The sequence below is a fragment of the Sphingobacterium sp. UBA5996 genome (assembly GCF_002429765.1).
Lineage (GTDB): Bacteria > Bacteroidota > Bacteroidia > Sphingobacteriales > Sphingobacteriaceae > Sphingobacterium.
In genome coordinates, this window is the sequence record NZ_DJAS01000032.1 from 1 (window position 1) to 57,671 (window position 57,671).

The following is a 57,671-nucleotide window of genomic DNA, read 5'->3' on the forward strand; positions in this document are numbered from 1 at the left end:
ACTGAACTGTATTTTTTGTTGGGTAGAAAGCATCCTGATGTCTGTTAAAGACTAATTTAAGATACGAAAAAAGGAGCAGAAAACTGTTATTTCCCACTCCTTTTTTTTGCCCAATCTAAAACGGGACTTTTTCAGTGCCCTCAATTCTGCGGGCCTTTTTATTATCAGCGCTATACATTTAAAATAGTGCTATTTTTTTCCATGTTTGTCAATGGCTTTGATTAACTCGTCTTTAGTCATATCATGACGTCCAGTGATTTCCATTTTCTTCGCCATTTCTAAGAGTTCAGCTTTTGTTTTATCTGCGTTTTCCTTTCGTGAACTTTTGGACGAAGAAGCTTTGCTTCCAGTCACTGTAACTGATATTTTTCCTTTGTCGTTACCTTTGTCGTGCGACTGCCCTTTAGCATTCGTACGGCTTGAATTTTTTGTCGTATTCATAATGTCCGTGTTTATTGTTATTTATAGACTGAACATGTTGCAGCATTTAATAGTTGGCTGTTTAAGTACGTTATCGGATCGTACTATTACCCTTTATTCTTCCTATCCGCCGCAAATTCTTGAATGATAGTTTTATTGAAAACCGGCAGATCATCGGGTGTACGACTTGTGATGAGTTTATCGTCGACTACAACTTCACTGTCTTCCCATAATGCACCTGCATTAATAAGATCCATTTGAATGGCTGCGACAGAGGTAATCTTTTTATCACGTACCAAATCTGCATTAATCAACAATTGTGGCCCGTGGCAAATTGCTGCAATCGGTTTATCCCGTTCCCAAAACGCGTTGATCAAGGCAATAGCCGTTTTATTTGTCCTCAATTTATCGGGACTTATTACTCCTCCGGGAAGAAGTAATGCATCATATCGATCCTCCTCTGCTTCTTGGAGAGCAACATCGACTGGATAATCATTTGACCACTCATCTCCACTCTTTGCTCTGACTTTTCCATTAACAGGCGATATAATGTCCGTCTTTGCACCCGCGTTTTCCAGTGCTTCTTTAGGGCTTGTTAGTTCAATTTCTTCAAATCCATCCGCAACTAATATGGCGATCCGCTTATTCTTTAAATTTTCCATGTAATTAAATTTTACTAATATTCTTTATTTACTTTTATATAACGGATCTAAATCATTTAAAGTTTTAAATAAGATAATTTAAGCGTGGACATTTCGGCTAGTCTGTTTCTAAATTGCTTTGATTAAATCTAAATCCCCAATCTTAAAATAACGAATGAACCACTTATCTCGCTAAATATCAATAAGAGCGTAGGCAATCTCGTTTCCATGATGAGCTTTCAGGACAGGAACTGCTACGTTATAAATCGGTATTCCGGTGGGCGATAAAGCTTTGAATTTTCCAGCATGTGCATGCCCGTGGAAGGCAGCGCAGACTTTACGACGTTGCAGCGGCTCCATTAAATGTGTAGAGCCTAAAAATGGATAGATCTGTTCGGGTTCTCCTAATACAGTCTCTGCTATAGGTGCGTAATGGAGCAAAGCGACTTTTTTTATATCCGCATGTTCTTGCTCAAGCCGCGCCAACGCGCGATCCAACAGCAAAGACTCATTGACAGCTTCCTGAACAAAACTTTTCATGGCGTCTTCGCCAAACATTGATAACATGTAGCGGTCAAATCCACCACCAAAACCTTTCACGCCCGCAAATCCAATATTTTCGATTACAATGGCTTCGCCGTCCAGAACAGTAATTTTATTATCAATCAAAATCTGGCGGATCTGTTTCTGTCGTCCTTTTTCATAATCGTGGTTACCTAATACTGCCAGCACAGGAATTTTTAGGGACTGCAGTTCTGAGACAAGTAACTCCGCTTCTTCTTCATCGCCAGTGTCGGTTAAATCACCACATAATAGTAGGACTTTGGCCTTTTCTGAAATTTCTTCAAAAGCTATTTTCCATTTTCCCTGCTGATTTACATTCATATGTATATCACCCAAGGCGGCTATCGTTGTTTTGGTCATATCAAACAGTTTTTATAGTATACGATTTATAGTCCCATTCTTTAATGTCAATCTCGTATTGCGTTTGGTCAATTAGCGGCCCCAAGCATACTTTTTCGAGGCATGGGGGTAATTCATACTGACCCGCTGCGCGCATGAGAAGCTCGTCGAATAGGTCTTTTGGGATAATGTCGCGATAATCATGTGGATACGTAAATTGAAAAATAAGTATTTGTGCAAGTAACAGATGCCAATGCTGATCCATGCGTGCCAATAAATGATTCCAGTCAAGCTTTTTTCCATGTTTTAACAAAATGTGATTGATATCAGCGCTATCATGTCGCTCCCTGTTTTGTACATAGAGCTTACACCAAACCAACTCTTCTGCTGGTATGTAGCGCACCTTCGTGTCAAAAAGGATTCCTTCTGGCCCTCTGTCGAACCAATCCTGCTGAACCGTACAATAGTGATTGACACTATCAAAAATAATATCGATAAAATAAGGATCCCTGTAGATCTTCGCTAGCCACCTAACATCCGTCAATTCTGTTTGATAGCCATTGGCGGCAAAATGCTTAAGAATTTTTGGATATTCACTGCTCTTGCAAAATATATCGAGATCTTTTGTGGGCCTTATTATTCCCGTATAGTGGAACATTGCTAAGGCTCCGCCCACCATAAATTGGCTATTACTCTGCTGTAGAAGTTGAAGGGTATCCCGGAAGAACCTAAGGCAATCTTCAGGTGGATTATCTAAGTGAATCATGTAGTCTGCTTTTTTTTATAACAGTTAACTAAATCGAGTAGTTTGTCGATCAGTGTTTAAAACGTATTAGGCACATCAGTAATAGGTAGAAGTACTCAATTTAAAAATCGCTACCCCTGAGATGCCTCCCGCATACGTTATACCTAAAGATTATATTCATTAATTAAAGAGTATCTACGTTAGATATTATTTGAGTGGACGATAACCGCCACATAACGAAACAGCAGAAGGTTAAATTATTAAATAGAAGATAATGGTAAAATACACGTATTTAGCAATTTTAATTGCAGCTGCGTCGACCGCGTGCGGTGACGCCAACAAGCATAGCGAAGTAGAATATAAAACCGACACAATAACCAAACAAAGCGGCCTTCCATTGGACAACATCCATCGAAGCCGGCCGCAGGATATGAACAAGGAAAATGATAAAAGTAAGGAACAGGGGATACCGTTGGATAACTTAGACAGGGACAAACCTTCAGATTAAAAGTGTATTGTCAATAACTCACAGCGGCGGCTTCGCAGGTAAAATTCTAGTAAACATATAATAAAAAAAAATAAGGAGTATGCTAACTATTAAGGGTGCGATAAACTGTACTGTACTAAAGTTAATTTTGTTGATTCAACTCAGCTTATTCATATCTACATTGTACGCTCAAAAAGTTGATTCTGTTTTAAGAACCAAGGATTCGATAGCTTTACTCGATTCATTACCTAAAAACCCACTTGCTTCGGCGAGAAACTTTCTCGAAAAATGGCGTAGTGAGGTTGACCATTCTTATGTGGAGTTTGACAGTGTAAAACGGAGGGTGGCTTGGCAAAGAACAAACAATGAATTAGTCGTTCCAAATCAAGTACAACAGTACATACAATTTGTAAAACCCACATTGCTTTCTTTACAGAAGAAAGTAAATATCCTGCAAAAACAGACGGTACCTCAGGATTCTACCGCAACTTCTTGGCGCGCGATTCAAGATAGTGCTGCTACTTTAGGGCGGGATATTGAATCACTTCTGTTGGATATGAAGGATCTTAGTGATAAGGCCGAGCAGCAAGAGAAGCTGGTTCGAGCAGCTTCAAATATTGCCACTTGGTTTCATTGGAGACATATTATACAAAAGAATCTCGAACAGGATGGCTTCTCGCAAAGTTACTATGACACTGGATGGGATGGTCGCTTTCTGCTGATTATATTCAGCTTTGCCTATTTTTATTGGTTATATAAAATGCGAAAGAGCGCAGTGGGGGCGGATGAAGCTTTACCCTTACATCGCGATCAACCTTGGTGGATTCCCATTCTGAAATTTGCCGTTTTCTTCCTCATTCTACTACCCTTAACCTCGCTTAGAATTTCAGTGTTTGTACTGGAAATGACCTATCTACTTGTATTTGGATTTTTATACGTACTGATACGTGCCGCCTCGTCCGATGTACAAATTAAGGTCTGGCACTCCATTTTCTTTTATTATACTGCGGTTTTGGTCAGCAATTTAATTTTAGATACAGATTGGATTTCACGGATCATTGTTGTAATTGTCAATTTGGTGGGTATCCGTTTACTTTGGGCGCTACGGTGCAGTAGGGATGGAAAAATACCATTTACGCACGTAGGACCTACTGTGCGGTGGCTACTACTATCTTTTGGTGTCGGTGCGATTATATTTAATATTTTCGGTTTTCTAAACTTAGCACGCACATTCAATATTGCAGTCGCTGTAGGATTCTTGCAAACATTATCCATGCGTGCATTCCGTGATATGCTCGCCCATGATGTGGTTAATTCTTATGAAAACTCAAAAAAAGACCAATTTATAAATCGTTTTGATAAGCAAAAATTGATTGCGGCATTGCACCGAATAACTGGTTTTTTTTCTATTTTAATAGGGATTATCATCTGGGCTAACACTTTGCATATTACGAGTGAGCTACGTCGGTTAGGTGACCGGCTGTTGAATAGCACGCATACGGTCGGTAGTGTAACCTACACATATGGAGATGTTCTTTTGGCTTTTGTAGTGATATGGTCCGCGAACTGGATTCAAAAGAACTTAAAGGATCTTCTAGATCGGCCGAATTCAAAAGCAAATCAGCGTCCTAATGCATTGTTGCCGCTCGTGCGCGTCGTAATTTTCATTATTGGCTTCCTTATAGGAATACGTATCCTCGGATTGGGAGTTGACAAACTGACCGTCATTATAGGCGCATTGAGTGTTGGTATAGGCTTAGGCTTGCAAAATATAATCAACAATTTCGTCTCAGGTGTTATTTTAGTATTTGAGCGGCCATTTAAAGTTGGCGATTATGTAGAACTTGCAGACAAAAAAGGGCAAGTCATGCAAGTCGGAATCCGATCTAGTACCTTGCTGACCGATCAGGGTGCTCAAGTAATTATACCCAATGGTGACTTGCTTTCTGGCCGATTAGTCAATTGGACATTTGACGAATCTGATATCCGCTTGAACCTTCAGCTAACTATCATTACCGCCCGAAACATCGAAGATTGGAAAAAATGGCTAAAAGAGACCATTTCTTCTTTTGAGGAGATTGATCCCAATCTTGATGTAAAAATTTTAACAAAAGACATTACAGCAGATGCCTATGTAATTTCCATTCAAGTAGGTTTGAAGAATGTGCAAAAAATAGAATGCTTTAGAAGTAGTTTTTTAGAGATAGTTAGAGCCGAAGCCATCCGTTATGATTCAAAAGTGACTTCGGCCTAATGGAGGCTATTTACTTCCATATCGGTAATAAATCCAGCCCTGAACATTTCTCAGTTCGTCAATATTCTTGAGGTCTATCAGATTATTTATGCCTAATTTAGCAGATAATGCTCCAAATTCGTCAATTTCGTGAACAGGGTAAAAAAGTACATTTTCATTAGGCATGTCCACATTACCCTGTAGCCATTTATAGCCCGCAGCTTGTAGGTTGTCGATAAAAGTATCAGTAACTGCCTCCAAATGGTGCATCATTTTATTAATCCAAATGAGCTCATCATTAGTTCGCGTTGGATAGTGCTCTGCCACATAATCCTGTATGAGTTGCTCGCCCTCTACGTCCCAACCGTCGCGAATCATCGCCAAACCCGTCGCTCTTACTTCCTCTTGATAAAAATCTTGGCCGTAAATCATTTTAATATCCCCGGCTATTGGGCTCTCCTCAATTTTGGCTCGTAAGGCCATTTGTCTATTAAGCAGTTCGTGTACGTAGTCGAATGTGTGTTCCATAATACTGATACTTGATTTTTATTTGTTTACTAAGTGAACATTGGTGGCGATCTTAGTGTTTGGAATACTTATATTTTGTGTATTTAATGCGAAAATCAAGATCCTATATAATCCAATTCGATCGCAGCATTTCTCCATTTTCCATTAGGCAGTTTTAGAAACGAATAAAAAAATGATGATCCTTAAATTCTGATGTATCGAGTTATTGGCGAGTGTTCGTAATTACTCAAACATTTTTTTATTAAAACATTTTTGGTCTGAAAGCTGTTTCTTTCAAAAATCTGTTACTCAACTAAACTAAAAAGAAAATACAGAAAGCTATGAAACAGTTGCTTTTGGTGGATGATCATACATTGGTGCGATCCGGTTTCCAACTAATATTAGAGGCACAACAGGACATCACTGTAATAGCTGGGGTAGAAAATGGTGAAAAAGCCATGGAATATTTAGACAGTTCATCGAAGCCAGATATCATTTTAACAGATATTCATATGGACCAGATGGATGGCATCCAGCTCATTCAAGCAGTAAAAAAGAAGTATGTCGACATAAAAATCATCGTTTTATCCATGGAAGATAATATCCAGGTAGTTCAGGAAATTTTAAACCTTGGTGCCGATGGCTATTTGTCAAAAGATTCTAATGTTGAGGAAATCCTTTTCGGAATCCAGCAGGTTGTCCGAGGCGAACAATATATTAGTGCATCACTGAGTATTGAAATTATTAGAAATTTATCGAAATATACCCATATGGATGTGGATCGAAGCGCCATAATGAACAGATATGACATTTCTGAACGGGAGCTTTCCGTATTGGAATTGATTGCACAAGGACATACGAATGCTGAAATAGCAGAGCAGATCTATTTAAGCAAAAGGACAGTCGAAGGGCATAGACAACAGTTGATCGAGAAAACAGGATCCAAGAATACGGCGGGACTTGTTCGCTTTGGTTTTCAGAAAAAATTATTGAGCTAAGGTGGAGTGTTGTGCTTAGAAAACGATGGGCTCATAGCCTTATAATATCGGCTTAAAGCAATAATTTCTATTTCAACGGCATGATTGAATTTTTATAATAGTTATAATTATTTTGCATTTGAAATGCATTTTATCTAAGTTTGGCGCGCAGTTATAGACTATTTGTAAATAAAAATCAATCATGAGCCAAAAATTTGAATATAATACGCATTATCCTTCTGTGGAAGATCTAAAGATTAAAGCGAGGAAAAGGATTCCCCGATTTGCATTTGATTATTTGACCGGAGGAGCAAACGAAGAATTGAATCTCGCTAGAAATGAAAACGATTTTGATAACATTTTGTTAAAACCGCAATACCTATTAGCGAGCGATGAAATAGATCTTTCTGTCGAATTGTTTGGTCGGCGTTATAGCGCGCCATTTGGTGTTTCGCCCATTGGACTTCAAGGATTGATGTGGCCGAATGCGCCGGAAATTCTTGCGAAAGCGGCTGCAGAAAATGATATTCCCTATATTTTAAGCACCGTATCGACAAGTAGTATTGAGCGTATTGCCGAAGTGTCAGATGGGAAAGCATGGTTTCAGCTCTATCATCCTACCGAGAATAAATTGCGAGATGACATTATTAAGCGTTTACAGGTTGTTGAATGTCCTGTATTGGTGGTATTGGTCGACGTACCGGCATTCGGACTTCGGTATCGTGAAATAAAAAGTGGATTGTCCATGCCGCCTAAGATGAGCGTTTCAAATATTTTGCAAACATTTGCATGTCCTACTTGGGGTATTGAAACGCTAAGACATGGTATTCCTTCTTTTGCGACTTTAAAACCTTATATGGAAAAAGGTCTTGACTTGGCCCAACTGGGACAGTTTATGAATAAGACATTTACGGGTAAAGTTGATGTTGAAAAGATTAAAGCAATACGCGACCTATGGAAAGGCCCGTTGGTGCTGAAGGGAATTGCAACAGATGAAGATATGCAGGCTTCCATCGCATTGGGGGTTGATGGTGTGATTGTTTCAAATCATGGTGGACGACAGCTAGACGCAAGTGAGTCTTCGATCAATTCATTAATTCGTTTGGCTGGTAATCCCGAATATAAAAAGAATATTAAAATCATGTTGGACGGTGGGATTCGCTCGGGTGTTGATTTGGCGCGTGCCCATGCGGTCGGATCAGAATTCAATTTTATGGGAAGGCCTTTTATGTATGGTGTAGGCGCGTTAGGTGCAGCAGGCGGCAAACATACGATCAATATGTTCAAAACACATTTGTATCAGGTCATGAAGCAGCTGAGTCTTTCGAAGATAGCGGATTTTACACAGCGTCTGCAGTCTATTCTCTAAGTGCTCTGTAGTAAAGATCATCGATTTGGCCTTGAAATAGGCGTATGCCGACAATTTTTGTTTACAATTTTGCTTGTAGCTTATTCTTTTTATGTTCATGTCAAGGTGCAGAACCAAAGATCAACGCTGCACCAAATTTTGTGTTTTAACAGTGTTTCTTCGGTGATCGTTCAGTGATGGTTTAATAACTTCCCCAAGTCAGGAAGCCAAAATAGGTTTGATCGATAGCAAAAGTTCATCAGGACCAAGAGGATTTTTCAGTGAAGAGAGAGGATTTTAATTTAATTTCTTAGATTTGTATATCCATGAGGTTAACAGTCTTCATATTGATTGGCTATATTCTGGGACTTTCCTTTGTCCCGTGCAGCGATTCGAAAAATCGCTGTGAAGAGACTGCTATGGAAGCAAAGCTCAATCAAACACACAACCATGGTGATGATGCATCTGATGCGTGTTCAATTTTCTGTTATTGCAATTGTTGTAGCGGAAATATAACAGCTTATGCTTATCAATTTCCGGAAATAGCCGGCGTGCCGGTTTCTATTTATTTTGACAATCGTATACCAGTCCTCAATACCAAAATTGTTTCCAGCTATTGTGGAAGCATCTGGCAACCGCCGAAGGTTAATGCTTAATTTTTTGTAAATATTTCAAAACCGAATTGATAGAGAATGCATGTTGTTCTTTATTGGGTTTTGTTGTTGGAGTTCGCTTGTTGTGTTTACTCCAATAAGAATGAGCGATTATTTAAGTATTAATCTCGTATAATTGTGTTAGATCATATTATAAAATTTAGCATTAAGAACAAGTTTGTTATTGGTTTAATGACTTTGTTACTTATCATTTGGGGAGTATGGAGCGCAACAAAACTACCTATAGATGCTGTCCCCGATATTACCAACAATCAAGTTCAGATTTTTACATCTTGCCCGACACTCGCAGGCCAGGAAGTGGAGCAATTGGTCACTTTTCCGATTGAACAGCGTATTGCAACTGTTCCAAAAATAGAAGAAATTAGGAGTATTTCACGTTTTGGATTGTCTGTCATTACGGTTGTTTTTGACGAGGACGTCGATATTTACTTTGCCCGTCAATTGATTGGTGAGCGTTTAAATGAAGCGGTCGATCAAATTCCCAAAGGCATTGGTAAACCTGAATTGGCTCCCGTAAGTACCGGATTGGGCGAAGTATATCAATATATTATCCATCCCAAAAAGGGAAGTGACAAGAAATACGATGCAAAAGATTTGCGAGCTATGCAAGACTGGATCGTTGCCCGTCAGCTTTATGGAACCCCGGGAATTGCAGAGGTTAATAGTTTCGGCGGTGAGCTTAAACAATATGAAGTAGCTGTTGATCCCGATCGGCTTAAAGCGATGAATATCACTATTCCCGAGATATTTACAGCTTTGGAGAAAAACAATCAGAATACTGGAGGGGCCTATATCGATAAAAAGCCAAATGCTTATTTTATTCGCGGAATTGGTCTGGCTACCTCATTTGATGATGTAAGAAATATTGCTATTCGTAAATCAGGCTCCATACCGATTTATGTGAAAGATGTTGCTGATGTACGTTTCGGTCATGCTGTGCGTTATGGCGCCCTGACCTATAATGGTGAGGTGGATGCCGTGGGTGGTGTTGTTATGATGTTGAAAGGTGAAAACAGTAATGAGGTGGTCAATAGGGTGAAAGAGAAACTGCCAACTATTCAGCAATCCTTACCCGATGATGTCATTATAGAACCTTATTTAGACCGCACGGATCTAGTCGGACGTGCGATCAGTACTGTTGAAAAAAACTTAATCGAGGGTGCGCTTATCGTGATATTCGTGCTGGTGCTATTTCTTGGCAATTTGCGGGCAGGTCTTATTGTTGCTTCGGCGATTCCCCTGGCGCTACTGTTTGCACTTGGACTGATGAATGTTTTTGGTGTCAGTGCGAATCTAATGAGTTTGGGTGCTATAGATTTTGGTCTGATTGTCGACGGGGCTGTGATTGTGGTGGAAGCTACGCTGCATCATTTAGGCCTGCGGAAGTCGACAGAGAAATTGACCCAAGCGGAGATGGATCATGAGGTATTCGAATCCGCGTCTAAGATCCGTACAAGTGCAGCTTTTGGGGAAATTATCATCTTAATCGTTTATATTCCGATTTTAACATTGGTGGGTGTTGAAGGAAAGATGTTCCGCCCAATGGCGCAAACAGTTGGGTTTGCTATTTTCGGCGCATTGATTCTCTCGTTAACCTATATCCCTATGATGTGTGCTTTGTTTTTGCCGAAAAAACACAGCGACAAGAAAACATTCAGTGACCGCATGATTGGGGGACTGCAGCGTATTTATGAACCTCTATTGCAAAAAGCTTTTCGATTTAAGTACCTGATCGTGAGTTTGACTTTTGCAATTTTTGCATTATCCGTTTTCTGTTTTAAGCATATGGGGGGAGAGTTTATTCCACAGTTGCAGGAAGGTGACTATGCGTTCCATTGTATTTTACCGCAAGGAAGCTCACTTTCACAGAGTATTGAAACTTCCATGCAGGCTTCCCGTATTATCAAAGAGTTTGCTGAGGTTAAAATGGTAGTCGGCAAGACAGGGGCCGCTGAGGTTCCGACAGATCCTATGCCACCAGAAGCAACCGATATAATGGTTGTATTGAAACCTCAGAAAGAGTGGAAGTCTGGGCGGTCTTATGAAGAATTAGGAGCGGCTATTCTTGAAAAGCTCGAAATTATTCCCGGGGTATTCTTTGAAAAAAACCAACCTATTCAGATGCGTTTCAATGAATTGATGACAGGAGTTCGTCAAGATGTAGCTGTAAAAATTTTTGGCGAAAATATAGATTCATTAGCTGCATATGCTACTGTGGTTGCAGCTCAGATCCAGTCGGTTGAAGGAGCAACATCAACACAGGTTGAACGTGTATCCGGCCTGCCGCAAATCAATATTGTTTACGACCGTACACGGATTGCTAATTATGGTCTGACCATTCAGGATGTCAATGATGTGGTGAGTACGGCTTTTGCGGGCCGTAGTACTGGACAGATTTATGAAAATGAACGCCGTTTTGATCTGGTCGTGAGATTAGATACAACGCATCGAAATAGTATTGATGATGTGCGTAATCTGATGATTCCTACAGATACCGGCACACAGATACCGCTTTCTCAAGTGGCTACCATCGATTATAAGTTGGGGCCAGCCCAAATCAGCCGTGAAGCGGGCAAAAGAAGAATTGTGATCGGTTTTAACGTAGCAGGGCGTGACGTTCAAACTGTGGTAAAAGATATTCAACAAAAATTAGCTGCACATGTGAAGCTTCCTGCAGGATATTATTTCACCTATGGCGGCCAGTTTGAGAATCTTCAAAAAGCGAGTTCACGCCTGCTGATTGCTGTGCCTGTTTCATTGCTACTTATTTTTATGTTGCTGTATTTCACTTTTCATTCCTTTAAACAGGCGATGTTGATTTTTACAGCAATCCCAATGAGCGCCATTGGTGGAGTATTTGCACTCATGTTGCGCGGAATGCCTTTTAGCATCAGTGCCGGTATCGGTTTTATTGCACTTTTTGGTGTTGCTGTACTCAATGGTATTGTTTTGATCGGTACATTCAATCAGCTGAACAAAGAGGGCGTTAACGATATCTTTCAGCGTGTTAAAGTGGGGACTTTAACGCGTTTACGCCCTGTGCTTATGACGGCAACCGTGGCTTCCTTGGGCTTCTTGCCGATGGCAATCAGCACCAGTGCGGGAGCGGAAGTTCAGAAACCTCTCGCTACCGTGGTTATTGGAGGACTGGTAACAGCAACTTTTCTGACCTTGTTTGTGTTGCCACTATTGTATATAATTTTTAATTCTAAATGGAATATGAAACGAAGTAGCGGTGCTAAGACCTTTGTTACAGTACTTATTTTCTTATTTATGACCTTGGGATCTCAGGTGGTGATTGGCCAGGAACGTATTTCTGTTGCAGAAGCTGTGGAAACTGCGTTGAAGAGCAATCGCCAGTTTCAGATCAATCAGGCCGAGATCGCAGGAGCAGGTTTTAATGTCAAAACGGCAACCGAAATTCCCAAGACAGGGATCTTTGCAGAAAATGAAGACTATCGTCCATCGGATAAGGCCGGTCTGCTGAAAATCGGTGTAACGCAAAGCATTGCCTGGCCCGGGCTCTATGCGGCGCGTAAAGAGTATTTTAAACAACAACTGAAATATGCGAATCTAAATACAGATGTACTGAAAACTGCGATTACGAAAGATGTAAGGACGGCGTATTTTCAGCTCTGGTATCTCCAGGATCGCCAAAAATTATATATGGAGCTCGATAGTATCTATACGGGTATGTTTAAGGCAACTGAATTACGTTTTAAAACTGGTGACGTAGCCGCACTGGATAAGATCGCCGCAGAAGCAAAATTGAAAGAGCTTGAAGCACAACTAGCTCAAAACAAAAAAGATATCGTTATTCAGCAGCAGCAATTGATGATGTTGCTGGATCGTAATCTATGGATGCTTCCATTAGATCAGTCTTTAGCGAAGATCGATGTAGCAAGCAGTCCGTCTGAAGAACTAACGCATCCTTTACTTGTTTTACAGCAGCAAAATGTAAATATCGCTTCATCCAATATCAGCGTTCAGAAAAATACCAATAAGCCGGAGTTCTCGGGTCGATTTTTCTCCCAACGTGTCTGGGGAGCCAAAGATCCGTTATCGGGATTTTCTATCTCCGCATCTTTTCCAGTTTTTAGTCTGGGCGCGTATAAGAGTAAAGTGAAGGCTGCCAGTGCCGAGATGGAAGTTCAACAGCGTAAGTTGGAATATGATACGCAGGTATTCCAAACCAATAAAGGGAACGCACTTGCTGAGATTGACAAGCATAGTGCATTACTGCAATTTTACGAGTCTTCGGGTTTGAAACAAGCGGATGCGATTATTAAAGCAGCTACTTTGGGTTATAGAACGGGGGAGATTAATTTTGCTGAATTAAGTCAATTTTTAAGTCAGGCCATTGGGATTCGTCAGAATTATCTCGAAGTACTCAATCAGTATAATCAATCAGCAATTCAATATAATTACTTCAATAACAAATAAGTCAACAATGAAAGTTTTCATAAGAATAGTTATCGTATGTATCGCCGTAGCTTTTTTTTACGGTTGCGGTTCTAATGAGTCGGAGCCTAAAGGTCAACCCGCGGGAAAGGAAGAGCCTAATGCCGAAGAGGGGCACGAGGAGGGACCGGTTACCGTAGCCGCATTGAGTGCTGCACAAATAAAAGCTGTGGGCATCGTTTTTGGAGGTATTGAAGAGAAGGAGCTTACTGCTACAATCAAGGCCAATGGACTTTTGAGTGTACCCAATAATAATAAAGCGAATGCGACGGCGCTTTATGGTGGTGTTGTAAAGACGTTGAATGTACAGTTGGGGGACAATGTGCGTAAGGGACAGGTGATCGCGACAATTACCAACCCGCAGTTTGTACTGCTGCAGGAAGAATATGTATCTCTTGCTAGCAAAATTACCCTCGCTGAACAAGAGATGGCAAGGCAACAGGAATTGAATGAGGGCAATGCCGGCGCACGTAAAAATCTGCAGGCCGCAACGGCTGACTTCAACAGTTTACGAGCTCGAAAGGCTTCCTTACAGCAACAGATCCAGTTGATGGGAATTAATCCCAATAGTGTGAATCTTTCCAATATGCGCACTTCATTGGCCGTGACAAGCCCTATCAATGGAACGGTGAGTAATGTTTTTGCGAAAATAGGGAGTTATGTGGATGTATCTTCTCCGGTAATCGAGATTGTTGACAATAGTCTTCTGCACTTAGATCTGCAGGTGTTTGAGAAGGATTTACCCTTGGTTAAAGTGGGGCAGATCATCAACTTCCAGCTGACAAACAACCCCGATAAAACCTATACTGCCAAAGTTTTTACCATAGGTTCTTCCTTTGAAAACGACAGCAAGACCATCGCTGTACACAGTACAGTGGTAGGTAGCAAAGTGGGCTTGATTGATGGGATGAACATTACGGGGATGATCGGTGTCAATAATGTGCGGACTCCGGCTGTTCCGAATGATGCCATTGTGGAGGCCGACGGCAAGTATTACATATTTGTGGAAACAGACAAGAAACCTGAGGAACATGAAGAAGAGCACGATGATCACGGGCATGCACATGATCAGGGCGAAACAAAACATGCACACAGCGATGAGAAAGAAGCTGGCCAGCACGGGGAGGAACAGGCAAAGAACATCAATTTTGAAAAAATTGAGATTCAAAAAGGCGTGTCTGCCTTGGGATATACTGCGATTATTCCTGTAATGGAGATTCCTGCAGGAACAAAAATTGTTGTGAAGGGCGCTTTTTTTATTAATGCTAAAATGAGTAATACAGGTGGACACGAACACTAATTGACAACATTTGTTAACATAATAAAATCAATTTATGTAATATACATCAATCTGAAAGCGAAAGCAGGCAGCTATGCTGTATGTAGAAGCAAAAGTATTTAATCAGCGCAGAGCAGAACTAGTTTATATAAAAAGTGCCGGCTTCTAGACTATCATGATTACAGTCGCAGCCATGTTGAAGTTCGGACTATTATTAATGGTCTGAACGAGTGAAGATGAACTAGTCCTGCGGGCGCTGATTTACATCGCTTATTCGTGTAGCTACAGTAACGAATAAGCGAGTTATGTGGTTTTCAAGCAAGTGATCGATCAATATAATATAATCTTTGGGTCAGTGTTTAGCTAGTTGTTTATATACTGTCCATAAATCATGCTATAGTTTTTTGTCAATCTACTTTCGCAGGATGGCGCAACACCATGAAATTCCATTGGCGATATTTTTAAAGCTGATTTATTTGTTGTTTCCGCTTCTTCTGGAAAGCGCTATATACAATTATTACACTTATTGACATCAGAACAAATGCTAAGAAAAATGGTGCGCCGGAGAATTTAAAGGGTGCGTTATCATGAGTAAAGTAATAGAAAAGATTGGTCATCATCGGAGGGCCAATTATTGATGTTGCACTCATCAGGCTGGTTAATGCACCTTGAAGTTCACCCTGTTCGTTTGAAGGAACATTTTTGGTTATAACAGATTGTAGGGCAGGGCCACAAATACCACCGAGGCAATAGGGAATTAGGAATACGAACATCATCCATCCTTGGCTTGCAAATGAGAATAACAGTAAGCCAATCGCATAAAGGGTAAGCCCATAAAAAATGCTTTTCTGTTCACCAAGTTTGGGTGTTGTCCATCGAATCAAAATACCCTGAACCAACCCAATCAGCAAACCAATGACACCTAGCGAAATACCTACCATTCTTTCAGTCCAATTGAATTTGTACATGGTGAAAAAGTTCCAATTGCTCTGAACAGCATGTCCTGCAATATATATTAAAATTAAGGCAACGATTAAACCGGATATTTCCGGATGCTTTCCGAGAAATTTAAAAGATCCAACAGGATTGGCACGTTTCCAGTCAAAGGCTCTGCGTTTTTCTTTGTCTAAGCTCTCGGGTAAAATAAAATAACCATAAAGGAAGTTTAGCATGCACAATCCTGCGGCGGCATAAAAGGGAACTCTAGCGCCATAGTGGCCGAGTAAACCACCGATAACGGGACCGATGATGAAGCCTAAACCAAATGCAGCACCTATCAAGCCGAAGTTCTTCGCCCGATCTTCATCGGTTGATATATCTGCAATATAGGCACTTGCAGTTGTAAAGCTGGCTCCAGTCAATCCAGCAATAACTCTTCCCAAAAAAAGCCATCCTATGGTTGGTGCAAGGGCGAGAAAGATATAGTCTACCGCGAATCCAAAAAGGGAAATCAATATAACAGGTCTTCTACCATATTTATCACTCAGATTGCCAACGACAGGAGAAAATATGAACTGCGTAAAAGCGTAAGCAAAGCCAAGCCAGCCACCATATTTAGCCGCTTCACTGATGTCACTATGGATCAGCTCCTCAATAAGTTTAGGAACAACAGGAATGATAATTCCCCAACCTGTAATATCGATGAGTAATGTGATAAATATAAATCCGATTGCTGCTTTTTTCTTGGAATTTTCCATTATGTTCCAAAAATAATCAAATCCTTAAAAACTTGTATGTTATTTAATTACTAATTTGTGATCAGTCTTTTATTTTCGATTGCGCTAAGATTCTGTATTGATGGCTTTACATGTCGGATGGTGCAGTACCTTGAAATTGCATGAATTGGCAATAAAGCAAAGTTTGTTTGCTTGTGTATGTAGTGATAAGGCAAGGTCTACTTGAGAATTATCTGCGATAACCACTTCAGGGTATAATGTAACCGCTGTGAAACGGCCGCTGCCGTCTATTTCAGTTGCCAAGATAGCAACGGCGTTATCAGTATATGATAGAACCTGAATGCTGTTCTGCGAACATACATATAGGTATGACATCATATGGCAAGAAACCAGGCTGCTGAGAAGCAAATCTTCTGGATTGTATAATGCGGGATCGCCCTTGAATACTTTTGCGGCTGAAACGTGAAGATCTGCTTTTCCCTCAATCGCGATGTGATGGTTTTTATTATAAACTTTTAATCCCTGAAGACTAGGCTGTTCAGTATGAGGCCAAGTTAGAGATGCTTTAAAGATGTGCTTGTAACTCATTTTTTGTTTTAAATTTGTGGTAGTTCCCATGTGTTTATCATGCGGAATGATCATGATGCATGACATTTATCTTTGCGAGAAAATCGGCATCTTAATATAATGGTAAGATTGGAAGCAGCGTATACATTTAGTATTGTTTTAGGCGGATAAAAGTGATATAATCTGTATTGATAGGCTCTATGCCATTTCTTCTCATTTCACTTGCGATTTGTGCCCTATGATAAGTACCATGATTAAACACGTGTAAGAGGATATCGTTGACCTTATTATGAAAAGCTTGATGCTGTGTGTTTGTGTAAGTGGCAATTTTATTATCCGTATCTTTTATGCCCTGAATCTGCTGAGCAAATCCTTCCGATGTTAATTGGTGATACCTCTGGCAATCGCTTATACTATGTTCATCCCAAACGCCAACAGGTATTTTCTCGCCAATCAATCGGCTCAACCAAATAGCCTGAGCATTCACAATATGGCTAAATAGCCGCAGGCAAGAATGGGGCGTTTTCTCGCCTTCCTTTTTTAGTTTTTCTAGTACTACTGTATTGGCCCAGTTATTATATAGCCATAGCTGCGTAAATGTAGTTGACATCGAATTGTTGCTTTTTCGGGTTCTTTAACGTTAAATATAAGGAAGATAGTATTAGCTTTTTGTCTCAAAAATGTCTTTTTAATGGATTACTTGACAATTTACCCTAGTACAAACTAAATGATATTTCTATCTTAGACTCATCTTATTGAGAGCAATGCTATCTATGAACAGTTTTTTTCAGAATTACAATACTGGTAAACGTATTATTCTTCATCTGTGTTTTTGGTTTGTGGTTTTGGGAATGCAATTCATTTCCTATCAGCGAATAGATATTGATAATTCATGGATATTGTTTTTAAAGGACGTATTCTCTTTATTGACCATATTTTATGTGACAGCATATATTGTTATTCCGCGTTGGTTTATTCCAGGGAAGTTTTTGCTGTGTATTGTATGGTTATTGTTTATTTATGCTTGGTGGTCATTTCTAAGTTACTTTGGCGCGATCTTGACGCTCAAATATTTAACACCAGATATTCGTTTATCAAGTTATATTGAAATAGTATTAGATAAGGGAATCTTTGGAGCCTTTAGACCTTCCTCTATTAGCTATTATTTATTGGATTTTATTTTTTTAGTGGCTCTGCCATTGACCGTAAAAATTGTACAGGCATTTATGTCTGTCAGAAATTCCAAAATGAAGCTCGAACTGAAAAATGCTGCATTGGAATTGAATAACGTTCAATTGGAGCTTGCTTTTCTCAAATATCAGATCAATCCCCATTTTTTACTTAATACACTTTATAGCATCTATGTGCTGGTATCCGATCGTGATGAAAGAGGTGGCGAAAGTATGATGCGTTTAAGCAGTATTATGGTGTATTTACTACATGAGAGCAATCAGCCAAGGATAGAAATTAATCGCGAATTTCAATTGTTAAAGGATTATGTTGAATTGGAAAAGTTACGCTATAATCAAACAGTACAGATTGATCTAAATCTGGCGGCTGATGACGAAAACTGCATGATGGTTCCTTTGATCTTTTTTCCGTTCGTAGAAAATGCATTCAAACATGGACCTCGTTTAAGTTCTTCTGCGGGATGGATATCCATAAATATTCAGGTGAAGGAGGATAAGGTGCATATGAACGTGTCCAATGCATTTCGAGCACTTTCAAAACCAGAAAATTATATCGGTGGATTAGGGATTGAAAACGTAAGAAAACGACTGGAACTTCATTACCCTCATCATCACATTTTGGAAATAAAGTCGCAAGAGGGTGTATTTAGTGTTAATCTTGTTGTAACTTTACATTCGGAAACAGAACCGTAGCACCAAAGCAGCGGCATGCAAACTACTTATGAATAGAATTAAAACTATCCTTATTGAAGATGAGCCTATTGCGAGAGGTCGCCTGGAGAAATTAGTTTCCAAATTAGGCCTGATCAAAATATTGGGTGTATTCGAAAACCCTTTGCAAGCAATTGACGTTTTAAGGCAGCAGGAGGTAGATCTTATTTTGTCGGATATCGATATGCCTGAAATGGATGGAATTACCTTTCTCAAAGGACTTGCTCATCCGCCATTTGTAGTTTTTATAACAGGGCATTATGAGTATGCAGTTGATGGATTTGAGCTGGATGTAATTGACTATATCTTAAAGCCACTCCTCACGGAGGAGCGGTTGATCAAGGCGATCGAGAAAGTTCAAAAGGCAATTCTGTATTCGAGAAGGGGGCCACAAGGTGAAAGAAAGGCGATTAAGATAAAAGACCGGAACAAGACTATTTTTATAGATCCTGCGGATATTTTCTATCTAAAAGCTTGGGGGGATTATATACAGATCTACTCTGTAGAAGGTATGCAAACTTTATTGTCTACCATGAAAGATATGGAAGCAGAACTACCGTGGGATATGTTTGCCCGTATGCATCGATCCTATATTGTTAATATCAAGCAAATCAAGGGGGTTGAGGCAAGCAAAGTAGTTCTGAAAAATGGAACTCAGCTCGGTATAGGTTTGCAATACCGCAATCAGCTTTTTGCCAAGATGGGACTTATATAAAAGTTTAATTTATCGAAGTCATATGCTCTTTCTGTTTCCCGATCTGCATTTTATAATAGCAAACCATAAAATGATAGACTGCAAGTTCATGCAAACGTTGATCCGACATGAACAATCGATTAATAAACATGTGAATATAGCTTGACAATAACGAGGCGCGGATGGACTGGAACTCTTCTTGATCTGTATGTATCCGTAAGGTAGAAAATATGCTGTATTGGACTGCATTTAGTTTCTCCTTGGTGTCTCCAAGATTGTCTAACGGTTTATCGAACCAGTTTTTTTTCTCTTTGAACTTATTGTTGAGATGAACCCAGAGATTTTTATTATTGTCAAATTCTTGCTGATACAGCGTATTCATTCGTATACAAAAGTCTTTTTTTTCGATCAGTGTAAATTTTGCGGCTTCGAATAGCGACTCCATATTTTCGAAAGCCAAACGCCATCGATCGTTGATTGAAGTGCTTTGCTGGATTGCTGTCAGTATGGTTTCGCTTTGTCGATAGAATAACTCCTCACTAAGTTCCATACATAATGGGGTGTATCGTTCAATCTCCCGTGTATAAGTATCAAAAGATATCGCCGAAACCTGACCTTCTTGAACAAACTGTTCCAATAGGGTATTCATGGTGGATATAATGAAACAGCATTGGCTTGGATCTGAGACCTGCACCCTAAATCTAATGTGGGGAGCTGGGTCGTTGTAGCGTATAAAAAACCATTTTTTTATAGCATCTTGCTGATGAATAGTCGTTATGATTAAGGGGAAAATTTCCTTTAACAGGGTGTCTGCAAAATGTAAACCGCAGTAGATTTTGGCGTAAAGCCATTCACTGCCCAAAGGAAAGCATCTTTTCAGGTTATTTTCTTGAGGGGCTGACTCATTTGCACGAGCATCATGCGCTGCTTCTATTGGAATAATGATCTCGTTGGCAAAAACACTTCCATCTTTATCGTAGACTACTGATGAATAGTCTTGCAAGATATCTTCGGTTAATAGAGTATCTCTTTTACACATATGATCCAATAGTATTTCTGCACACAGAGGATTATCTAAATTTATCAACAGTTCATTATCGCCGCTGCTGATGACGACCATTGTAGGAATTTTGAGCTCTGCCTGCATATTTTTGACAAAAGCATGGGGGGCACTTGGGTATTTTGCGAGTTTTTGAATTCGCCACTGTGCTCTAGACAAGATAATATTTTTGTAGGTTATTCTCGGGAGTCTCGGCTGTTCTTTCATAATTCCCCAATTCCAGGAAAGATCCAGCCTATTATTTTGGAACTGAAAATCTGCAAGAAATTTATAGATATTCATTCCCTGCTCAAAATTGTGGGCCGTCGTCAAACGGGGGATAATGACTTTATTGAATTTTTTGGACCACAATACTAAGCGATTGTCTTTGAGAAACAGGTGTAAGTCACTAACATCAATTTGTTCTTGTTCTGTGTCAATAGTGGGGGTCAGACAGATGGATGCTCTTCGTAGCGCTGGTCGATAAATGATATTTCCGGCATTGTTATCTGGGTAGTGGCAAATCTCGGCGAGTATTGCATCGGGAAATTGCTGTTGCTCTCTGTTGGCAGATTCCTTTAACTTGTTATTCAATTTTTCATCCAGATGTGCGAATCTGGAAATTAAGTTTCCGGATGACGAACCACCAATAGTACCCAGATTGAAGCATAAATTATCCTCACTTGAACTTTTAAGAAGGTTGCCGATAGCATAGAACGAAGAAGGAATAGCGTTGGCAGTCTGTTTACGCTGTTTAGCAATATGATTTAAATCTTTGCTGGTAAGCTGAATTTCAGTGAAATGACTTTTTACACTTTCTATAAATTTTTCAATGACCAAGTCTTGATAATGGTGGTCGCCATATTTTTTTTCGTCTGTTGGAGCGATATTTTTAACTTCCCCAAGTATTTCATCGGTTATATTGTAGACACCTTCTTGACGGCCATAACCAATGCCGGTATCCGGATCAAGAGCTGTAGTCAGTGGGATCATTCTATCTTCATATTTATCCGAGAATGCAGCTTTAAAACGGTCGAAATCTGTCAACTTTGCCTGGCGGCAAAGTGGTAGCAAATCTTGAAATTGATCTCTTAGGTGTTTTAATGCGGCATCTGATAGATTATTTTCTTCCATAGTGATAAGAAGGTCCCCTTGTAACGAATTGGTCATATCGAGGTCTGGAGCCAAAGGTTGCAATAATTTAACGATGGCCTTTTGAATCTCAATGACAGGTAGCGTGCTATGAAGCCATGTTTTTATCATTAAAAAACGCTTTAAATAATTTCCCTTCTTATCCACTCTTTCAAGTGTCTTTATCAAACTGTCAAGATAACCTCGACCAATTACATTGGGCTGTAATTCGGAGGATATAATCCCGAGACTGATGAGGTTATTGACAAATAGGGTAGCATGCGCTGTTGACGCCCCAAAACGCTGCAGCAAATCAGTCAATGATTGATAGTGGGCAGTTCGCTCATTGCTTTCGAAATATTCGACGACACGATGCAAAACCGGGGTAAGCCTTATGCGTTTCAGTATATTCTGTCCTTTCTTCCCGTTTGTTACTTTTTGATAATATTTGTAATATTTACCTTCTAAGTATAAGGTCGAATTGATACGATAATAGAGCTGACTGTAAATTCTTTCGTCATTTGATAGCCGTCCAATAACTCCTGTCAGAACGGAGGCATCCAGTTTTAGTACAGTTTTATGTGTATTACCCCTGATTAATGACACCTTTTTTTCGGAAGCTATAACATTCCCCAAAGATACACCTGCGAATAGGCCGAAAGGCGTGCTCCTGCTGCTCATGCGAATCGCATATTTCAGTAGCGAAGTAATCATTTTTAGACTGCTCTCTTTCTTGTATTCAAGCCATTTTTCGACTTCTACCGAGAAGGTCGGGCTTGCTAGAAATAGCGCTTCTTTTAATTGCTCACGTTGAAAGAGGTGACGAAGTCTCTCTTCCATATCATTTGCCTCTTCTATCCTTAACAGATCAACGGCAACTGCAGCGGGAAGTAGCGGTGTGCGCAGAAGAAAATAATCGGATAACTGGAATAATGACATGGGTGATGAGGACTAGTATTGCATAACCTGTTTTATACAAGACTGAAACATTTCGGGCGAAATTGGTTTTTGCAGTGCAAAATGCTTTCTATTTTTGATAAATTCTGGATATTGCCAACGTGACACGGCGGATGTAATGATCAATATAGGAATTTCGGAGATCAATTCGGCAAGTGCATTAATATTGCCGCCGCTAACAATGAGATCTAAGAACAGGATGTCTGCAGATTTTAAATCCTGCCTAAATAATTCTGGATTTTCAATGTCTTCGACCATTTTTATCAATTGAAGATCTGGGAACATATGGATGTATTCGACTATTTTTTTTGTTGCCAGTGGTTCATCCTCAATGAGAATACATTTTAGTTTGGGTGAAGTCATATAGTTGGTTTGTTTTTGTGTATTGAGTCGCAAAGACGATTGCTGTAAAGGCGCCTACCAGAACGCCTTTACAGCTTTATCCCCTTTATATGATTTGTGAAGACGAAACTGTCTTCGTGGTTATATATTCCATATCATCAAAATCAAAAAATGAGATTGGTTCGACTATGCAGACAGTTTGTACATCCAGTACAAAATCCTCCGCTAAAAAATTTTCAATATTTTCCATAGGTATTCGTTTAAATTGTAAACAAATGTGCTTTCTACGGAAAATAACAACGAAAAATATCGACAGAATGGAAAATGAAGCCGACGAACTAGTAGTTCTATTCGATAAAAAAATAGCGTGTGTTGCTATTTCTGTTTTTGATTCAGTAGACTTTGTTTGAATAGTCTGGCCGATCATAATGAGCATGGAAAGAAGTGCCATCCTGTGCTGTTAGAAAATTCGACGAAATCACATTTGAGTACGATAAAATAGCAGTAGTTTAATTGTTGGTTTTCATCGGGTTCGCTATCTTAGGGCTATCTATTTCAGCGTTGAAAAACTATTTCTTTAGCTAATAAAGTCATGTAGCTCAGATAGATAATGTAAAGAAAAGGCTTTAGGTAAGTCCTTAAACCAAAAAAAGCATCTGCCAAATAAATAGGGGAGTAGTGTGGGCGCGTAAAACAAATGAGAATATGAATTTATCGAATGAAATGCACGGTTTTTTGAAAAGAGAAGGTTTACGTTTATTTAGAAAAAAAGTAAGCTGGCAGACTTCTGCGAAATATCAGATCTATGCAGATGGGAAAACAAAGATCGGTGTCGCATTTGACAGAATTCAGAATTTTACCGATGAAGATACCAATGCATCGGGCTGGAGTGAAATGGAAAGGATTAAACTCGAAGAACGTGGTGATTATATTATCTATTGTTTTGTGGAAAAAGTTGAAAGTTAAAGCAGGGGTCTCCTTATAATTTATTCTGTTAAGTTTAACCTTTCGTATTCTATTACCGCGTAAATCTTACAAATGAAAACAGTAATTGTGTAATGATTTCCATCTTATTTATGGCCAAATTTGTAGTACAAAATTAAACATCAGTTATGGCTACAGCTATTTATAAAGATACGATTTATATACCTATAGAGGATGTTGAAAGCGAACATTGTGCTTCAATTATCGAAAAGGGACTAGCTCAGGTTAAAGGTTTGGCGAGCTATCGGGTAGAATTGAACAATCAAAGAGTTGCTATCGTACCAGAAGATCGTGAAGCCGTTCTTAGCAGCGTAAAGACCATCAGAAATCTTGGTTATGGTGTTTCCACATTGACGAAAACATTTCCAGTTCTTGGGATGACTTGCGCCTCATGTGCCGTTAGTGCCGAGAGTATGACAAAATATGAACAGGGTGTTGTTAATGCAGCTGTAAATTTTGCAACAGGAAATCTCACTGTTGAATATGTTCCGGGTGTGACAGATCCTTTAAAAATCCAAAAGGCAGTCCAAGCTGGTGGTTATGATCTGTTAATCGAAGACGAATCCACACAACAGGAAACTTTGGAGGCTATTCACGCGGAGAAATTCCGTAAGCTTAAGATTAAAACACGGTGGGCAGTAATACTTTCGCTTCCCGTGGTCGTGATAGGTATGTTCTTTATGGATATGCCGTACGCAAATCCTATGATGTGGCTATTTTCCACGCCAGTAGTTCTTTGGCTGGGCAAGGACTTTTTTGTCAATGCTTGGAAACAGGCAAAACACCACTCGGCCAACATGGATACCCTCGTTGCATTAAGCACAGGAATAGCCTATATTTTTAGTGTATTTAACATGCTTTTTGCTGAATTTTGGCATCAACGCGGTTTGCATGCACATGTATATTTTGAGGCAGCTTCAGTTGTTATTGCTTTTATTTTATTGGGCAAACTACTGGAAGAAAAGGCGAAAGGCAACACCTCATCGGCCATTAAAAAGCTAATGGGACTACAGCCTAAGACGGTTATGGTCGTTCAGTCTGACGGTACACAACTTCAGGTACCGATAGCAAATGTGAATGCAGGTAACATCATTTTGGTAAAACCAGGAGAGAAAATTGCAGTCGATGGTATTGTTATCGGTGGAAATTCTTATGTCGATGAAAGTATGTTAAGTGGGGAGCCAGTTCCTGTTTTAAAAATGGAAAATGAACACGTGTTCGCAGGGACCATCAATCAGAAAGGCAGCTTTCAGTTCAGAGCCACAAAAGTTGGTAAAGAAACCATGTTGGCAAACATTATTAAAATGGTACAGGACGCGCAGGGGAGTAAAGCACCCGTGCAAAAGCTGGTTGATCGAATTGCTGCTATATTCGTTCCTGTTGTCATTGGTATTGCTATTTTAACTTTTCTACTGTGGTTTACATTGGGTGGAGAAAATCATCTGGTGCAGGGATTATTGGCTGCAGTAACGGTTTTAGTGATAGCCTGTCCCTGTGCATTGGGCTTAGCAACACCTACGGCCATCATGGTCGGTGTTGGCAAGGGAGCGGAGCAGGGTATTTTAATTAAAGATGCGGAAAGTCTAGAGCTAGCCAAAAAGGTAAATGCCATTGTCTTGGATAAAACTGGAACCATTACTGCGGGAAAGCCTATGGTAACTGACGTGTATTGGAAGGATAATACGGATAATTTAAAAGGCATCTTGCTAAGCTTGGAGAAACAATCGGAACATCCTTTGGCAGAGGCTGTTGTAGGGTATTTTAAAGATGTGATAGTTACTCCAATATCTTTTATCGAAAGTATCACAGGGAAAGGTGTAAAAGCTAGTGACGGCAATGAAACCTATTATGTTGGGAATCGGAGGCTGTTAGATGATAATCGGATCACCATTCCGACGGAATTGATGGACCATACCACGCAATGGGAAAATCAATCTAAAACAGTGATCTGGTTTGCCAATAGTCAGACTGCATTAGCTGTCATTGCCATTGCAGACCAGATTAAGGAAACTTCTGTACGTGCCATCAAGGAGATGCAGGCAATGGGAATTGAGCTATATATGCTGACTGGTGACAACGAGGCCACAGCCAGGGCAATTGCTGCTGAAACAGGTATTCAACATTATAAAGCGGAAGTATTGCCTGAGCAAAAAGCTGATTTTATTAAAGAACTACAGGAACGAGGTCGGGTTGTAGCTATGGTTGGAGACGGTATTAATGACAGTACAGCTTTAGCGACAGCAGATGTCAGTATTGCCATGGGAAAAGGAAGCGATATCGCAATGGACGTGGCAAAAATGACCATTATTTCTTCTGATTTAACGAAAATACCACAGGCAATCCGACTTTCGAAACAAACAGTCGCAACGATTAAGCAAAACTTGTTTTGGGCGTTCATTTACAATTTGATTGGGATTCCGCTCGCTGCAGGTATTCTGTATCCATTCAACGGTTTCTTGCTAAACCCTATGATAGCTGGAGCAGCTATGGCACTGAGTAGTGTTAGTGTTGTCAGCAATAGCTTGCGGCTTCGCTGGAAAAAATAAGGTCATTAAGCATGGATTGGAAGCTTGCCATAAAGTGTAAATATGGTAGACCAAGATAGGAAAACTGCAAGTGCAGCCAAATGAATTATACGGGTATTCCCGTAGAAAAATAAATAGATTGATAACATTAAAATTAAATAACATGGAAAGCAAAGAACTTCAATTTAAAACAAACCTTAACTGTGGGGGCTGTGTGTCTAAAGTAAGTGCTGATCTGGATAATATGGACGGTATCTATGAGTGGAGTGTTGACACTGCGAATGCAGACAAGATCTTGACAGTAAAATCTGATGGTGTTTCAGAGGAAGAAATCATTGAAATTATCAAAAAGAAGGGCTTTAATGCCATGGCCTACTCTGCATAATTCTTCAATAAATCTATAGAAGCGCTATTATTAAACCACATCCTAAAAGTTAGACAAAACTTTTAGGGTGTTTTTTTGAGGTATGAAAGGTGTTGGTTTATTCACTTTTTAATTCCCTGAAAAGCGCTTGCAATTTTTTAATTTTATTTTTATTGTCGCTTATTTTGTTTATAGTCAGCGACTTAGATTGTGTAAGGATATGTGACATTTGCGGCCCCGAATAATTAAGATTAAATTAGCTCATGCTTTGAAAAATTGGCCCCCAAGACTATAAGGTTGAGAAGATATACGAATTTTTGATCTAGGCTTTTGGCTTTACTTCAAAAAAACGCTTAGCGAGGGAGGATTTATTTGTAAATGAAATAATTTTAATGAAACAAAAGACAATGAGTATAAGGTTTAATAGCAGATCTATTTTTTTTGGACTTGTCGCGTTATCGACCGGTTTATTTTTTGGCTGTGGAAATCCAGGTACTAAAAATGAGGTCAAGACCGAAAAGGTGGAGGAACCTGCTGAAGTTAGTGCACCTACAACCCAGGAGTTATCTTTTAAGGATAAAGAGGGTAAGGTTCTTCCATTAAGTGCTTTAAAAGGTAAGGTCGTGTTTATCAATTTCTGGGCGACCTGGTGTCCTCCATGTATCCATGAACTACCTTCGATTGACCAGCTTAGGCAATCGCTTAAAGATCATAAGGATATCGTTTTTCTCATGGTAGATGTTGATGGCGACATGGAGAAGTCTTCCGCATTTATGGCAGAAAATAAGTATGACCTACCTCTTTATATAGCAGCGGGGGATATTCCTGCAGAATTCTTAGGACAATCCATACCGACAACAGTCATCATGGATAAAGCTGGAAAGATCGTAGAACGCCTGGAGGGAAGCCGTGACTATGGAACTCCTGAGATAAAAAAAGCATTGCAGGATATCGCAAGTGGCAGCTAACGATCAACTGTTGCAATCGCTATTTTCTATAGATGGAGAATAGAATTTGAAAAGAAAAACAGTATTTTCGCGTTGTCAAGTTAATTTATAGCGATGTCCGAACTTCAAGAGCAGACTGCAGTCAGAACGACTTATTTTAGTATTGTGGGTAATGCATTACTGGCCTTGTTAAAATGGCTAGCAGGTTTCTTCGGAAACTCCTATGCGCTGATTGCGGATGCCATTGAGTCAACAGCGGACATTTTCTCTTCATTTTTAGTGCTTCTTGGTTTAAAATATGCGCAGCGACCTGCCGATGACAATCACCCTTATGGTCATGGTCGGGTAGAACCCCTTATTACATTTATTGTCGTTGGCTTTCTCATTGTTTCCGCAACCATAATCGCTTATGAAAGTATTGAGAATATAGGAACGCCACATGATCTACCCAAACCCTGGACGCTACTTGTGCTGGGGGGAATTATTGTTTGGAAGGAAGTTTCCTATAGAATCGTTATGAAGAAAAGTAAAGAAACGAATAGCTCTTCACTTCGTGCGGACGCTTGGCACCATCGAAGCGATGCGATAACATCAGTTGCAGCTTTCATTGGGATATCTATTGCATTGTTGCTCGGAAAAGGATACGAAAATGCGGATGACTATGCGGCATTATTTGCTGCTGGATTTATACTCTATAACTGTTATCATATTTTCAGACCAGCGCTTGGCGAGATCATGGATGAAAATGTCTACGATGAAGTCATTGATGATATCCGAAAAGAGGCATTAAAAGTTGAGGGGATAAAAGCGACAGAAAAATGTTTTGTTCGTAAATCCGGAGCGAAATATCATGTCGATCTCCATGCTATTGTCGATAGTGAAATTACAGTACGAGCAGGGCATGAGCTGGCGCATCAACTTAAGGACCATCTGAAAGCACATATTCCTGACCTTGGTCATGTGATGATCCATATCGAACCGAACGAATGCCGCTGGGAAGGAAATTAAAAATGGCAGCACATATCTCTTTTCTCGAACGGTGCCGCCATTTGATTTTTTATAAACTTAGGTGTTTTCTGCTTCAAGCAACTCGATCTGCCATTTAATCTGATCAGCTTGAATAGGGTAATTGACATGATTTCTTAAGCTTTCATAAATAGCTTCAAATAGCTGATTATAATCTCCTTTATGTGGGGTTACGAAAGATTCATGTTTTTGATTAGCGGCATCTATGGTCACGAGTTTCCCTTCGAGTCCTGCTGGCTCAAGGCCATAAGATGGATCGTCAGGTAGCATACCATCCAGCAATTGCTGTTCTTGCACATCCGTCATGTTTTTGACAAAACTTCCTTTTGTACCATGTAGGACAAAGGCTGGTTGTGGAGAAGCGACCAGCAGACTGCCCGTTAAGTAGACGTTCAGTTCAGCTGGATAGTAGAGATGATAGTGAAAGTAGTCTGCAACTTTTGAATCTGGTCTGTTAATAGACGTCGTCTTGCTGAATTTAATCGGCTTTCCAAAAAGGGAGATTGCCTGATCGAGAAGGTGAGGACCGAGGTCATAGGTAATACCATTGGAAATATACTGCGTATCTTCCTTGAAGTATTTTTGTCCCAATTCCATTTTATAGCGATCAAATCTGAAATGCACTTCAATCAGCTTTCCTAATTCTCCACTTTCTATTACTTTCTTAAGATCTAAAAAATGACTATCATAGCGTCTATTTTGATAGAAAAATAATTGTTTTCCTTGTTGTTTACTAATGGCAAGCAGCGCATCGAATTGTGCTGAGTCATCGACAGCGGGCTTTTCTATCAAAACATGTTTACCTGCTTCTAGGGCTTCTTTGGCATATTGAAAATGTGTATAGTTTGGTGTATTCACAATAACCAGTTCTATAGTATCGTCAGCTAGTAAGTCAGCCATAGTATCGTAACTTATTATTCCGGGATAGAATTCATGCGCGGCCTTTTTCGAGCGTTCCACAACGGCACTGAGATTGAAATGTGGATTGGTAGATATAAATGGTGCGTGAAAGACACGCCCAGACATGCCGAAACTAAGTATTCCTGTGTTAATTTGAGTATATTTCATTGTGTTTAAAATACGGCAGATTTCGCCAGTTATTATTTTATTTATGGACAGCTCAAGTGCTTTTTTTATTATTTCGCCCGTATCGATTTTCTATTTCTAACGTATTTTAGATAGCCAATTACGCAATTCTTTTGTCGTCAGTAGATAAACCGGAGAGCGCCGAGGAAAAGCGGATGTTCTACTATACTTGTAATGAATAGTAATGTTCCTGTTTTGAGATCATGCTATAAATATATAATTTTATACTGTGTATTGCAATATTCGGTTTTCTATTTATTTGAAGGTTAACAGCCTATTGCAAATGGAATGAGTTATTTGCCCTGAAATTGGCTTATTTTTTTAGCGTATAATGGATGGGCGTATTGAACGTTGATCAGCAATAATTTCGCTCATCTTCTATTGTAACCAATTATAATGTCCGCTTTTACAGGCTATTGTTAAAAGCAATATTAAAGTAATTAAAGTCAATGAAAATATGAATAATATCGTAAAAATTGCAGGCGCTATTCTGTTCGTCGTTTTAAGCGGCTGTAACGTACAGCGTAATGCACAGTTTAAAAAAGGAAATTGGGTATTTGGGGGCTTTGAGCGGCCCGAAGGCGTCAATCCAATTATTGAGCCAGATACGGGTTCGGTATTTTATGATCCAATTCTGAAAAAGGAAATTCGATGGGAGAATAACGATACCTTTAATCCTGCAGCGGTTGTTAAGGGAGATAGTGTGTATGTCATTTATCGTGCAGAGGACCGGACAGGAAAAGCGATTGGCCACCGTACCTCCAGGCTGGGACTAGCAGCCAGTGCAGATGGTATTCATTTCGAACGACTCAAAACACCGGTATTCTATCCTGCTCCCGACGACCAACAGGATAATGAATGGCCTGGTGGGACTGAGGATCCTCGGATAGCGCAAACAGAGGATGGGCGCTTTGTCATGTTTTACACCCAATGGAACCGAAAGGTGCCGCGCTTAGGTTTAGCCATCTCTTCTGATCTGAAACACTGGGTTAAATATGGACCTATTTTTAAAAAATCGAAAAATAAGCCCAATTTAATCAATGAGCCGCATAAATCAGCCTCAATTGTGACCGTATTGAAAGGCAATAAGCAGGTCGTTGCTAAAATCAACGGAAAATATTGGTTGTACTGGGGTGAGTACGGTGTTTATGGTGCCACATCCGATAATTTGATTGACTGGGAACCCGTACTAGACAATAGAGGAGCAATGAAACCCTTCATCTCTCCAAGGCATGGTTATTTCGATAGCGCATTGACTGAGTGCGGTCCTCCGGCAGTGCTTACGGATAAAGGAATTTTGTTGTTATACAATGGTAAGAATCATGCTGCGAAAGGAGATATGCGTTTTGCTAAAAACACCTATTCTGCGGGGCAGGTTCTATTTGATCCGCGAGATCCTACGCGCGTATTGGCGCGAATGGATGTTCCTTTTTTGCGCCCCATGGAATCTTTCGAGAAAAGCGGGCAATATATAGACGGAACGGTTTTTATCGAAGGATTGGTCTTTTTTAAACAAAAATGGTTTTTATATTATGGCTGTGCAGACTCTAGAGTTGCTGTAGCTATTTATAATCCGCGCTATCCACCGCTAATGGATCCTGTACCTGGATTGTAAAAGGGAAGAAGTTTTATTTGAAATTTGTTTAGATTATGGGTAGCTGGTCAAAGAGAATTTATTTAGTTGGCTGGGAACCTACCAAATAAAAAAAGGCGGATCATTTGATCTGCCTTTTTGGGTAAGTAATCGGGCTCGAACCGACGACCCCTAGAACCACAATCTAGTGCTCTAACCAACTGAGCTATACCTACCGTGATTTTGATGATACAAAAGTACGATTAAACCCTATTCCCTCCAAATATTTGACTGAAAAAAAACAGCGTTTAAAGTCAACTAGGTGAAGATTAGTTTATTAAATTTTAATAAAAAACATCGAAGCGCGTCCATATTGGCAGGAATGTTTACTTTAATAATCCAGAAGTTCCCGTTTGCTTTTCGTTTTTTACAAAAAAGGCGGTTTCTATTATAGAAACCGCCTTTTTTGTAAGGGGAACTTATATTAAATCATTTCTACACTTCTCTTCACAAATGATGTTAGATCGGCTCCGGACAATAAACCTCTGGATAAGAGTGCTAAATCAAAAGCTTGTTTTGCCAGTTTTGAACCCTCTTCGTCGGATGCTGATAAAATTCTTTTGATCAGTGGGTGGTTACCGTTGACAGTTACCTTATAATTGTCGGGCAATGAACCATAGAAATTCATACCACCACCACCTGTCTTGGCCATATCTTTCATTCGGCGCATAAATTCATCAAGCGTTACAGATACGGGCAGATCACCTTCATTTAACGCGTCAACTTCAACTTTCATATCTTGGCGTGAAATTGCTTTTTCGAAAACCTCCAGCGCTTTTTTGGATTCTTCTTCCGAAAGAGCCAGCTCGACTTTTTCGTCTTTCTGAATCAATTTATCGATAACGTCAGCATCCACACGTTTCAATTGAACCTTTTCACCGCCCTTTTGCTCCAAATAAGCTGCGAAGTGCGTATCCAGTGGGCCATCAAGCGTCAAGACATCATAGCCTTTATTTAAAGCAGTTTGGATAAAGCCATCTTGTTGGGCAGCATCATGTGTATATAAGTAGACAATGTTTCCATCTTTATCTACTTGAATGTCTTTGACTTTTTCGTAATATTCTTTGATGGTAAAACTTTCGTTGTTCGTGTTTTTTACTAAACAGAAGTCATTTGCTTTTTCCGCAAATTTCTCATCGCTTAGCATACCATATTTGATAAATAAGCCGATATCCGTCCATTTCTCTTCAAAGCCCTTGCGGTCAGTCTTAAATATTTCGTTCAATTTGTCAGCCACCTTTTTGGTGATATAACTATTGATTTTCTTGACGTTGCTATCAGCCTGCAAAAATGAACGCGATACGTTCAATGGGATGTCTGGAGAATCGATCACCCCGTGAAGTAACATCAAGAATTCTGGAACAATATCTTTCACTTCGTCGGTAATGAACACCTGTCTAGAGTAAAGCTTAATTTTATTGCGCTGGATCTCCAGTTCATTTTTAACTTTAGGAAAGTAAAGGATACCGGTCAGGTTGAATGGGTAATCGACGTTGAGGTGGATCCAAAACAATGGTTCATCCATTGAATACGGATACAGCTCGCGGTAGAATGCCAGATAATCTTCATCTTTTAACTCAGACGGTGACTTTGTCCAGGCAGGGTTAGTATTATTGATGATGTTGTCTACCTCTACAGATTTGTATTTTGGTTTTCCTTCTTCGTCTTCACCATCCGGTTCAGAATTGGTCTTGGTCCCAAAACGAATGGGTACAGGAAGGAATTTAGCATACTTATCTAGAATATCCTGTAAACGTGCCTGGCTTAAAAATTCAGTTGATTCTTCGTTAATATGTAAAATGACATCAGTACCACGTGTGGTTCTTGTTCCTGTAGAAATTTCGTAAGATGTACTACCGTCGCAAGTCCAGTGAGCCGGTTCTGCGCCATCCTGATAAGATAAGGATTGGATTTCCACCGTATCGGCGACCATAAATGCGGAATAGAAGCCTAAACCAAAACGGCCAATGATTTCATTTGCATCATTTGCTTCTTTGAATTTTTCCATGAACTCTGTGGCCCCTGAGAAAGCGATCTGGTTGATGTATTTTTTTATCTCCTCTGCTGTCATACCAATACCATTGTCGGAAATAGTGATGGTTTTGGCAGCTTCATCAAATTTTACATCTACAATCAATTCGCCTGTTTCACCTTGATATTGACCTAAAGAAGCCAGGCGTTTGATTTTTTGAGAAGCATCAACGGCATTAGATACCAGTTCACGCAAGAAAATTTCATTATCGGAATATAAGAACTTTTTGATTACGGGAAATATGTTCTCCGTGTGAATTGAAATACTACCTTTTTCTGGATTCATAATTTATATGTCGCTATTTTTAATTTTATGATTTGTTAAAAACGTACAATCTGTGTTCCAAATCGGTTTTAATAGGACATGATGGCAGGAAACTTCCCATTTTGTCATACATCTATGGGTCGCTTCTATCGGATCTTAAAGGGAACTGTCAGCAAGCGAAAGCCCCTTAGCCTAATTCAGGCTAGGGCTCTGTGGAAAGTTGGCAACATGTGCATATTTAGGGCCAAGTCCAATAATGGCATCCTTCCATAGCAATTCACCATTCCCTTCAAAAATGAGCTGATGGTGGTATTTATTCTGTACAGCCCAGCTATTCTCTTTGATTTCCCCGTCCAGTTGACCTGCAGACCATCCGGAATAGCCGATAAAGAATTTTAATTCGTCAGCTTTTATGCTATCCGTTTGGATGGCTTCGATAAGCTTCTCTTCATCGCCTCCGAAATAGATTCCAGGAGCAACTTCTTCGCCACTCAGCAATAAATCAAACCGGTTATGTACAAAAAAGAGGCTTTCCTGAGCCACGGGGCCACCCACGTAGATGGGAAAATTGCAATCCGGTATAGATTCCAATAATTGGCCTATGCGGACATTGGTTTGATTATTTAAAACAAAGCCGAGAGATCCCTCCGTATTGTATTCACATAGCAATATCACGGATCTGAGGAATCTAGGGTCTAACATAAACGGTTCGGAAATTAACAGACTTCCTTTTTGTGGGTCAAGTTCGGTAAACATATAGCGCGTATTTTAATGAGTTGTTGATCTAATCTTTTTTAATTAGAACTATGCGAGATTTGTGCCAAAATTGGGATTTTGTCAATTTCTACTAACTTTATAGAGAAAAAGCAATGATTTTAGTAAGTTTGTAGGACATAAATATAGGTTTCTATGTCCATTCAACATAAAGATATTGCAGCAATCAGACAGGATTACGTATTAGGTAGCCTATCTGAATCGGATGTGGATCGTGATCCAGTCCACCAGTTTAAAAAATGGTTTGATGCGGCTATTCACAGCGAGGTGACCGAACCCAATGCTATGGTGCTTTCAACCGTCTCTTCCCATCATTTGCCGTCCTCTCGAGTTGTTCTATTGAAGGATATTGTAGCAGAAGGTTTAGTCTTTTTTACAAATTATGAGAGTCGTAAAGGGGAAGACATGAAAGCTAATCCGCATGCTGCATTATTGTTTTTCTGGCCTGAATTACAGCGGCAGGTCCGGATCGAAGGTGTTATTGATTTTGTAAGTGAGGCCGATTCGGATGAATATTTTCAATCACGACCCAAAGCGAGCCGTATCGGTGCACTGGCTTCCCCGCAGAGCCACGAGATTCCAAACCGCAGTTTTTTGGAAAACAGGGTGGAAGAATTCGAGCACCAATATAATGGAAGCGAAGCTGTACCTAGACCATCACATTGGGGCGGCTATCTGCTGAAACCGATTTATTTCGAGTTTTGGCAGGGACGTGCAAGCCGGCTGCATGATCGTATCGTTTATAAAAAAGTGTCTGATTCCTGGAAGATTACACGTATAGCTCCATAAATATGACATTTGACGAAATTAAATCGATGTTGGTTTCCAGATTTGGAACTCAAATTATTCTTAAGGAAGATCGCAATGGGCTGCAGCCTGCATTATTTATTGATAAGGCCGATATAATAGCCGTCTGTTTGTTCCTGAGGGATACAGAGGGGCTGTACTTTGATTTTTTAAGCAATCTTACTGCGGTGGACTATCAAACGCATTTTACCGTTGTCTATCATCTCAATTCATTGCCTTATCAACACGGTTTGGTCTTAAAAGTTGAGCTGTCTGGTCATCGTTCGCTGGACGAATTACCTGAGATTCCTTCGCTTACTTCGGTATGGCGTACGGCAGATTGGCATGAACGGGAAGCGTTTGACCTGATGGGAATTTATTTTGAGGGACACCCGGATCTTAGAAGGATTCTGCTTCCCGACGATTGGGAAGGGTATCCTCTGCGCAAGGATTATCAAGAGGCAGAAACATATCATGGCATTCATATTAATTGATCGAAATGGCGAATCCAAAATATAGAGAGGCACTAGTGCGCTATGAAAAACACCTTACAGCGATATCCAGTCAGGAAATGGTGTTAAACATGGGGCCTCAGCATCCTTCGACGCATGGCGTACTCCGGCTTCAGCTGATTACAGACGGAGAGGTTGTGAAAGAGGTTGTTCCCCATTTAGGGTATCTACACCGCTGTTTTGATAAGCATGCCGAATCGTTAAATTATGCAAAGACAATTCCTTTTACTGATCGTCTAGATTATCTAGCCTCAATGAATAATAGTCATGCTTTCGTTATGGGTGTCGAACGCATGCTTGGTCTCGACAGTAGGCTACCCAAAAGAATAGAGTACATCCGGGTGCTGGTCTGTGAACTCAATCGAATTGCATCGCACCTGATTGCTATTGGAACATATGGCATTGATATCGGTGCAACAACGCCGTTTCTCTGGTGTTTTCGTGACCGTGAACATATTATGAATATGCTTGAGTGGGCTTCTGGTTCCCGGATGTTGTACAACTATATTTGGGTTGGTGGTTTGTTTTATGATTTGCCTGTTGGCTTTGAAGCACGTTGTGCAGAATTTATTGCATACTTCAAACCTAAATTGGTCGAACTGGATGAGATATTAACTCAGAATCAGATATTTATATCCCGTACGGCTAAAATAGGTGTACTTCCTGCTGACGTTGCGATAAATTATGGTGTATCGGGACCTATGCTGCGGGCTTCGGGTATAAAATGGGATTTGAGACGAATAGATGGCTATTCGGTTTATCCAGAGATTGATTTTGAGATACCTGTAGGAACAGGTGAAATGGGAACACTCGGTGATTGCTGGGACCGTTATAAAGTTAGGGTAGATGAGGTCAAGCAATCTGTTCGCATCGTTGAGCAATGCCTTGAACGATTGCAGAAAGATTTTAAACGTACAGCCGAATTTGATCCGCGGGCTCTTGTACCGAAGAAAGTAAATTTGAAAGCTCAGGATTATTATGTGCGTGCTGAAAATCCGAAGGGAGAATTGGGTTTTTACTTTGTCACAAAAGATAAATCAGATATTCCATTGCGTGTAAAATCAAGGGGGCCAAGTTTCAATAACCTTTCGGTGATTTCAGAACTCGGAAAAGGCGTGCTGATTGCTGATTTGATTGCAATTCTTGGATCTATCGATATCGTTTTAGGAGAGGTGGATCGTTAGATTGCGGTAGTATGCATGTTTTATAAACGATTTAGCAAAACAAAATAGGGATTGTATTGAAAATGTTGCAGGAAAACGCAAATAAATTTGTAAATGAAAGCAATTTTCATCATATTTGCAGTCTCATAATTTAAGTTTATAATTGGTTAATGAAAGCTTGTTACTCCCAAAGTAGCGGGCTTTTCTTTTTTTTTTATCGATGCACCTATTAATGTAAGTTATTAATGATTTCGGTGTTGGTTTGCGCTTGAAGGGTTTACTGCTTTTTCATCTGTGCAATGTTGATTATCCTGTATATTTCGTCGAATTCCTGCACTAGAATTTAACGTAAATGATTACCTTTACTGGTCTTAAATATAAAAAAGTGACGGATAGTTTAGTTATCATTCCAACATATAATGAAAAGGAAAATATTGAAAAAATCATTCGCAAAGTTTTTTCCTTATCACATGCATTTGATATTTTAATTGTAGATGATGGTTCCCCGGATGGAACGGCTACCATCATCAAGAATTTACAGCTTCATGAATTTACTGGCCGTTTGTTTATCGAAGAGCGAACCGGGAAACTAGGGCTGGGAACGGCGTATATTCATGGATTTAAATGGGCGCTATCCCGCGAACATTACCATTATATTTTTGAAATGGATGCAGATTTCAGCCACAATCCAGAGGACTTGCTTCGTTTACGGCAGGCTTGCGTGTATGGTGCTGATATGAGTATAGGTTCGCGTTATATCAAGGGCGTGAATGTGGTCAATTGGCCAATGAGCCGGGTACTGATGTCGTATTTTGCTTCGGTATATGTTCGTTTTATAACAGGGATAGATATCCAGGATGCTACTGCCGGATTTGTTTGTTTTACAAGGGAAGTCCTTGGAACAATCCCGCTCGACAAGATTAAGTTTGTAGGCTATGCCTTTCAGATTGAAATGAAATTCACAGCCATAAAATATGGCTTTAAGGTGGTCGAAGTACCCATTATATTTACAGATCGGACCGAAGGTACATCAAAGATGAGTACGAGTATCTTTAAGGAAGCATTTTTTGGTGTAATCCAATTAAAATTAGGTAGTATCGGAAAGCGCTATAAGAGAAATTAAAAATATTGCCACAATGAACGAGAATTTAGATCCAAATGCAGAACGTCTCAGTAATACCGACCGTGATATTGAACGAGCATTGCGGCCTCAGGCTTTTGAAGACTTTACCGGACAGGCTAAAATATTAGAGAACCTCAATATTTTTGTGAAAGCGGCTAGGCTGAGAGGCGAGGCGCTGGATCACGTTTTGCTGCATGGCCCTCCGGGCTTAGGAAAAACAACTTTGTCGCATATTATTGCGAATGAGATGGGGGTTGGTATCAAAATTACTTCAGGACCTGTATTGGATAAACCGGGTGATTTAGCAGGGTTATTAACAAATTTGGAAGAAGGTGATGTTTTGTTTATCGATGAGATTCATCGATTAAGTCCTTTGGTGGAAGAATATCTTTATTCGGCTATGGAGGATTTCAAAATTGACATCATGCTGGAAACAGGACCAAATGCACGTTCTGTTCAGATTTCCCTGAATCCGTTTACCTTGATCGGGGCCACAACACGGTCGGGACTTTTGACTGCCCCCTTGCGTGCACGCTTTGGAATTAATTCACGCCTCCAATATTACGATGCAAAATTGCTGACAACTATTGTGTTGCGCTCGGCTCATATCTTAAACACACCGATATCCGAGGAAGGGGCCTATGAGATTGCGCGGAGGAGCAGGGGTACACCCCGGATAGCCAATGCTTTACTGCGCCGTACACGGGATTTTGCTCAGATAAAAGGTAACGGAAGCATCGATAAAGAAATAGCGAAATATGCTTTGCACGCGCTTAATGTGGATGAAAATGGTTTAGACGAGATGGACAACAAAATCTTAACGACTATTATAGACAAATTTAAAGGAGGACCTGTCGGACTAAAAACTGTAGCTACTGCTGTTGGTGAGGATGAAGGTACGATTGAGGAAGTCTATGAACCCTTTTTGATTCAAGAAGGGTACATTATGCGGACCTCAAGGGGTCGCGAGTGTACCGAAGCGGCCTATAAGCACTTGGGCCGTGTCAATCATTCGAAAGGAAACACACTGTTTTAAGCGCGAATGAAAAGTGTATTTTAACTTTTCTGCTGCATAATTTTATTAGTCCGGCTCATTAGGGCTGGACTAGGTTTTGTCCGTTGAAAATAGTTTATTTGCGCCTGTAACTCCTCCTGTACCCAGGGATGCTTTTTTCGTAGGTTATTTAAGACGTCCAGGCAGTTGACCAATACAGCGACAGGACAGGGAGGGTCGATCATCCATTGGAAGGAGTACTCGATGATTTGTTCTTCCGCCTCATTCCCAAGTGTATATTCTTTATTTTTTTTCGACGTCAAAAATAGCAGAACCTTAGTGTAACTTCTAAGGCAGCTCCAATTCTTTTGTTTTTTTAAATTATCCAGGAATTGTGGGAGAACAGATTTTAGCAGTGCCGTATTTTTTAAAACGATGGTTTCAAAAACCCATGCGGCGCGAAAGGCGATCTTTTTATCTTTCTCTAAGGAAATATTCAACAGATCGCTTAGTGTTATTCCCTGAAGAATATCCAAAGAAAAATCCGCTACCTCGAAAGATCTCAAGGTAACGGATAGAAATGCTAATTTTTCATCGTATGTCATATAGCCGTTATCTTTGTGGCTTTTCCCGATTTATTTCGGTCATGTCGACCTCGTTCATTTTGGAATCGCCCAACAGATACTGGCTAAAGTAATCGCCCATTTTCCAAAAGAAATACTCTGTCATATCACCAAAACCATGTCTTTGTCCCGGTAATAGTAAGAAATCAAATCTTTTGTTGGCTTTAATGAGTGCATCGACCATTCGAATCGAGTTAGCCGGGTGTACATTGTTATCGATATCGCCGGTGGCGATCAATAGTTTACCTTTAAGATTTTTTGCGATCTCTGTATTTTTATTGATCTGGTACGAGAACGTAGTATCTCCTTTAGCGGATACCTTTTCTGTTACACCATGATGGCGCTCGCTCCACCAGCGGTTGTAGATTTGGTTTTCATGATTTCCTGCTCCAGACACGGCAACTTTAAAGAAATCAGGATACACAAGCATCGCTGCTGTAGACATAAATCCTCCCCCGGAGTGGCCAGTTATACCCACACGGTTAATATCAATATATTTATAGCGGTCAGCAAGCTGTTCTGCGGCCACTTTTTTATCTTCCAAACCATAGTCGCGCAGATTTCCGTAACCATAGGTATGGTACCACTGCGAACGTGAAGGATGTCCGCCACGGTTACCGACGGTGATGACGATAAAACCGAACTGTGCTAGCCTGTCGATTCGGTCCATGCTTCTGCCAAATGACTTATTGACCGCTTCGGTCTGAGGCCCAGGGTAGACATATTCGACAATGGGGTACATTCTGGTGCTGTCAAAATCAAATGGTTTATACATCACCCCATAAAGATCCGTGGTACCATCTCCAGCTTTTACTTTAAAGGGTTCCGGAAATTTGTAACCAGCAGCAAAAAGTAACGACAGATCGGCCTTTTCCAATGTCATTACTTTTTGTCCATTGCTATTGTACAAGACAGATTCGGGCGTTGTGTTGACCCTGGAGGAGTTATTAACAAAGTACCTAGAAGATTCACTCATTTCCACCTGGTGATCAAAGTTTCCCGGGTTTAATAATTTAATACCAGAGCCTCCTGTATTTATACTATATTGGTGCAGATAATAAGGGTCTTCGTTTTTCTCACGGCCCGATGCTGTAAAGTATAGTGTTCCTGAAGCAGGGTCTAAACCAGTAATTTCTTCCGAATGAAAGGCACCTTTTGTAATCTGATTAATCAATTTTCCATTTGTGTCGTACAGGTAGTAATGGCCCCATCCGTCTCTTTCTGACCAATGGATCAATTGTTTTTTATATTCAATCAGGAATGGTTTTTGAGCATCCAGATAGACATTGGAGCGTTCTTGGATAATGTTGTTTACTGTGCCATTTACATTGACTTTTAGGAGGTCAATCCGTTTGAGGTCGCGGCTAGAACGTGAAATGTAAAATTCCTCGTTATTGCCTAACCAGTAATTGATAAAGTAATCCTCTTTATACGAATTTTTATCCGGAGTTTTTGTCCAGGTTGAGAGGGTCTGATTTTTAAACGCGGACACATCGATGCGACGTGGAGTTTTTGCTCCTGCATCAAAGATATAAAGTTCAGTTTCCGTCGAATCGACCTCACCTGGCATTTGGTATTTATACGTTTCAAGTGTGGGGCGGGATGAGCCAACATTATTGATTACCCACAAAGGTTTTAATGAACGGTTGTCCTTTCTGCTCAAGGTAAAATAACGCCCATCTGGCGACCAGCTGATCCATACCCGCTTACGTTTAGGTTCATTTTCTTTATCTTTTTCTTTTTCGTCACCAGTAGTTGTACTGTATTCATCGCCGCCCCAAGCATAATATTGCACACCGTCTTTTGTAATTTGGTGTTCTACAATGGTGCTGTCCTTTTCATTTTTTACCGCTTTAAGATAGTTGGACCTGTCCATCCAATACAAATTGTAGTCTTTTGCAAAGTAAACTGTATTGGTATCAGGGGAGAAGCTCGCCCAACCCAAAGGTGGTTTTACTTTTGTCGAGTCACTGATTTCTAAGACAGACTTTGTTGCCAGATCGTATTCCAGATAAAATAGTTTCTTTTTGGTGGTATCGGACTTATTCTTGAGTTTTTGTATTTCATCCTTGGATTTGACGGTATCTTGCGTACTCTGAACCTGAAATCTTAATTTCTTCTCATCTTTAGTAAACCGAAGCCCTTGTAATTCCAGGTGTTGGGCATCTACAGGGTTTTTAACGATTTTAGTAATTTGAGCGGCGATGTCGTCATTATTGAAAAGGAGTTCTTTCTTTTTCAGGGCGGGATTAATAATGTACCAGTTTCTTCCCTGCGGGCTTGCGTAATCATACCAAAAGCGATCAGAAAAATTGATCCAGTTTGGTTTGATACTGGTTGAAAAAATCATTTTCTTTAATTTTTCAGGGGAAAATTTCGCTGCCAACTGATAGTTGGCCTTTATAGGCACCTCTTTCGCCTGTTGTGCGGTACCCATATAGGGTAATAAGCTGACCGCTAAGATAAAGTAGAACTTATGCATTAAATAATAATATAGATAATCGTGCAATAATGGTTTTGGATGTAAAAATATCTATAATGAGGTTCTTTTGCGAATGATTCGTGTAATAATCCTATGATGGATAGAAGTTTTCACTGAAATTAACCAAAAAAAGCTCCTTTGTTGCCCGTGTCACCCCGGTATATAGCCATCTTAAAAATTCAAGATCCAACATGTCATCGTTTAAATAACCCTGGTCTACAAAGACGATTGGCCACTGGCCGCCCTGCGCTTTGTGGCAGGTAATTGCAAATGCAAATTTAATCTGAAGTGCATTATAATAGGGATCTTTTTTGATTGCTTCGAGGCGGTCTTTTTTATCCATAATATCGGCATAATCTAAGGCGATCTCTTCGTAGAGTGCTTTTTGGGTTTCATAGGGCAGGTTGGGACTATCCGTATAGAGGCTGTCTAGGATGACGCGGCAAGTGATAGGTTCTATTTCGTCAATGTCTACAAATTCAAGTGTGACATCTGCAAATCGAAATCCATGCTGGTCATGGATATTGCTCACTTTTCGTACTTTGGCCATATCGCCGTTTGCGATAAATCCATCGCCCAGGTTATTTTCCTGTAGCCAGAAGTAGTTGTTTTTTACAACCATAATATAATCTCCGCCGGTGAGTTCTTCGTCCCGAAATAAGATCCTATTTCTTATGTTTTGATTGTACAAATTTGCGGAGCGGTTTGAACGGCAGATAATCATTGTATTTTCGAGTCCATATTTGTCATAGGCATAGTTTATCCCTTCGATTAATCGTTCACCTGTCATTCTGTAAAGGTCTTTGAATCCTTTAGTTATGAATTTAGGAAAAGGAAAATTATCTTGATCTTCCTCTGCAGAGGTTATCTCTTCGCGTATTTTTGTCGCATTATACAGTATGCCAGAATCTTTGGATTGACGTACCACTGTGGTCAGCTCAAACGGATAAACGCATAGATGAAATTCATTTTCGAGATAATTTGGGTTTAATGCGGGGCTGTCCAGGAGTCCTACAGGTGGTAACTGAGCGGTATCTCCGACAAATAGTAGGGTGCAATTCTTCCCGGATTGCACATAGCGGATCAGGTCATCCAAAAGACTTCCCGAAAAGGCATTTACAGGAGCATTGGAGATCATTGAAGCTTCATCGATAATAAATAGGGTATCTTCATGAAGATTCTCCGCTAAAGTGAAATCCAGCTGAAATGAAACAGCAGATTTTTTTCGATAGATTTTCTTGTGGATTGTCAGTGCTTTGCGACCCGAATAATAGGTAATCACTTTTGCAGCCCTGCCCGTTGGAGCCAGCAAAACAGCTTTTTTGCGTAATGCTGGCAGTACTTTGACCAGCGCCGAAATTAACGTTGTCTTTCCCGTACCGGCGTATCCTCGAAGTACAAAGCAGGATTGCTTGTCAAAAGCGAGTAGAAATTCTTCCAGTAATTCGAAGGCCTCCAACTGCTGACCGGTGGCCTGCCATGGAAATTGCTGTATTAACAGATTTTTGATGAACACCTTCAAAGTTATTTAAAAGGTTTGTCTTATCCTCTAGAAAAAGCTATTTTTGCTTTAAGAAATTTTAATTTTTACAATTCAGCGAATGAATTATATTTCAAAGCAATTCAATATTCATTATTTACCAGAGTACAATCTTTTGGTCAAGGCTGGCTTTCAGAAAGATGTCTTGGCAGTGGTTGATAAAAAGTCGGTTGCGCCGATTTTGATCGAGTATCCTTCAGAGGAGCCGATTTTAGATGCCACGCGAATTATGAGTCTTCCGTTTCGATTTGTCCGTGTGGTGATACCACATCAAACTTTTACATTTATTCCGAAAGAGTTTTTTCTGAGTGAAAAGATGGGCGATTACCTGAAGTTTTTAGGCACATCTGATCTTGAAAATACCTTTAGCTATTCTTTAGATAACCTTAATTTAATTGCTGTATATCAGTTTGATGGATTGTTATTAAATAGATGGAGGAGGTTGTTTCCTGATGCTGTGATACTTCCCGAGTTCGCTGTTGTGCTTGACCGCGCACAGGAGCGCGTTTCGATTCGAGGTAGTGTCTTAGGGCTTCATTTTGTAGCTGAAAATACGGTTGATTTTTACCTGTTTAAAAACGGTGTTTTCCAGCTCTATAATAGTTTTGAAATTCATACGCTGGATGATATTAGCTATTATGTGCTTAATATTTTAACCCAATTCAACCTTGGCGACTCCATTAACAAAGTGCTTCTTTCAGGAGAAATCCCAAATGAATCTTATTATAAGCGTATCTCGACTTATACTGCTGATATTGAAATATTGGATTTAAAAACAAAAGTTGTATTGGCAGATAGGGAAGTCGACTCAAATTTGGCGCCATATAATGTATTATTTGATTCTATACTATGCGAATAATCGGAGGTCGTTTAGGTGGCTTAAGGCTCAATCCACCAAATAATTTACCTGTGCGACCAACCACGGATATCGCCAAAGAAGCGCTGTTTAATATTTTACAGAACAAGCTGGATTTTGATGGTTTAGCATGTCTGGATCTTTTTGCAGGAACAGGGAATATTAGTTTTGAGCTCGCATCGAGGGATGTGGAGCATGTAGATGCGATAGACCTTCATTTCAAATGTGTGCAATACATCAATGATGCAGCGGATAAGATGAAATTGGAGCAGATTAAAGCAAGAAAAGCCGATGTGTTCAAATTCATTGCTAGCTGTAGGGATACTTATGATTTTATTTTTGCTGATCCACCTTATGATATTCCTAAATTACCACAATTACCAAAACTAATTTTTGACCAACAATTACTGCGTAATGGTGGGCTCCTCGTTGTTGAGCATCCGTCAACAAGGCAGATGGAAGATCATCCAAATTTTATAGAAACTAGGAAATACGGGTATTCATCATTTTCTTTTTACACTAATACGATCTAATATGAAAATTGCTGTTTTTCCGGGATCATTTGACCCTTTTACTTTAGCGCATCAAGACCTTGTCGAAAGAGCAATGCCGCTATTTGATAAAATCATTATTGCGGTAGGATATAACGCCAATAAAAAGGGTATGTTAGATCACGACGAACGGGTAGATTCAATTAGCCGTGTTTTTAGCGACGTAAGCGGGGTTGAGGTGCATAAATATAAGGGCTTAACCGTGGAGTTCTGCAGGCAGGTTAAAGCGCGTTTTATATTACGTGGGCTCCGGAATACCAATGATTTCGAATTTGAAAACGCCATTGCTCAAAATAATCTGCTGCTCAATAACGAGGTGGAAAGTTATTTCTTGATGAGTAGATCTGGGACTGCCCATATTTCTTCGTCCATTGTTAGAGATGTCTGGTTTAATGGGGGGGATATCAGTGCGATGGTGCCCCTTGCCATTCTGTCGCTATTGAATGAAAAAGATAGATAAGCAAGATCAATAAAGCCCGATTTAATAAAAAAGTGCAGCAAAATAATATTTTGTTGCACTTTTTTTATTGTTGGTAGACAGGGTTTTATGTGTTTTATGTAAATAATGTGTTTTCAGTATTGAAGGCTGTCTGATTCCTCTCTATGCTTTAAGGCCAAATATTATTTGGTTACACCATTATTTTAGGCTTAATATGTTTGTTTTCAAATCATTAAATTAATTTATCCGTATTTTAGCTTACTATGAGCTTGCTTTGTCCAATAGGTAACACTCTTCAGGTGTTAGTTTGATTTCGACAGCTTTGCTGAGTTCTTCGAGCTGCTGGATACTGGTTGCACTTACAATAGGCGCTGTAACCGAAGGTCTATGTAAAATCCAGGCTAGGGCAATGGCTGACATGCTTGCTTGTTGGCTATGGGCTATCTCAGCTAATACATCTAAAATACGGAGACCACGCGCATTAAACCTGTCTTTTAATGCATCGTAGCGCTTTACCTCTTTTATATCATCCAAAGAGCGGTATTTACCCGATAGGAAGCCACTGGCGAGTGAATAGTAGCTGATTACACCCAGGTGATTGTTAAGGGCCAATTGTTCATACTGTTCTTCATATTTCACTCGGTCGTAAAGGTTGTATTCCGGCTGGATAGCAATATAAGCGGGCAGATTGTGCTCCTCAGCAATCTGGAGGGATTCCGCAATCCGTTCCGGACTGAGATTTGATGCACCGATCCATTTTATTTTTCCAGTCTGGATCAGGTGATGGTAAGCCTCCAGTGTTTCATCGATTCCGATTGTCAGATCATCGTGATGAGATTGATAAAGATCAATTGTATCTACCTTCAGGCGCAAGAGCGAATCTTCCACAGCTTTAATAATATACTCTTTTTTCAGATTAGGTTTACTATTATCCATTCGGCGTCCACCGACTTTTGTGGCAATCTGAATTTTATCACGCGTATCTCGTTTGTTGATCCATTTGCCAATGATTGTTTCTGATTCAGATCCGCTGTGCCCCGGTACCCAATGCGAATAGTTGTTAGATGTATCAATCAGGCTGAATCCCATATCGACAAAAGAATCTAACAGCGCGAAGGATTGCTTCTCATCTACGGTCCAACCAAATACATTTCCACCAAAGACAAGCGGTTTGAATTCAATTTCACTATTTCCGAGTTTTACTTTTTCCATGATCATTTGATTGTTTCCTAATTAAAATTAGGTAAAAAAGCCCATTTTCAATCTATCTATAGCGGAGTTAAAAGTTTTTTTTAAATTTTCTTATTCATTCTCAGTGGGTTTTAAAAATGATCAGTAAGGTAATTTGGAATAATAAAAACTTTGCTTACTTTTGCATCATCCCAAACGGATATGCCCGGATGGCGGAATTGGTAGACGCGCTGGTCTCAAACACCAGTGGGAAACCGTGCCGGTTCGACTCCGGCTCCGGGTACAAAAATCCTCTTTACTGAATATAAAGAGGATTTTTTGTTTTATAGGCCTTTTTCAATGAATCATGGATCAAGCAGAATTTGGAAAAGCTGGAGATCTTTCTTGATGCCTATTTTAAAGGAAGGGACATCATGCAAAGTGGATTACCAACTGTACAGCTGCTGTCCGAGCAACTCAATATGTCGTCACAGTATATGCGGAGCCTGCTCAAATCCCTGACAGTGCAGACGCCCCAGCAGATCATTCATGAGAAAGTGATTGAAAAGACCAAAGAAAAGCTTTCCACAACTGAACTAACCATCAGTAAGATCGGCTATAAACTGGGCTTTGAACATTCACAATCATTTAATAAACTATTTAAGGCCAAGACCAACATGACTTCGTTGGCGTTCAGAAAGTCATTCAAAAGGATTAATTCTATTTAATTTGATCTGATTTTTTCCAGAAAACAAAATTGGAGTAAAGCGTAGTGGCTACTAAAATAAATAGTGCGATGACATAAATGGTTTTAGATATCATATCGTTTTTCGAACCAACAAAGCAAAGGGTGAGCAGGGTGCTTATATAAATTATACCCGCATTAACCCAAATTCTTGAGACCTTTGGAGGATACATTTTTTTGGGTGAATCATATTCCGAATTCAATTCGGAGATTCTATTTTTATCCCAATAAAGTAGAATTAAACCCGCAAACATCATCAAACTAGTGATTATCCAAGTACCCTTAAAGTGCATTGAAATTGTAATCATCCAGATATTGGCTGTTATGGCCAAAAAGAGAAATGTTCCAATTAATGCAAATCGCTGCGTCATCAGAAGGATTGCAGTAATTATCTGCATAACACCTAGAAAGTTATAATAGATACCGGAAAGATAAAGTACTTCAAAAAACTGCCCTATGGCACTTGTTGTAGGTAATTGAGTAAATCTTTCGCCAACCATTTTTGTAAACCCGGAAGGGACGAATGCCAATGCAACAAGGTATCTGATATGAATAATCGTCCATTGGATAAATTTATTTTGTTGTAATTTATAAAACATATTATTTAAAAGGTGTTAGGTTAGACCAATTAATTTGTCCTTTCCTTGTAATTACGCCTAAATTGATGATTTGCAATGTGACTTTTATTTAGAGCAAATTTATCCTAATTCAGCAAATATTGCCAATGGTTATAATTAACCAAAAAATATCCCACTATTAAATAATTCTTATTGTCGAAAAATATAGTAAGCTTATAAAAAGGCACTTTCTATCTGTAGTGGTTATTAAAGAATGTCTCGGAGCAACAACCGTACTAATGCTAAGCCTAAATTTAACTCTAATCGTTTCGTGTCTCATGGTGGCATTACTATCATTAGGATTTGATTTATCCTATCCATAATTTGCTGCGATTGTTACCACATTCAATTCAAAAAAGGACGTGGCTGCAGGGCTTTTCGGATTTTTTCTCTTTCCTGGCTATCGCTTATTTATACCAGTTGAAAATCAGGGATATTGTTAAACAAAGTACGCTTTTAAGGTAAGTCAGTTCTAGGAGAAAAATACGCTTACAAATTTGCTGTATACCGTCATTAATCGCAAATATGCAAAGCGGGCGTCTATTATCGATAGCATCTTCAAGTGTAAATAGACCAAGATCCATTGTATTTGTGCGATATGGATCCTTTTACCCAAATATTAAAGGGGGATATTATTCCCCCTTTAATCTATATTCCAGTAAATTTAACAAAGACTACAGCGCGCGTTTTAGCGATTAAGTAGAAATAACAAGTTTCCAGCTTTAATAATTAGGCGTAGCTGTTAAGAAGAAATGTTACTGCGTTAAAGAAAACTGCTGTAGAGTGTCATATTTAACGTTTTACCCTTAGCTACCTGGTAAGAGCCAAACCCCCAGCCATAGTTACCATATATCTTGTGGTGAACAATAAAATCAAAAATTTGGTTAGCTGGTACTTTTAGTCTTACGTATCCATTTTTATCCGTCAGCCTTTTCAGCGTCGAACTTTTACTACATCCGCGATATTATCAGAGGTGACATGGATCTTATTGACAGGAAATGCGACGACTCCCTGATCTTGAATAGGGGTGCGGGTTTCGTACGATAGTAACCGAATTATCAGGGTGCCCGAGAAATCAGTTACCTTTGTTGTTTTTTTACGTTCTATACCCGCTGTAATCTGTACATATTCATCGACGCTGTAATCGTTGTAATTTAATTTTATAGAATCTGTCCTTAGTTGATAATTATTAGGTAACAAATCAATAAAATTGACTTCGCCAACACTGCTCGTAATAGCTGAATCTATCGGTGAATCTATCGGTGAATTAGGATCTTGATTGCTCCCACGGTTATAAATGTAAACTTTGAGACCAGACAATCCCTTACCAGTATCGTCTGTCAATTTGTAGTTTAATTTTCCTGTAATTTCCCCTTCTGCCAGTTTGACAACGACCTCCTTCTCACAGGAAACTGTTGCAATCAACAGTGTGAGCACAATAAAAAAATAGCCTTTCATATCATTAAAGTTTTTTATCAGCTAATTATTGATTAAAAACCTGCAAAATAGTTCATCGTCATACCTTTTTGAATCGATGTTGTGCCCCAGTTAAGATTTGACAAGGTTGTTGTATTATAGAGTAAGACGACATAATCTTTGCCAGATGCGATCTCTAAAGTAGCAATTCCATTTTCGCCAAGTCACACCTTTAAATTCTGCGTTAGCTAAGTTTTTTGAAATATATTGCTCATATTCGTAGTTATTAAAAGGAATGATGACAACACCTATATTTTTTGCAGGTTGATTCGTGTTATAAGAAGTTACTTTAACGACTAATGTTCCTGAAAAGTCTGTCACTTTGGTTTCTTTATTCTTTGTCATCCCAGTAGTGACCTGAACATATTCTTTAACAGTATAATGTTGTGATTTTCAAACGAAATAGTGTGAAGTAGTTTTGCCGACAATAGTCGGTAAATTAATTTCCCTACGCAGAGCGTGCGAGATATCTCTGCTGAGCACCTCAGTTTGGTATTATAAACTCCATAGACCAGATGACAGTCCATTACGCCTTCGCATAAAAAGCATTGCTGAAACACGTGTCCGTTACGGAATAGAGCGGATCGTCGTTCTATTGAAACGTGAAGGCTGGCGGGATAATCAAAAACGGATTTATAGAATTTATAAGGAAGAAGGCTTAAATCTACGGGTGAAAAGGCCCAGACGCTGCCGCGCCGCTGCTCATCGATCCGAGAGACCGATTTTTTCCAATTTACATGACTGCTGGAGTATGGACTTTATCGCTGATGCGGTGTTCGATGGCAGGAAAATCCGCTGCTTAACTATAGTGGATAACTATAGCCGTAAATGCATGGCTATTGAGGTTGGACAGGGGCTTAAAGGAAGTGACGTTGTTTCTGTTTTGGAAGATGCGAAGGAAAAAATTGAAATCTGGAGGGAAGAGTACAACACCTTCAGACCCCACAGCTGTTTAGGGGATATGACGCCCGAAATGTTTATCGAAAAACATGTTAAAACAGCGGAATTTTCTACTTTAGAACACTCCTAAATTGGGGAGAGGTCAGCCTATTATGAATTCTTAAATTAGTCGTATTGATCACCATATAAGCCGAGCTGTGAAGTGAAGATCTATCTGTTCTTAAAGACTTTATTCATTATGGAACTATATATAGTTTACTCTTAGTTTTATACTGAAAGTAATCACAATAAACAAGCTTTTTCGAATTGATCCTGTTTCAATTATGTCATAACATAAATATTGCCGTTAATAAATTTGCTTAATTCTAGGTCTTTTAGTATTTTAAGGAATACTATTTAAAAATAAAATCGCATTAAAAAATTTATAAAGTTATGATTAGGTATATATCGGTAATAGCTGTTCTATTTTTATGTTTTAATTCCCTACAGGGACAAAATCAATCTGTTCTTGATCAGTCAAGTTCAGTAAAAAGTCAGGTGTTGAAGAATGAGGTAAAGTATTCCATCTATCTTCCCGCCGGTTATGCATCCGCTAGTCAGAACTATCCCGTTGTTTACCTTCTTCATCCTGCCGGTCCTGCTAATACCGTTCCCAATAATGAGTCTTGGTATGGTTATGGTCAGCTGAAAAGCTATTTGGATGATGTAATTTCGAAAGGCGATATACAACCAATGGTCGTGGTAACTCCTGATGCGAATTATGGCACCAAAAGAATAAGTTACTTTAATGATCCCGCAGGTGATTTCAATTATGAGGATTTCTTTTTTCGGGAGTTTGTTCCATTTATTGAAAAGAACTACAGAGTTAGTAAAGACAAGATGGGCAAGGCTATAGCTGGTGCTTCCCTGGGAGGAGCGGCGGCATTACAATATGCGATCCATGAACCGGATGCTTTTGGAACCGTTGTATCGCTTAGTGGCGCAGTAAGGGGATACGTTCCTGGATATTTAAAAAACAGATATCCGGATATTAATGAAGAGATATTGAAGAAATGGTATCAAAAGTATGATGTTCTCAGTTATTTTGACCAAACGCAAAAAGAAACAAAAATAGATCAGGCGTGGCTTGTTACGTGTGGGGATGATGATGCCTTATCCGTAAATAACGCCAAGTTACATATCTCAATGGCGGATAAAAAAATAAAGCATGAATTTAGAATTCACGATGGTGCTCATGATTGGGATTATTGGAAAAAAATCACACCCGAACTTTTTGCTTTTTTATCAAACCATATGAAAGAGAAATAATATAGCGAAAGAACAGTAGAATTCTTTAGACATTCGAAATGCCTTCAACTAGATAATCTCTATTTTCACTAATTTAAAGTCATGGAGTTAAACAAATCAGGCAAAGGAAAAAAATACGGCTATTGACCGTATTCTATATTCCTTCGTGCAGCAGATCGATAATGAATTACTGATCTGGAAATTTCTTATTTTTTGCTTTCTAAAAATTGGCGAGCATTGTCATTTTTTGGATTAAGTTCAAGGGATCTGCTGTAATTTTTGATGGCTTCTTTGCGATTTCCTAACAGCTCTAACGTCTCAGCATAACTATCATAAACATTTGCACTTTTGGGAAACAGCAAAGTGTTTAATTGCAAAATCTGTAATGCTTCCTTGTTCATATTTTGTTCAATAAGCTGGTATCCCCACGAATTGACCTCGTCTTCTGACAGATCAAATGCTTTATTGCTACGTTTAATATTGGAATAGATTTTAAAACTGTTCTGAAAATTATTCTTCAAAAGTTCCTGCCGTAACAGTTTAAGATTTTTACTCAATCCAAAACCGTTTGCTATTTTCATATCTGGAAAATAATATCCTGCTATCTCATCAATGAACCATTCGGGGTTAGAACCCTGAAGATTAGTCAGAACGATTATCGACAGATCATCTTTAGGATAGACAAATAATGCAGAGCGCATTCCACCTACAGGAGCAGCTGCGGGATGTTCATCTCTGACTACGGTAGGCCAGCCCAAAGCATAGCCGTTAGTGAGTTTGTTAAAACCATCAATATGACCGTCGTTCAATTTTACGGAAGTAAACAATTGCTGCACGCTATTCTTATTTTTCAACAGCTTTCCACTTTGTAATGCAATCAGCCATTTGGCCAAGTCCTCGCATGTTGAGATTATACCTGTTGCAGTTCTGAAGAAGAGTGGGAAAGTGGCAAAGGCATTATGCAGCTTGCCGTCATTGATCCATTTACCGTCCACATTGACAATTGTAGAATATGCCCCTGCACTATTGGGTATGATGTCATTGGAGTCGCCGAACTGCGTTGCGCTCATCGTTGCCACCCTAAATTGATTATCGTCAATAAATTTAGTGAAATGCTGACCACTTAATATAGTGATTATTCTTCCCAGGATATAATATCCGGTCTGATTATAGCTGAACCTTTCTCCCGGTTTGAATTGCATCGGTAATTTCTTTACCATCTCCCAGTTTTTCCCTTCTGTGCCATCACCAAGAACCTGCTCTTTATAGTCTATGTTGTTCGGAAGTCCGGAAGTATTGCTTAATAATTGCCTAATGGTAATCGATTTCCAATCATCAGGAATATCTAAAATATATTTGGAGATGTGGTCTTCTACCTTTAATTTGCCCCGCTCCTGTAATTGCATGATAGCTACACCCACGAAGGCCTTTGTCATGGAATTGATTGAAAATGAACTTTTTGAATAAACGGCAACCTGATGTTCAATGTTGGCAAGACCATACGCGGACAGCTTCTCTAACCTGTTGTTCTTAACGATGGCAAGTTGAAGTCCAGGAATTTTTAACTTGAACATTTTCTCTTTTATGAAGAGATCAATGCTGTCCGAAGTACTTTGCGCAAAAACCTGCTGAGACAATGTGCTTGCAAATAGCAGTAAAATGATCTTGAAAGAACTTTTCATATGATATTTTAAAAGGTGAACCTAAGGTAATGACAACTGGTAGCGTTAATTTGTTACATTGCAGTTTTTCAATGAGAAAGCATTGCCTTTCAATATACATATATAGTTGCTAATGGAGAGAACAAATTTTAAAAAACCTTTCACCCGAAGAATTTGCCCTCCTTGCGCGGGCCAAAACAAAACAAAACATTTTGCAGACAAAGGAGTTAAATTACACCTCGCAGATTTTTATGATGAAGAATCTTTAGGCCATGCGTTAATAGGCATCAGTAACATATTACAGATGCTAGCGGACACTAAATCATGACTTTTAATTTTATGTGCATCTAGTTGTCTTATATATTATTTCCTAAAAGCATCTCCTTTATTGAATCAAGTTTTTTCATTATATAATAGACACTCCATTTTTAAGGGGCACAGTACTCCCAAATGTCCGCCTTGCTTTATGTGTATTAAGCTCGCCGGCTGCCTTAACCACGCTTTCTTCAAATCTAATAAACATATTATGAGATTAAATCAAACATAAGACGAGACAAAGTCCAGTGTACCCAGACGCGCAAACATATTTTTGTCCAGATTTCTTTCGCTGGCGTAGTTTATATCACCTAGACTGGCATTATGCCTAAAGTTTGCCTGCTTGAGCAAACGCTCTATCTTTTTATTTTCCCGGTCTTCCCACTGATGATCAGTAAGTAATGCAAGGTATTCGTCGCAGGTTATCCCTTCGAACCTATTTTCTTTAACGTACTGCTGGTGTAACTGGGCCATAGCTCCCAGACGCATGTCGCGTAGTTCTTCAACTGTCTGATTATTCATTTTCTTGATTTTTGTTTATTATTCATATGCGGAAGCACCGCGTATATTGCTGTGAAAAGGTATATGTGGTTTTTGGGCCTCAAGTTCACCTACAGATAAAAGCAGCCTATCCATATTGTTTTTCAGGATATTCTTTATCCGCAGATAGGAGCAGCTATCTGTATCCAATGCTCTTTTACACGCATTGTTCAGACGCCCGGATCCATAAGCCCGGTGCAGGTGGATAATTCCAAGAGAGCGTTTGTAGTTTATTTCGGGATAATCATGGGAAGCAAGTATCTTATCGATGCATGCCAGGACATATTCCCCATGTGGCAGCGCTTTTTTTCTAAAGAACTCTGGGCTCCATTCCGAATAGAACTTATGTGTGCTGCTCAGGTGATCTGCGTTAGTGATATAACTGCCTTTGGTCAGATTGCGCTGGTGAAGCGCAATTCTTTCATGATTATAAAAGATCTCTACGCGGCTCCCGGTGTAATGGATCATTGTTTCCTTTCCGATATACCGGTATGGAACACTATAATAACACTTCTCGGGAGTAAAGTATACGTAACCCATTTTCTGTACTTTGGCCCTTTTGTAATCTTTCAGTTCATATGGATCAGCGGGAAGGGCTTTGAGATATTCTCGTTCAATACTCTGGAAGAGCTCGATACGGCTCGATTCTTTTCGTTTGAACAATAGATTGTTATAACGCTCCAGTAGTACTGCAATTTCTCTATTGAGATCTTCCAGCGAGAAGAAAGTCATTTCACGTAATGGGTAATAGATACGCTGATAGGCCAGATGCACCGCATTCTCAACCAACGCTTTGTCTTGTGGAGCGTAACTACGTGTCGGGTTGATGACACAGTTATAATGGCGGGCAAAGTCCTTGAAGCTACGGTTGATGTCCGCTTCGTATCTGCTCGATCTATTGACGGCGGACTTTAGATTGTCGGACACTATCGCTTTGGGTGATCCACCATAAAAACGAAGTGCCGCTGTGCATTTGCTATCTGTAAAGCAGAATCGATGTACATTGATGGATATATCTCGAAACAAAGAACTTGAAATTTTTCTGCATTTGAACATAGTTCGTGATTCAATAAGATTATTTATATTCAATTATTCAAACGACACGTTCATGAAAGGAAAAGACGCATTCGACTTTGAACACTTCGGGCTGGAGGCCCTACTAGGTCTTTACGAAGGTATAAATGTAGCGCCGTTGATGATGCATTCATTGGAATCAATGATTGATCGTGATCTAGTCCAATTTTACCAAAATAGGTTTCAAATCCTCTTGTGGGATATCTGGAGACCAGATTCATTAATCTTGAAATAACTATTTAATCGTCCTTTTTGTGGTCATAGTAATATTTGATAGGACTCATACAGACAATCTTGCATGCTCTATAAATACTGATTCCTTGCTTATCTATAATTTCGTTCATCAGCGCTTTACATTCACAAAGCTTTAGAGTATTTTTTCAATTGTATCTTTTAAGATTCGGTGATAAAGACTTAATTCTGTATCACTTCGCATTAGACAGGCATTTTCTTCTTGAAGAGCCTTCAGTTCTTTAAGATGCTAAGCATCCATACTCCGTGCTTTTGCCTCCATTCATAGCAGGTAGCTGCTTAGATCCCGCGCTCTCTGCAGATATCCTTTGTGTCCTTTCTTCCTCATATCCCTTGAGAATATTGACGATCAGATGTTCTGAAAACTTGCTCTTTTTCATAATAAATGAAACTAATTTAAGATTTTTAATTTGTCTGAGAAACAGGTGAGTCTACATGATCATTAGATTTAATTGGTCGAATGCATCTGAATTAGGGTTATTGGGACGGCATGCTTCCATGTTCATTTCCGTGTAAAATGTATATCGCTTTGAAAAGCTATCCTGTTGCGAAATTGACTACACTGAATATCCTACTAGAAATCATCAATTGTTCTACTTCACTTTCCAGAATGTATTATTGGATGTTATTTTTTTGTAGGGTTAATACTACATCTTGTGTTTTATAAGGCAACATTAGCTATTTTAAGTCGTTAAAATGTTTTAATTAGTTAATATTTGCGTGAAAATCTATATTAGAGCTAATTTTTGCATCGAATTACAAAGTAAATGAATTTTAAGAATTTTTGGGATATCATTTCAAATAGACACCTTTCGAATGATATGAATAAACGAGATTTAATAAATTTGAGGAGGTTAAATCAATATGCTTTTTTGATCTCAATTTTATTCTTTTTTAATGCTATTAGAGATCTGTTTTATGGCTTGTGGAATAATTTTTATATATTTTCCTTAACAGGAATTATTCTTTTCGTGCTATTCTTTTATACAACGGCCAGATTTAAAGATTATATTGTTTTTCTAACATTATTAATTTTTTGTGGAACTGTGTTTTTATTTTCTTCCTCACAGGGATTTGATAATGGGCTTTCACTTTATTATTTGGGTATTTTGCTAGCTGCAATATTTATCTTTAACGAATCAAAAAACCGAATATTTGGCATTATCATATATATATTGATAATTAGTTTGTTCTATATTTCAAATGCTAATGATTTTCGGGTTTTAAGCTTTCTTCATGAAGCAAAGTTAATCGCTTCTTCAAAGGATGTTAGGATACATACGTTTTTTCAAATTTCATTTTTTATAGTATTAAATGGATATTTTGTATTTATTGCCAATAATTCTATAATAGAATTAAATGAATATAAGATTTCGGCGAATAACATTATAGCAAAGTTGTCAAGAAAAATGAATGGTTTGGATCAAGATTCAATTCTACAAAATATTTCTAAGCTTGCGATGGCAGATGATATTGCCTTCCTACCCAAATTTAAACAAGTCTTTCCTTCATTTCATGATAATTTAATGAGTTTAAATCCAAATATGACGGTTGATGAATTTAAATTTTGTGCATTGTTGAAGCTTGGTTTTACGACTAAGGATATTGCTATTTGTAATAATCTTGCAGTAAGAAGTGTACAGACAAGAAAAGGTCGTTTACGTAAATCTTTTTTATTATCTCCCCAAGAGGATCTCTATAATTGGATAAATAAAATTTAATAATCCTTTCTTTTAATTCCAAACTTATTACATACTAATTGTGCTATTGCCGAAGTATTTATTCTCAAAGTTTCGAGCTCATCTATTTTGTTTGACTACTATTATTGTAATTAATTGGTCATGTCGCGTCGAAAGGGTAGGGACTAATCTTTGGATAGGGTGTTTGTAGTGGGTTTATAAATGCTATAGTATCAATGATGTATATCGTGATAGTAGATTTGTAGTAG

Annotated in this window: 52 protein-coding genes and 2 tRNA genes; 29 read left to right on the forward strand and 25 right to left on the reverse strand. The window is 39.3% G+C overall.

What is annotated here, in order from left to right:
* Positions 1-189 precede the first annotated feature (189 nt).
* The 4 genes from B3E00_RS21210 to B3E00_RS21225 all read right to left on the reverse strand — a co-directional run bounded on the left by B3E00_RS21210 (position 190) and on the right by B3E00_RS21225 (position 2,730).
* Positions 190-441 (reverse strand): Rho termination factor N-terminal domain-containing protein, encoded by a 252-nt coding sequence (locus B3E00_RS21210; RefSeq protein ID WP_293939956.1) that lies wholly within the window; start codon positions 439-441, stop codon positions 190-192.
* Between the two features lie 86 nt (positions 442-527).
* Positions 528-1,082: a type 1 glutamine amidotransferase domain-containing protein gene (locus B3E00_RS21215; protein ID WP_209580333.1), complete on the reverse strand. Its 555-nt coding sequence runs from the start codon at positions 1,080-1,082 to the stop codon at positions 528-530.
* Positions 1,083-1,253: 171 nt separating this feature from the next.
* Complete coding sequence (locus B3E00_RS21220) at positions 1,254-1,985, reverse strand: metallophosphoesterase family protein (protein ID WP_293939958.1); 732 nt, start codon at positions 1,983-1,985, stop codon at positions 1,254-1,256.
* 1 nt (position 1,986) lies between these two features.
* Positions 1,987-2,730, reverse strand: coding sequence for a nucleotidyltransferase domain-containing protein (locus B3E00_RS21225; protein ID WP_209580328.1), 744 nt, complete (start codon positions 2,728-2,730; stop codon positions 1,987-1,989).
* A 253-nt stretch (positions 2,731-2,983) separates the two neighbouring features.
* Between B3E00_RS21225 and B3E00_RS21230 the strand changes: the two genes are divergently transcribed.
* A complete protein-coding gene (locus B3E00_RS21230; RefSeq protein ID WP_209580327.1) occupies positions 2,984-3,217 on the forward strand; it encodes a hypothetical protein in 234 nt (77 codons plus the stop codon).
* Between the two features lie 79 nt (positions 3,218-3,296).
* A complete protein-coding gene (locus B3E00_RS21235) occupies positions 3,297-5,450 on the forward strand; it encodes a mechanosensitive ion channel family protein (RefSeq protein WP_293939961.1) in 2,154 nt (717 codons plus the stop codon).
* Between the two features lie 6 nt (positions 5,451-5,456).
* Here the strand turns inward: B3E00_RS21235 and B3E00_RS21240 are convergent, their stop codons facing one another.
* Positions 5,457-5,957 (reverse strand): hypothetical protein, encoded by a 501-nt coding sequence (locus B3E00_RS21240; protein ID WP_209580322.1) that lies wholly within the window; start codon positions 5,955-5,957, stop codon positions 5,457-5,459.
* A 320-nt stretch (positions 5,958-6,277) separates the two neighbouring features.
* On the opposite strand from B3E00_RS21240, the gene B3E00_RS21245 reads away from it, so the two are divergent.
* The 5 genes from B3E00_RS21245 (at position 6,278) to B3E00_RS21265 (ending at position 14,696) form a co-directional block, all read left to right on the forward strand.
* A complete protein-coding gene (locus B3E00_RS21245) occupies positions 6,278-6,934 on the forward strand; it encodes a response regulator transcription factor (protein ID WP_209580320.1) in 657 nt (218 codons plus the stop codon).
* Positions 6,935-7,115: 181 nt separating this feature from the next.
* A complete protein-coding gene (locus B3E00_RS21250; protein WP_293939963.1) occupies positions 7,116-8,282 on the forward strand; it encodes an alpha-hydroxy acid oxidase in 1,167 nt (388 codons plus the stop codon).
* A gap of 305 nt (positions 8,283-8,587) precedes the next feature.
* A complete protein-coding gene (locus tag B3E00_RS21255; RefSeq protein WP_209580308.1) occupies positions 8,588-8,917 on the forward strand; it encodes a DUF6660 family protein in 330 nt (109 codons plus the stop codon).
* Positions 8,918-9,052: 135 nt separating this feature from the next.
* On the forward strand, positions 9,053-13,378 hold the full coding sequence (locus B3E00_RS21260) for a CusA/CzcA family heavy metal efflux RND transporter (RefSeq protein ID WP_293939965.1): 4,326 nt from the start codon (positions 9,053-9,055) through the stop codon (positions 13,376-13,378).
* A gap of 7 nt (positions 13,379-13,385) precedes the next feature.
* A complete protein-coding gene (locus B3E00_RS21265) occupies positions 13,386-14,696 on the forward strand; it encodes an efflux RND transporter periplasmic adaptor subunit (protein ID WP_209580305.1) in 1,311 nt (436 codons plus the stop codon).
* A gap of 440 nt (positions 14,697-15,136) precedes the next feature.
* Here B3E00_RS21265 and B3E00_RS21270 read toward each other — a convergent pair whose 3' ends face one another.
* The 3 genes from B3E00_RS21270 to B3E00_RS21280 form a co-directional block, all read right to left on the reverse strand.
* Complete coding sequence (locus tag B3E00_RS21270) at positions 15,137-16,372, reverse strand: TCR/Tet family MFS transporter (RefSeq protein ID WP_209580303.1); 1,236 nt, start codon at positions 16,370-16,372, stop codon at positions 15,137-15,139.
* An 84-nt stretch (positions 16,373-16,456) separates the two neighbouring features.
* A complete protein-coding gene (locus B3E00_RS21275) occupies positions 16,457-16,939 on the reverse strand; it encodes an OsmC family protein (RefSeq protein ID WP_293939968.1) in 483 nt (160 codons plus the stop codon).
* Positions 16,940-17,066: 127 nt separating this feature from the next.
* The gene (locus B3E00_RS21280) at positions 17,067-17,528 is read right to left on the reverse strand and encodes a DinB family protein (RefSeq protein WP_209580298.1); all 462 of its coding nucleotides are present in this window, start codon (positions 17,526-17,528) and stop codon (positions 17,067-17,069) included.
* Between the two features lie 163 nt (positions 17,529-17,691).
* Between B3E00_RS21280 and B3E00_RS21285 the strand changes: the two genes are divergently transcribed.
* Together B3E00_RS21285 and B3E00_RS21290 are read left to right on the forward strand one after the other, a co-directional pair.
* Positions 17,692-18,801, forward strand: coding sequence for a sensor histidine kinase (locus B3E00_RS21285; RefSeq protein ID WP_209580296.1), 1,110 nt, complete (start codon positions 17,692-17,694; stop codon positions 18,799-18,801).
* Positions 18,802-18,829: 28 nt separating this feature from the next.
* Complete coding sequence (locus B3E00_RS21290; protein ID WP_209580286.1) at positions 18,830-19,534, forward strand: LytR/AlgR family response regulator transcription factor; 705 nt, start codon at positions 18,830-18,832, stop codon at positions 19,532-19,534.
* Positions 19,535-19,538: 4 nt separating this feature from the next.
* Here B3E00_RS21290 and B3E00_RS21295 read toward each other — a convergent pair whose 3' ends face one another.
* Complete coding sequence (locus B3E00_RS21295) at positions 19,539-22,622, reverse strand: lantibiotic dehydratase (protein ID WP_293939972.1); 3,084 nt, start codon at positions 22,620-22,622, stop codon at positions 19,539-19,541.
* A gap of 12 nt (positions 22,623-22,634) precedes the next feature.
* A complete protein-coding gene (locus B3E00_RS21300) occupies positions 22,635-23,003 on the reverse strand; it encodes a hypothetical protein (RefSeq protein ID WP_209580284.1) in 369 nt (122 codons plus the stop codon).
* A gap of 684 nt (positions 23,004-23,687) precedes the next feature.
* On the opposite strand from B3E00_RS21300, the gene B3E00_RS21305 reads away from it, so the two are divergent.
* From B3E00_RS21305 to B3E00_RS21325, 5 genes are all read left to right on the forward strand, one after another.
* The gene (locus tag B3E00_RS21305; protein ID WP_209580283.1) at positions 23,688-23,948 is read left to right on the forward strand and encodes a hypothetical protein; all 261 of its coding nucleotides are present in this window, start codon (positions 23,688-23,690) and stop codon (positions 23,946-23,948) included.
* Positions 23,949-24,094: 146 nt separating this feature from the next.
* The gene (locus tag B3E00_RS21310; protein WP_293939975.1) at positions 24,095-26,512 is read left to right on the forward strand and encodes a heavy metal translocating P-type ATPase; all 2,418 of its coding nucleotides are present in this window, start codon (positions 24,095-24,097) and stop codon (positions 26,510-26,512) included.
* 142 nt (positions 26,513-26,654) lie between these two features.
* The gene (locus B3E00_RS21315; RefSeq protein WP_209580281.1) at positions 26,655-26,876 is read left to right on the forward strand and encodes a heavy-metal-associated domain-containing protein; all 222 of its coding nucleotides are present in this window, start codon (positions 26,655-26,657) and stop codon (positions 26,874-26,876) included.
* Positions 26,877-27,262: 386 nt separating this feature from the next.
* Complete coding sequence (locus tag B3E00_RS21320; protein WP_209580280.1) at positions 27,263-27,823, forward strand: TlpA family protein disulfide reductase; 561 nt, start codon at positions 27,263-27,265, stop codon at positions 27,821-27,823.
* A gap of 93 nt (positions 27,824-27,916) precedes the next feature.
* Positions 27,917-28,810, forward strand: coding sequence for a cation diffusion facilitator family transporter (locus tag B3E00_RS21325; RefSeq protein WP_209580279.1), 894 nt, complete (start codon positions 27,917-27,919; stop codon positions 28,808-28,810).
* A 57-nt stretch (positions 28,811-28,867) separates the two neighbouring features.
* Here the strand turns inward: B3E00_RS21325 and B3E00_RS21330 are convergent, their stop codons facing one another.
* Positions 28,868-29,896, reverse strand: coding sequence for a Gfo/Idh/MocA family oxidoreductase (locus tag B3E00_RS21330; RefSeq protein ID WP_209580278.1), 1,029 nt, complete (start codon positions 29,894-29,896; stop codon positions 28,868-28,870).
* Between the two features lie 475 nt (positions 29,897-30,371).
* Between B3E00_RS21330 and B3E00_RS21335 the strand changes: the two genes are divergently transcribed.
* Positions 30,372-31,529 (forward strand): glycoside hydrolase family 130 protein, encoded by a 1,158-nt coding sequence (locus B3E00_RS21335; protein ID WP_209580269.1) that lies wholly within the window; start codon positions 30,372-30,374, stop codon positions 31,527-31,529.
* A 120-nt stretch (positions 31,530-31,649) separates the two neighbouring features.
* On the opposite strand, the gene B3E00_RS21340 is transcribed toward B3E00_RS21335, so the two are convergent.
* The 3 genes from B3E00_RS21340 to B3E00_RS21350 form a co-directional block, all read right to left on the reverse strand.
* Positions 31,650-31,723, reverse strand: a tRNA-His gene (locus tag B3E00_RS21340).
* 248 nt (positions 31,724-31,971) lie between these two features.
* Entirely contained in the window at positions 31,972-33,864 is a 1,893-nt protein-coding gene (gene htpG / locus B3E00_RS21345) for a molecular chaperone HtpG (protein WP_293939980.1), read from the reverse strand.
* Between the two features lie 171 nt (positions 33,865-34,035).
* Positions 34,036-34,599 (reverse strand): YqgE/AlgH family protein, encoded by a 564-nt coding sequence (locus B3E00_RS21350; RefSeq protein ID WP_209580265.1) that lies wholly within the window; start codon positions 34,597-34,599, stop codon positions 34,036-34,038.
* 153 nt (positions 34,600-34,752) lie between these two features.
* Here B3E00_RS21350 and pdxH point away from each other — a divergent pair, with 153 nt between their 5' ends.
* The 5 genes from pdxH (at position 34,753) to ruvB (ending at position 39,237) form a co-directional block, all read left to right on the forward strand.
* The gene (pdxH, locus tag B3E00_RS21355) at positions 34,753-35,406 is read left to right on the forward strand and encodes a pyridoxamine 5'-phosphate oxidase (protein WP_209580263.1); all 654 of its coding nucleotides are present in this window, start codon (positions 34,753-34,755) and stop codon (positions 35,404-35,406) included.
* Between the two features lie 2 nt (positions 35,407-35,408).
* Positions 35,409-35,897, forward strand: a complete 489-nt coding sequence (locus B3E00_RS21360; protein WP_209580261.1) for an NADH-quinone oxidoreductase subunit C — start codon at positions 35,409-35,411, stop codon at positions 35,895-35,897.
* A gap of 5 nt (positions 35,898-35,902) precedes the next feature.
* Positions 35,903-37,099: an NADH-quinone oxidoreductase subunit D gene (locus tag B3E00_RS21365; protein ID WP_209580259.1), complete on the forward strand. Its 1,197-nt coding sequence runs from the start codon at positions 35,903-35,905 to the stop codon at positions 37,097-37,099.
* Positions 37,100-37,463: 364 nt separating this feature from the next.
* Positions 37,464-38,201, forward strand: a complete 738-nt coding sequence (locus B3E00_RS21370; RefSeq protein WP_293940110.1) for a polyprenol monophosphomannose synthase — start codon at positions 37,464-37,466, stop codon at positions 38,199-38,201.
* Between the two features lie 13 nt (positions 38,202-38,214).
* Positions 38,215-39,237 carry a Holliday junction branch migration DNA helicase RuvB gene (gene ruvB, locus B3E00_RS21375; RefSeq protein ID WP_209580257.1) on the forward strand — a complete coding sequence of 341 codons (1,023 nt, stop codon included), beginning with the start codon at positions 38,215-38,217 and terminating at the stop codon, positions 39,235-39,237.
* 20 nt (positions 39,238-39,257) lie between these two features.
* Here the strand turns inward: ruvB and B3E00_RS21380 are convergent, their stop codons facing one another.
* The 3 genes from B3E00_RS21380 to B3E00_RS21390 all read right to left on the reverse strand — a co-directional run bounded on the left by B3E00_RS21380 (position 39,258) and on the right by B3E00_RS21390 (position 43,816).
* Entirely contained in the window at positions 39,258-39,800 is a 543-nt protein-coding gene (locus B3E00_RS21380) for a hypothetical protein (protein ID WP_293939982.1), read from the reverse strand.
* Positions 39,801-39,807: 7 nt separating this feature from the next.
* A complete protein-coding gene (locus B3E00_RS21385; RefSeq protein ID WP_293939983.1) occupies positions 39,808-42,300 on the reverse strand; it encodes a S9 family peptidase in 2,493 nt (830 codons plus the stop codon).
* A gap of 91 nt (positions 42,301-42,391) precedes the next feature.
* Entirely contained in the window at positions 42,392-43,816 is a 1,425-nt protein-coding gene (locus tag B3E00_RS21390) for an ATP-dependent DNA helicase (protein ID WP_209580250.1), read from the reverse strand.
* 85 nt (positions 43,817-43,901) lie between these two features.
* Here B3E00_RS21390 and B3E00_RS21395 point away from each other — a divergent pair, with 85 nt between their 5' ends.
* The 3 genes from B3E00_RS21395 to coaD are packed head-to-tail and all read left to right on the forward strand — an operon-like array spanning position 43,902 to position 45,707.
* Positions 43,902-44,699 carry a DUF3822 family protein gene (locus B3E00_RS21395; protein ID WP_293939984.1) on the forward strand — a complete coding sequence of 266 codons (798 nt, stop codon included), beginning with the start codon at positions 43,902-43,904 and terminating at the stop codon, positions 44,697-44,699.
* Positions 44,690-45,229, forward strand: coding sequence for a 16S rRNA (guanine(966)-N(2))-methyltransferase RsmD (gene rsmD, locus B3E00_RS21400; RefSeq protein WP_293940005.1), 540 nt, complete (start codon positions 44,690-44,692; stop codon positions 45,227-45,229). Before B3E00_RS21395 ends, rsmD begins: the two co-directional genes overlap by 10 nt.
* A 1-nt stretch (position 45,230) precedes the next feature.
* On the forward strand, positions 45,231-45,707 hold the full coding sequence (gene coaD / locus B3E00_RS21405; protein WP_293940007.1) for a pantetheine-phosphate adenylyltransferase: 477 nt from the start codon (positions 45,231-45,233) through the stop codon (positions 45,705-45,707).
* 240 nt (positions 45,708-45,947) lie between these two features.
* Here the strand turns inward: coaD and B3E00_RS21410 are convergent, their stop codons facing one another.
* Positions 45,948-46,898: an aldo/keto reductase gene (locus B3E00_RS21410; RefSeq protein WP_293940009.1), complete on the reverse strand. Its 951-nt coding sequence runs from the start codon at positions 46,896-46,898 to the stop codon at positions 45,948-45,950.
* A gap of 182 nt (positions 46,899-47,080) precedes the next feature.
* Between B3E00_RS21410 and B3E00_RS21415 the strand changes: the two genes are divergently transcribed.
* Positions 47,081-47,160, forward strand: a tRNA-Leu gene (locus B3E00_RS21415).
* 130 nt (positions 47,161-47,290) lie between these two features.
* The gene (locus tag B3E00_RS21420) at positions 47,291-47,584 is read left to right on the forward strand and encodes a helix-turn-helix domain-containing protein (protein ID WP_293940011.1); all 294 of its coding nucleotides are present in this window, start codon (positions 47,291-47,293) and stop codon (positions 47,582-47,584) included.
* On the opposite strand, the gene B3E00_RS21425 is transcribed toward B3E00_RS21420, so the two are convergent.
* The 3 genes from B3E00_RS21425 to B3E00_RS21435 form a co-directional block, all read right to left on the reverse strand.
* Positions 47,577-48,200 (reverse strand): hypothetical protein, encoded by a 624-nt coding sequence (locus tag B3E00_RS21425; protein ID WP_293940013.1) that lies wholly within the window; start codon positions 48,198-48,200, stop codon positions 47,577-47,579. The genes B3E00_RS21420 and B3E00_RS21425 overlap by 8 nt on opposite strands.
* A gap of 951 nt (positions 48,201-49,151) precedes the next feature.
* Positions 49,152-49,676 carry a hypothetical protein gene (locus B3E00_RS21430; RefSeq protein ID WP_293940015.1) on the reverse strand — a complete coding sequence of 175 codons (525 nt, stop codon included), beginning with the start codon at positions 49,674-49,676 and terminating at the stop codon, positions 49,152-49,154.
* A gap of 114 nt (positions 49,677-49,790) precedes the next feature.
* Positions 49,791-50,039, reverse strand: coding sequence for a hypothetical protein (locus tag B3E00_RS21435; protein WP_293940017.1), 249 nt, complete (start codon positions 50,037-50,039; stop codon positions 49,791-49,793).
* Positions 50,040-50,112: 73 nt separating this feature from the next.
* Here B3E00_RS21435 and B3E00_RS21440 point away from each other — a divergent pair, with 73 nt between their 5' ends.
* Both B3E00_RS21440 and B3E00_RS21445 read left to right on the forward strand, forming a co-directional pair.
* The gene (locus B3E00_RS21440; RefSeq protein ID WP_293940018.1) at positions 50,113-50,724 is read left to right on the forward strand and encodes an integrase core domain-containing protein; all 612 of its coding nucleotides are present in this window, start codon (positions 50,113-50,115) and stop codon (positions 50,722-50,724) included.
* Between the two features lie 302 nt (positions 50,725-51,026).
* Positions 51,027-51,902, forward strand: a complete 876-nt coding sequence (locus tag B3E00_RS21445; RefSeq protein WP_293940020.1) for an alpha/beta hydrolase — start codon at positions 51,027-51,029, stop codon at positions 51,900-51,902.
* 185 nt (positions 51,903-52,087) lie between these two features.
* Here B3E00_RS21445 and B3E00_RS21450 read toward each other — a convergent pair whose 3' ends face one another.
* From B3E00_RS21450 to B3E00_RS21460, 3 genes are all read right to left on the reverse strand, one after another.
* Entirely contained in the window at positions 52,088-53,563 is a 1,476-nt protein-coding gene (locus tag B3E00_RS21450; protein WP_293940022.1) for a beta-lactamase family protein, read from the reverse strand.
* Between the two features lie 516 nt (positions 53,564-54,079).
* A complete protein-coding gene (locus B3E00_RS21455) occupies positions 54,080-54,379 on the reverse strand; it encodes an ATP-binding protein (RefSeq protein WP_293940023.1) in 300 nt (99 codons plus the stop codon).
* An 18-nt stretch (positions 54,380-54,397) separates the two neighbouring features.
* On the reverse strand, positions 54,398-55,453 hold the full coding sequence (locus tag B3E00_RS21460; protein ID WP_293940025.1) for a Mu transposase domain-containing protein: 1,056 nt from the start codon (positions 55,451-55,453) through the stop codon (positions 54,398-54,400).
* 52 nt (positions 55,454-55,505) lie between these two features.
* Between B3E00_RS21460 and B3E00_RS21465 the strand changes: the two genes are divergently transcribed.
* Entirely contained in the window at positions 55,506-55,706 is a 201-nt protein-coding gene (locus B3E00_RS21465) for a hypothetical protein (protein ID WP_293940027.1), read from the forward strand.
* A 238-nt stretch (positions 55,707-55,944) separates the two neighbouring features.
* Here B3E00_RS21465 and B3E00_RS21470 read toward each other — a convergent pair whose 3' ends face one another.
* Positions 55,945-56,103: a hypothetical protein gene (locus B3E00_RS21470; RefSeq protein ID WP_293940029.1), complete on the reverse strand. Its 159-nt coding sequence runs from the start codon at positions 56,101-56,103 to the stop codon at positions 55,945-55,947.
* A 387-nt stretch (positions 56,104-56,490) separates the two neighbouring features.
* On the opposite strand from B3E00_RS21470, the gene B3E00_RS21475 reads away from it, so the two are divergent.
* The gene (locus B3E00_RS21475) at positions 56,491-57,444 is read left to right on the forward strand and encodes a helix-turn-helix transcriptional regulator (RefSeq protein WP_293940031.1); all 954 of its coding nucleotides are present in this window, start codon (positions 56,491-56,493) and stop codon (positions 57,442-57,444) included.
* The last annotated feature ends 227 nt before the right edge of the window (positions 57,445-57,671 follow it).

Coding starts and splice junctions, on each gene's coding strand:
- B3E00_RS21275 (WP_293939968.1), bottom strand. CDS start 16,939: ATGAGTTACAAGCACATCTTTAAAGCATCTCTAACTTGGCCTCATACT.
- coaD (WP_293940007.1), top strand. CDS start 45,231: ATGAAAATTGCTGTTTTTCCGGGATCATTTGACCCTTTTACTTTAGCG.
- B3E00_RS21470 (WP_293940029.1), bottom strand. CDS start 56,103: ATGAAAAAGAGCAAGTTTTCAGAACATCTGATCGTCAATATTCTCAAG.
- B3E00_RS21320 (WP_209580280.1), top strand. CDS start 27,263: ATGAGTATAAGGTTTAATAGCAGATCTATTTTTTTTGGACTTGTCGCG.
- B3E00_RS21245 (WP_209580320.1), top strand. CDS start 6,278: ATGAAACAGTTGCTTTTGGTGGATGATCATACATTGGTGCGATCCGGT.
- B3E00_RS21285 (WP_209580296.1), top strand. CDS start 17,692: ATGAACAGTTTTTTTCAGAATTACAATACTGGTAAACGTATTATTCTT.
- pdxH (WP_209580263.1), top strand. CDS start 34,753: ATGTCCATTCAACATAAAGATATTGCAGCAATCAGACAGGATTACGTA.
- B3E00_RS21445 (WP_293940020.1), top strand. CDS start 51,027: ATGATTAGGTATATATCGGTAATAGCTGTTCTATTTTTATGTTTTAAT.
- B3E00_RS21425 (WP_293940013.1), bottom strand. CDS start 48,200: ATGTTTTATAAATTACAACAAAATAAATTTATCCAATGGACGATTATT.
- B3E00_RS21380 (WP_293939982.1), bottom strand. CDS start 39,800: ATGACATACGATGAAAAATTAGCATTTCTATCCGTTACCTTGAGATCT.
- B3E00_RS21465 (WP_293940027.1), top strand. CDS start 55,506: ATGAAAGGAAAAGACGCATTCGACTTTGAACACTTCGGGCTGGAGGCC.
- B3E00_RS21460 (WP_293940025.1), bottom strand. CDS start 55,453: ATGTTCAAATGCAGAAAAATTTCAAGTTCTTTGTTTCGAGATATATCC.
- B3E00_RS21270 (WP_209580303.1), bottom strand. CDS start 16,372: ATGGAAAATTCCAAGAAAAAAGCAGCAATCGGATTTATATTTATCACA.
- B3E00_RS21290 (WP_209580286.1), top strand. CDS start 18,830: ATGAATAGAATTAAAACTATCCTTATTGAAGATGAGCCTATTGCGAGA.
- B3E00_RS21315 (WP_209580281.1), top strand. CDS start 26,655: ATGGAAAGCAAAGAACTTCAATTTAAAACAAACCTTAACTGTGGGGGC.
- B3E00_RS21410 (WP_293940009.1), bottom strand. CDS start 46,898: ATGGAAAAAGTAAAACTCGGAAATAGTGAAATTGAATTCAAACCGCTT.
- B3E00_RS21430 (WP_293940015.1), bottom strand. CDS start 49,676: ATGAAAGGCTATTTTTTTATTGTGCTCACACTGTTGATTGCAACAGTT.
- B3E00_RS21435 (WP_293940017.1), bottom strand. CDS start 50,039: ATGACAAAGAATAAAGAAACCAAAGTGACAGACTTTTCAGGAACATTA.
- B3E00_RS21420 (WP_293940011.1), top strand. CDS start 47,291: ATGCAAAGTGGATTACCAACTGTACAGCTGCTGTCCGAGCAACTCAAT.
- B3E00_RS21350 (WP_209580265.1), bottom strand. CDS start 34,599: ATGTTTACCGAACTTGACCCACAAAAAGGAAGTCTGTTAATTTCCGAA.
- B3E00_RS21365 (WP_209580259.1), top strand. CDS start 35,903: ATGGCGAATCCAAAATATAGAGAGGCACTAGTGCGCTATGAAAAACAC.
- B3E00_RS21280 (WP_209580298.1), bottom strand. CDS start 17,528: ATGTCAACTACATTTACGCAGCTATGGCTATATAATAACTGGGCCAAT.
- B3E00_RS21310 (WP_293939975.1), top strand. CDS start 24,095: ATGGCTACAGCTATTTATAAAGATACGATTTATATACCTATAGAGGAT.
- B3E00_RS21295 (WP_293939972.1), bottom strand. CDS start 22,622: ATGTCATTATTCCAGTTATCCGATTATTTTCTTCTGCGCACACCGCTA.
- htpG (WP_293939980.1), bottom strand. CDS start 33,864: ATGAATCCAGAAAAAGGTAGTATTTCAATTCACACGGAGAACATATTT.
- B3E00_RS21255 (WP_209580308.1), top strand. CDS start 8,588: ATGAGGTTAACAGTCTTCATATTGATTGGCTATATTCTGGGACTTTCC.
- B3E00_RS21455 (WP_293940023.1), bottom strand. CDS start 54,379: ATGAATAATCAGACAGTTGAAGAACTACGCGACATGCGTCTGGGAGCT.
- B3E00_RS21385 (WP_293939983.1), bottom strand. CDS start 42,300: ATGCATAAGTTCTACTTTATCTTAGCGGTCAGCTTATTACCCTATATG.
- B3E00_RS21360 (WP_209580261.1), top strand. CDS start 35,409: ATGACATTTGACGAAATTAAATCGATGTTGGTTTCCAGATTTGGAACT.
- B3E00_RS21235 (WP_293939961.1), top strand. CDS start 3,297: ATGCTAACTATTAAGGGTGCGATAAACTGTACTGTACTAAAGTTAATT.
- B3E00_RS21250 (WP_293939963.1), top strand. CDS start 7,116: ATGAGCCAAAAATTTGAATATAATACGCATTATCCTTCTGTGGAAGAT.
- B3E00_RS21230 (WP_209580327.1), top strand. CDS start 2,984: ATGGTAAAATACACGTATTTAGCAATTTTAATTGCAGCTGCGTCGACC.
- ruvB (WP_209580257.1), top strand. CDS start 38,215: ATGAACGAGAATTTAGATCCAAATGCAGAACGTCTCAGTAATACCGAC.
- B3E00_RS21265 (WP_209580305.1), top strand. CDS start 13,386: ATGAAAGTTTTCATAAGAATAGTTATCGTATGTATCGCCGTAGCTTTT.
- B3E00_RS21220 (WP_293939958.1), bottom strand. CDS start 1,985: ATGACCAAAACAACGATAGCCGCCTTGGGTGATATACATATGAATGTA.
- B3E00_RS21325 (WP_209580279.1), top strand. CDS start 27,917: ATGTCCGAACTTCAAGAGCAGACTGCAGTCAGAACGACTTATTTTAGT.
- B3E00_RS21215 (WP_209580333.1), bottom strand. CDS start 1,082: ATGGAAAATTTAAAGAATAAGCGGATCGCCATATTAGTTGCGGATGGA.
- B3E00_RS21305 (WP_209580283.1), top strand. CDS start 23,688: ATGAATTTATCGAATGAAATGCACGGTTTTTTGAAAAGAGAAGGTTTA.
- B3E00_RS21335 (WP_209580269.1), top strand. CDS start 30,372: ATGAATAATATCGTAAAAATTGCAGGCGCTATTCTGTTCGTCGTTTTA.
- B3E00_RS21225 (WP_209580328.1), bottom strand. CDS start 2,730: ATGATTCACTTAGATAATCCACCTGAAGATTGCCTTAGGTTCTTCCGG.
- B3E00_RS21475 (WP_293940031.1), top strand. CDS start 56,491: ATGAATTTTAAGAATTTTTGGGATATCATTTCAAATAGACACCTTTCG.
- B3E00_RS21450 (WP_293940022.1), bottom strand. CDS start 53,563: ATGAAAAGTTCTTTCAAGATCATTTTACTGCTATTTGCAAGCACATTG.
- B3E00_RS21240 (WP_209580322.1), bottom strand. CDS start 5,957: ATGGAACACACATTCGACTACGTACACGAACTGCTTAATAGACAAATG.
- B3E00_RS21330 (WP_209580278.1), bottom strand. CDS start 29,896: ATGAAATATACTCAAATTAACACAGGAATACTTAGTTTCGGCATGTCT.
- rsmD (WP_293940005.1), top strand. CDS start 44,690: ATGCGAATAATCGGAGGTCGTTTAGGTGGCTTAAGGCTCAATCCACCA.
- B3E00_RS21395 (WP_293939984.1), top strand. CDS start 43,902: ATGAATTATATTTCAAAGCAATTCAATATTCATTATTTACCAGAGTAC.
- B3E00_RS21300 (WP_209580284.1), bottom strand. CDS start 23,003: ATGACTTCACCCAAACTAAAATGTATTCTCATTGAGGATGAACCACTG.
- B3E00_RS21210 (WP_293939956.1), bottom strand. CDS start 441: ATGAATACGACAAAAAATTCAAGCCGTACGAATGCTAAAGGGCAGTCG.